Annotated in this window: 53 protein-coding genes, 1 tRNA gene and 1 other RNA gene (1 of these 55 running past the window's edge); 29 read left to right on the forward strand and 26 right to left on the reverse strand. The window is 52.8% G+C overall.

Translation table 11 applies throughout. From position 1 onward, the window contains the following. Positions 1-375 precede the first annotated feature (375 nt). Positions 376-1,341, forward strand: coding sequence for a thioredoxin-disulfide reductase (gene trxB, locus ABJM21_RS16855; RefSeq protein ID WP_348371716.1), 966 nt, complete (start codon positions 376-378; stop codon positions 1,339-1,341). On the opposite strand, the gene ABJM21_RS16860 is transcribed toward trxB, so the two are convergent. The 4 genes from ABJM21_RS16860 to ABJM21_RS16875 are packed head-to-tail and all read right to left on the reverse strand — an operon-like array spanning position 1,342 to position 4,236. Continuing rightward, the gene (locus tag ABJM21_RS16860) at positions 1,342-2,163 is read right to left on the reverse strand and encodes a hydrolase 1, exosortase A system-associated (protein WP_348371719.1); all 822 of its coding nucleotides are present in this window, start codon (positions 2,161-2,163) and stop codon (positions 1,342-1,344) included. It abuts the gene before it with no gap. Next, entirely contained in the window at positions 2,160-2,870 is a 711-nt protein-coding gene (locus tag ABJM21_RS16865; RefSeq protein ID WP_348371721.1) for a hypothetical protein, read from the reverse strand. Before ABJM21_RS16865 ends, ABJM21_RS16860 begins: the two co-directional genes overlap by 4 nt. Then, a complete protein-coding gene (locus tag ABJM21_RS16870; protein ID WP_348371724.1) occupies positions 2,867-3,139 on the reverse strand; it encodes an acyl carrier protein in 273 nt (90 codons plus the stop codon). The genes ABJM21_RS16865 and ABJM21_RS16870 overlap by 4 nt, the downstream gene beginning before the upstream one ends. A 44-nt stretch (positions 3,140-3,183) precedes the next feature. Further along, positions 3,184-4,236: a GNAT family N-acetyltransferase gene (locus ABJM21_RS16875; RefSeq protein WP_348371727.1), complete on the reverse strand. Its 1,053-nt coding sequence runs from the start codon at positions 4,234-4,236 to the stop codon at positions 3,184-3,186. Between the two features lie 32 nt (positions 4,237-4,268). Here ABJM21_RS16875 and ABJM21_RS16880 point away from each other — a divergent pair, with 32 nt between their 5' ends. From ABJM21_RS16880 to ABJM21_RS16935, 12 genes are all read left to right on the forward strand, one after another. Next, the gene (locus tag ABJM21_RS16880) at positions 4,269-5,810 is read left to right on the forward strand and encodes an acyl-CoA ligase (AMP-forming), exosortase A system-associated (RefSeq protein ID WP_348371729.1); all 1,542 of its coding nucleotides are present in this window, start codon (positions 4,269-4,271) and stop codon (positions 5,808-5,810) included. A gap of 5 nt (positions 5,811-5,815) precedes the next feature. Continuing rightward, the gene (locus tag ABJM21_RS16885; protein WP_348371865.1) at positions 5,816-7,042 is read left to right on the forward strand and encodes a pyridoxal-dependent decarboxylase, exosortase A system-associated; all 1,227 of its coding nucleotides are present in this window, start codon (positions 5,816-5,818) and stop codon (positions 7,040-7,042) included. Between the two features lie 183 nt (positions 7,043-7,225). Beyond that, positions 7,226-7,870 (forward strand): XrtA/PEP-CTERM system exopolysaccharide export protein, encoded by a 645-nt coding sequence (locus ABJM21_RS16890; RefSeq protein ID WP_348371867.1) that lies wholly within the window; start codon positions 7,226-7,228, stop codon positions 7,868-7,870. A gap of 40 nt (positions 7,871-7,910) precedes the next feature. Then, on the forward strand, positions 7,911-9,461 hold the full coding sequence (locus tag ABJM21_RS16895; protein WP_348371732.1) for an XrtA system polysaccharide chain length determinant: 1,551 nt from the start codon (positions 7,911-7,913) through the stop codon (positions 9,459-9,461). Positions 9,462-9,470: 9 nt separating this feature from the next. Then, entirely contained in the window at positions 9,471-10,388 is a 918-nt protein-coding gene (locus tag ABJM21_RS16900; RefSeq protein ID WP_348371735.1) for an AAA family ATPase, read from the forward strand. A gap of 2 nt (positions 10,389-10,390) precedes the next feature. Beyond that, complete coding sequence (locus ABJM21_RS16905; RefSeq protein WP_348371737.1) at positions 10,391-12,013, forward strand: hypothetical protein; 1,623 nt, start codon at positions 10,391-10,393, stop codon at positions 12,011-12,013. Positions 12,014-12,048: 35 nt separating this feature from the next. Continuing rightward, positions 12,049-13,323 carry an XrtA/PEP-CTERM system-associated ATPase gene (locus ABJM21_RS16910; RefSeq protein WP_348371740.1) on the forward strand — a complete coding sequence of 425 codons (1,275 nt, stop codon included), beginning with the start codon at positions 12,049-12,051 and terminating at the stop codon, positions 13,321-13,323. After that, positions 13,298-14,200: an XrtA system polysaccharide deacetylase gene (locus tag ABJM21_RS16915; protein ID WP_348371743.1), complete on the forward strand. Its 903-nt coding sequence runs from the start codon at positions 13,298-13,300 to the stop codon at positions 14,198-14,200. Before ABJM21_RS16910 ends, ABJM21_RS16915 begins: the two co-directional genes overlap by 26 nt. Next, the gene (locus ABJM21_RS16920) at positions 14,197-15,270 is read left to right on the forward strand and encodes a FemAB family XrtA/PEP-CTERM system-associated protein (RefSeq protein WP_348371745.1); all 1,074 of its coding nucleotides are present in this window, start codon (positions 14,197-14,199) and stop codon (positions 15,268-15,270) included. Before ABJM21_RS16915 ends, ABJM21_RS16920 begins: the two co-directional genes overlap by 4 nt. Beyond that, positions 15,270-16,493, forward strand: coding sequence for a TIGR03087 family PEP-CTERM/XrtA system glycosyltransferase (locus tag ABJM21_RS16925; RefSeq protein WP_348371748.1), 1,224 nt, complete (start codon positions 15,270-15,272; stop codon positions 16,491-16,493). The genes ABJM21_RS16920 and ABJM21_RS16925 overlap by 1 nt, the downstream gene beginning before the upstream one ends. Further along, positions 16,490-18,040, forward strand: a complete 1,551-nt coding sequence (xrtA, locus tag ABJM21_RS16930) for an exosortase A (RefSeq protein WP_348371750.1) — start codon at positions 16,490-16,492, stop codon at positions 18,038-18,040. The genes ABJM21_RS16925 and xrtA overlap by 4 nt, the downstream gene beginning before the upstream one ends. A 10-nt stretch (positions 18,041-18,050) precedes the next feature. After that, positions 18,051-19,946 carry an XrtA/PEP-CTERM system amidotransferase gene (locus ABJM21_RS16935; RefSeq protein WP_348371753.1) on the forward strand — a complete coding sequence of 632 codons (1,896 nt, stop codon included), beginning with the start codon at positions 18,051-18,053 and terminating at the stop codon, positions 19,944-19,946. Here the strand turns inward: ABJM21_RS16935 and truA are convergent. Both truA and fmt read right to left on the reverse strand, forming a co-directional pair. Further along, entirely contained in the window at positions 19,932-20,699 is a 768-nt protein-coding gene (gene truA, locus ABJM21_RS16940) for a tRNA pseudouridine(38-40) synthase TruA (RefSeq protein WP_348371756.1), read from the reverse strand. The two genes, ABJM21_RS16935 and truA, sit on opposite strands and share 15 nt — an antisense overlap. Next, positions 20,696-21,601: a methionyl-tRNA formyltransferase gene (gene fmt / locus ABJM21_RS16945; RefSeq protein WP_348371870.1), complete on the reverse strand. Its 906-nt coding sequence runs from the start codon at positions 21,599-21,601 to the stop codon at positions 20,696-20,698. The genes truA and fmt overlap by 4 nt, the downstream gene beginning before the upstream one ends. A 345-nt stretch (positions 21,602-21,946) precedes the next feature. Here fmt and recR point away from each other — a divergent pair, with 345 nt between their 5' ends. The 4 genes from recR (at position 21,947) to rmuC (ending at position 27,945) form a co-directional block, all read left to right on the forward strand. Further along, a complete protein-coding gene (recR, locus tag ABJM21_RS16950) occupies positions 21,947-22,549 on the forward strand; it encodes a recombination mediator RecR (protein WP_348371872.1) in 603 nt (200 codons plus the stop codon). 293 nt (positions 22,550-22,842) lie between these two features. Further along, entirely contained in the window at positions 22,843-25,803 is a 2,961-nt protein-coding gene (locus tag ABJM21_RS16955) for a TonB-dependent receptor (protein WP_348371758.1), read from the forward strand. 118 nt (positions 25,804-25,921) lie between these two features. Then, entirely contained in the window at positions 25,922-26,479 is a 558-nt protein-coding gene (def, locus tag ABJM21_RS16960) for a peptide deformylase (RefSeq protein ID WP_348371761.1), read from the forward strand. 74 nt (positions 26,480-26,553) lie between these two features. Beyond that, positions 26,554-27,945, forward strand: a complete 1,392-nt coding sequence (rmuC, locus tag ABJM21_RS16965) for a DNA recombination protein RmuC (RefSeq protein ID WP_348371764.1) — start codon at positions 26,554-26,556, stop codon at positions 27,943-27,945. Between the two features lie 24 nt (positions 27,946-27,969). On the opposite strand, the gene ABJM21_RS16970 is transcribed toward rmuC, so the two are convergent. The 8 genes from ABJM21_RS16970 to ABJM21_RS17005 are packed head-to-tail and all read right to left on the reverse strand — an operon-like array spanning position 27,970 to position 33,593. Then, on the reverse strand, positions 27,970-28,389 hold the full coding sequence (locus ABJM21_RS16970; RefSeq protein ID WP_348371766.1) for a hypothetical protein: 420 nt from the start codon (positions 28,387-28,389) through the stop codon (positions 27,970-27,972). A gap of 57 nt (positions 28,390-28,446) precedes the next feature. Beyond that, a complete protein-coding gene (locus ABJM21_RS16975) occupies positions 28,447-29,259 on the reverse strand; it encodes an RNA methyltransferase (RefSeq protein ID WP_348371769.1) in 813 nt (270 codons plus the stop codon). Between the two features lie 5 nt (positions 29,260-29,264). Continuing rightward, positions 29,265-29,543 (reverse strand): HPr family phosphocarrier protein, encoded by a 279-nt coding sequence (locus tag ABJM21_RS16980; protein ID WP_348371772.1) that lies wholly within the window; start codon positions 29,541-29,543, stop codon positions 29,265-29,267. After that, positions 29,540-29,944, reverse strand: coding sequence for a PTS sugar transporter subunit IIA (locus ABJM21_RS16985; protein WP_348371774.1), 405 nt, complete (start codon positions 29,942-29,944; stop codon positions 29,540-29,542). The genes ABJM21_RS16980 and ABJM21_RS16985 overlap by 4 nt, the downstream gene beginning before the upstream one ends. 5 nt (positions 29,945-29,949) lie before the next feature. Next, a complete protein-coding gene (rapZ, locus tag ABJM21_RS16990; protein WP_348371775.1) occupies positions 29,950-30,879 on the reverse strand; it encodes an RNase adapter RapZ in 930 nt (309 codons plus the stop codon). A 2-nt stretch (positions 30,880-30,881) separates the two neighbouring features. Next, positions 30,882-31,328, reverse strand: coding sequence for an HPr kinase/phosphatase C-terminal domain-containing protein (locus ABJM21_RS16995; RefSeq protein ID WP_348371777.1), 447 nt, complete (start codon positions 31,326-31,328; stop codon positions 30,882-30,884). Beyond that, on the reverse strand, positions 31,325-32,917 hold the full coding sequence (locus tag ABJM21_RS17000; RefSeq protein WP_348371875.1) for an ATP-binding protein: 1,593 nt from the start codon (positions 32,915-32,917) through the stop codon (positions 31,325-31,327). The genes ABJM21_RS16995 and ABJM21_RS17000 overlap by 4 nt, the downstream gene beginning before the upstream one ends. Beyond that, the gene (locus tag ABJM21_RS17005) at positions 32,889-33,593 is read right to left on the reverse strand and encodes a response regulator transcription factor (RefSeq protein WP_348371778.1); all 705 of its coding nucleotides are present in this window, start codon (positions 33,591-33,593) and stop codon (positions 32,889-32,891) included. Before ABJM21_RS17005 ends, ABJM21_RS17000 begins: the two co-directional genes overlap by 29 nt. A gap of 269 nt (positions 33,594-33,862) precedes the next feature. Between ABJM21_RS17005 and ABJM21_RS17010 the strand changes: the two genes are divergently transcribed. Next, entirely contained in the window at positions 33,863-35,458 is a 1,596-nt protein-coding gene (locus tag ABJM21_RS17010; protein ID WP_348371780.1) for a phosphoenolpyruvate carboxykinase, read from the forward strand. A gap of 15 nt (positions 35,459-35,473) precedes the next feature. Here the strand turns inward: ABJM21_RS17010 and ABJM21_RS17015 are convergent, their stop codons facing one another. Continuing rightward, on the reverse strand, positions 35,474-36,208 hold the full coding sequence (locus ABJM21_RS17015; protein ID WP_348382225.1) for a hypothetical protein: 735 nt from the start codon (positions 36,206-36,208) through the stop codon (positions 35,474-35,476). Positions 36,209-36,399: 191 nt separating this feature from the next. Here ABJM21_RS17015 and ABJM21_RS17020 point away from each other — a divergent pair, with 191 nt between their 5' ends. Beyond that, a complete protein-coding gene (locus ABJM21_RS17020) occupies positions 36,400-36,612 on the forward strand; it encodes a hypothetical protein (RefSeq protein WP_348371782.1) in 213 nt (70 codons plus the stop codon). 2 nt (positions 36,613-36,614) lie between these two features. Here the strand turns inward: ABJM21_RS17020 and ABJM21_RS17025 are convergent, their stop codons facing one another. Further along, a complete protein-coding gene (locus tag ABJM21_RS17025) occupies positions 36,615-37,271 on the reverse strand; it encodes an alpha/beta hydrolase (RefSeq protein ID WP_348371784.1) in 657 nt (218 codons plus the stop codon). Between the two features lie 146 nt (positions 37,272-37,417). On the opposite strand from ABJM21_RS17025, the gene ABJM21_RS17030 reads away from it, so the two are divergent. The 9 genes from ABJM21_RS17030 (at position 37,418) to ABJM21_RS17070 (ending at position 46,280) form a co-directional block, all read left to right on the forward strand. After that, positions 37,418-38,491, forward strand: coding sequence for an aminotransferase class V-fold PLP-dependent enzyme (locus ABJM21_RS17030; RefSeq protein ID WP_348371786.1), 1,074 nt, complete (start codon positions 37,418-37,420; stop codon positions 38,489-38,491). Positions 38,492-38,495: 4 nt separating this feature from the next. Beyond that, positions 38,496-39,611 (forward strand): cysteine desulfurase family protein, encoded by a 1,116-nt coding sequence (locus tag ABJM21_RS17035; RefSeq protein WP_348371788.1) that lies wholly within the window; start codon positions 38,496-38,498, stop codon positions 39,609-39,611. Then, positions 39,608-39,949, forward strand: coding sequence for a 2Fe-2S iron-sulfur cluster-binding protein (locus tag ABJM21_RS17040; RefSeq protein WP_348371791.1), 342 nt, complete (start codon positions 39,608-39,610; stop codon positions 39,947-39,949). The genes ABJM21_RS17035 and ABJM21_RS17040 overlap by 4 nt, the downstream gene beginning before the upstream one ends. Before the next feature lie 2 nt (positions 39,950-39,951). Beyond that, the gene (gene bla / locus ABJM21_RS17045; RefSeq protein ID WP_348371794.1) at positions 39,952-40,884 is read left to right on the forward strand and encodes a class A beta-lactamase; all 933 of its coding nucleotides are present in this window, start codon (positions 39,952-39,954) and stop codon (positions 40,882-40,884) included. Positions 40,885-40,930: 46 nt separating this feature from the next. Further along, an RNA gene (gene ffs, locus ABJM21_RS17050) (signal recognition particle sRNA small type) lies at positions 40,931-41,025 on the forward strand. A gap of 77 nt (positions 41,026-41,102) precedes the next feature. Next, a complete protein-coding gene (locus ABJM21_RS17055; protein WP_348117279.1) occupies positions 41,103-42,890 on the forward strand; it encodes a DNA polymerase III subunit gamma/tau in 1,788 nt (595 codons plus the stop codon). Further along, the gene (locus tag ABJM21_RS17060) at positions 42,887-43,222 is read left to right on the forward strand and encodes a YbaB/EbfC family nucleoid-associated protein (RefSeq protein ID WP_108810230.1); all 336 of its coding nucleotides are present in this window, start codon (positions 42,887-42,889) and stop codon (positions 43,220-43,222) included. The genes ABJM21_RS17055 and ABJM21_RS17060 overlap by 4 nt, the downstream gene beginning before the upstream one ends. Positions 43,223-43,331: 109 nt before the next feature. Continuing rightward, positions 43,332-45,764, forward strand: a complete 2,433-nt coding sequence (lon, locus tag ABJM21_RS17065; protein WP_348117283.1) for an endopeptidase La — start codon at positions 43,332-43,334, stop codon at positions 45,762-45,764. A 240-nt stretch (positions 45,765-46,004) separates the two neighbouring features. Beyond that, on the forward strand, positions 46,005-46,280 hold the full coding sequence (locus ABJM21_RS17070) for an HU family DNA-binding protein (protein ID WP_074205352.1): 276 nt from the start codon (positions 46,005-46,007) through the stop codon (positions 46,278-46,280). A 283-nt stretch (positions 46,281-46,563) separates the two neighbouring features. Here the strand turns inward: ABJM21_RS17070 and ABJM21_RS17075 are convergent. From ABJM21_RS17075 to ABJM21_RS17100, 6 genes are all read right to left on the reverse strand, one after another. After that, a tRNA-Lys gene (locus ABJM21_RS17075) sits at positions 46,564-46,639 on the reverse strand. A gap of 70 nt (positions 46,640-46,709) precedes the next feature. Further along, a complete protein-coding gene (gene rodA / locus ABJM21_RS17080; RefSeq protein ID WP_348371798.1) occupies positions 46,710-47,822 on the reverse strand; it encodes a rod shape-determining protein RodA in 1,113 nt (370 codons plus the stop codon). 3 nt (positions 47,823-47,825) lie between these two features. Further along, positions 47,826-49,796 (reverse strand): penicillin-binding protein 2, encoded by a 1,971-nt coding sequence (mrdA, locus tag ABJM21_RS17085; RefSeq protein ID WP_348371801.1) that lies wholly within the window; start codon positions 49,794-49,796, stop codon positions 47,826-47,828. Then, positions 49,793-50,308 carry a rod shape-determining protein MreD gene (mreD, locus tag ABJM21_RS17090; protein ID WP_348371804.1) on the reverse strand — a complete coding sequence of 172 codons (516 nt, stop codon included), beginning with the start codon at positions 50,306-50,308 and terminating at the stop codon, positions 49,793-49,795. The genes mrdA and mreD overlap by 4 nt, the downstream gene beginning before the upstream one ends. Then, positions 50,308-51,216: a rod shape-determining protein MreC gene (gene mreC / locus ABJM21_RS17095; protein WP_348371806.1), complete on the reverse strand. Its 909-nt coding sequence runs from the start codon at positions 51,214-51,216 to the stop codon at positions 50,308-50,310. The genes mreD and mreC overlap by 1 nt, the downstream gene beginning before the upstream one ends. A gap of 43 nt (positions 51,217-51,259) precedes the next feature. Then, on the reverse strand, positions 51,260-52,297 hold the full coding sequence (locus ABJM21_RS17100) for a rod shape-determining protein (RefSeq protein WP_348371809.1): 1,038 nt from the start codon (positions 52,295-52,297) through the stop codon (positions 51,260-51,262). Positions 52,298-52,471: 174 nt separating this feature from the next. Here ABJM21_RS17100 and mutL point away from each other — a divergent pair, with 174 nt between their 5' ends. Beyond that, a complete protein-coding gene (gene mutL / locus ABJM21_RS17105) occupies positions 52,472-54,283 on the forward strand; it encodes a DNA mismatch repair endonuclease MutL (protein WP_348371812.1) in 1,812 nt (603 codons plus the stop codon). A gap of 220 nt (positions 54,284-54,503) precedes the next feature. On the opposite strand, the gene ABJM21_RS17110 is transcribed toward mutL, so the two are convergent. The 4 genes from ABJM21_RS17110 to ychF all read right to left on the reverse strand — a co-directional run. Further along, entirely contained in the window at positions 54,504-55,217 is a 714-nt protein-coding gene (locus ABJM21_RS17110; RefSeq protein WP_348371815.1) for a hypothetical protein, read from the reverse strand. 159 nt (positions 55,218-55,376) lie between these two features. After that, positions 55,377-55,823 (reverse strand): MaoC family dehydratase, encoded by a 447-nt coding sequence (locus ABJM21_RS17115; RefSeq protein WP_348371877.1) that lies wholly within the window; start codon positions 55,821-55,823, stop codon positions 55,377-55,379. 41 nt (positions 55,824-55,864) lie between these two features. After that, positions 55,865-57,100 (reverse strand): ectonucleotide pyrophosphatase/phosphodiesterase, encoded by a 1,236-nt coding sequence (locus ABJM21_RS17120; protein ID WP_348371817.1) that lies wholly within the window; start codon positions 57,098-57,100, stop codon positions 55,865-55,867. 47 nt (positions 57,101-57,147) lie between these two features. Beyond that, a protein-coding gene (gene ychF, locus ABJM21_RS17125; RefSeq protein ID WP_348371820.1) for a redox-regulated ATPase YchF crosses the window boundary here: on the reverse strand, positions 57,148-57,671 show its 3' portion. Its footprint extends 577 nt past the window's final position; the window shows 524 of its 1,101 coding nt (coding positions 578-1,101); its start codon lies beyond the right edge, outside the window — the gene reads right to left on this strand; it ends in the stop codon at positions 57,148-57,150.

Raw genomic sequence — 57,671 nt, forward strand, 5'->3', positions numbered from 1 at the left:
TTGGGAGGGGAAGAGTCTTTGTTTATTCCCTCAAACGCCGGGCGGGCACATCCGTGCCCTTGGCTACCCTCGCATAAGCTCGGGCGCGCGGTCGCGCTTGCCTCGCTACGCTCGGTAGACTGACCTCAAGGTTCGCACCAAACCGACGCGAAGCGGAGGCAAGGACGCCAAAATTGGATGGCGTCCGCCGCGCCCTTTGGCGCGTAGCCAAGCGGGCGGATGCCCGCGCCCGGCGTTTGAGGTTAATCAAAAACTCCCGCCGCCTGAGGGAATAAATAAAAAACATCCCCGCCAACAGCGATTCTTCTCGCATCGCCTCTTGCCGAGTGCTGCTTTGCATCCTTATGTGGAACGAAACGAATCTAGGATGGAAATATGACCGAAACACATCGTACCAAAATGCTGATCCTGGGCTCCGGCCCTGCTGGGCTGAGCGCCGCTATCTATGGCGCACGCGCTGGGTTAGAGCCGATTGTGGTGCAGGGTTTGCAGCCCGGTGGTCAGCTGACCATTACCACTGATGTGGAGAACTATCCCGGCTACCGCGATGTGGTGCAGGGGCCGTGGTTGATGGAAGAAATGCAGGCGCAGGCTGATAAAGTCGGCACGCGCACGATGTTTGATACGATTGTCGATGTCGACATTTCGCAGCGCCCTTTCCGGATGACCGGTGATGGCGGGACTGTCTATGAAGGTGATACGCTGGTCATTGCCACCGGTGCGCAGGCCAAATGGTTAGGCGTGGAAGGTGAGCAGGAACTAGGCGGCAAAGGTGTCTCCGCCTGTGCAACATGCGACGGTTTCTTCTATCGCGGCAAGAAAGTGGTCGTCATCGGCGGCGGCAACACGGCTGTCGAAGAAGCGCTCTACATGACCAATCACAGCGATGATGTGACCCTAATCCATCGCCGCGACAGCTTGCGGTCCGAGAAAATCTTGCAGGACCGGTTGTTTGCAAATCCGAAAATCACCGTGTTGTGGAACAAGACGGTCGAGAAATTTGTCGGCGGCGGCGATCCTGTGGGTCTGGTTGGTGTTGATCTGATCGATACGCAGACCGGTGAACAAAGCCATTTGGAAACGGACGGGGCGTTTGTTGCCATTGGACATGCGCCGGCGACGGAGATTTTCAAAGATCATCTCGATCTGATCGACGGCGGCTATATTGAAGTCGAACCGGGTACCCCCAAAACCAAGATTCCGGGGTTATTTGCCTGCGGTGATGTGATGGACCATGTCTATCGGCAGGCTGTTACGGCGGCAGGCACTGGCTGCATGGCAGCATTAGATGCCGAGCGCTTTCTGGCGGAAGAAGAGTTTGAGCTGCTGGCGGCTGAATAATCAGGCGTTTTTTAGGATGTCGAGAAGCTGGTCTTCCAGCCAGCGCTTGGACTGATCATCTGCGAAACTATGGGATGCGCTATCGAGCGTTTCGATCGTGATATTTGGCAAGGCTCTAGCTGCGGCGAAGTCCTGACTATTCCATGCTGCAAGAAAAGCGCGGGCAGTCGTATCCTGACTAGCGAGCAAAATATGGCACGGTTTTTCCAGTTGGATCAGCCCGTTTTTGAGGTCGTTAGCTAGGGCAGTATTTTCTTGTTTTTGAGTCGCTTGTTGTAATCCGCTAGCAAGTTTTCTGAAGTTAATCTTGCCGGTAAACAAGTCAATTATGGACCTCGGGTTTTTCAAACGCGCCCAATAGCGCGACCGAATGGCAGAAGGCGGCGGATTGGTTGGTGCTTGAGAGGTGAGATCGGCTTCTTCGATCACCCACGGGTTGGCCAGCACTGTCTGATCAATGGCTATCTTGTTACCAAATAATGCCAAAGCGGTCGCCGCATCACAATTGCCGAAAGCGACGATTTTGGTCAGGTTCGGATGCGTTTCACGGAAATATTCCGTCGCGGCGTCGATATCGGCTCTCGCTTCCAAAAAGCCGCTATTACTGCCGCTGCTGTCACCAATCCCTCGGCGGTCATAGCGAAAGACCGGGAAGCCTTGGTCAGCAAGCTTTTGTGCCAGTTTCGCCATGCCAGCATGGGCGCCGGCTTTGATCTCGTTGCCGCCGCTGACAATCAAAAGCCCGGTCGAACGCGGACCTCTATCGAGCGTGCCAGCGAGCATCGCGTCCTCACAGATAAACTGATGAAAGGACCGAGTCATGCCGATATCCAAGACACCAGGTCAGTCGCTATGGCTCCCGATAACAGCAGATCATCCCCGGGTTCGGCACGTAACCACAAGGCAGAGCCAGCAAGCCTGACATCTGCCGTTTTGGTGTTGTTTTCCAGTTGCGCTGTGCGAACGGTTTCTGATGGCGCGGGCAGGGCGTCTTCCAGCTCGGAAAATAGGGCGGACCCAATGTTGTTACCGGCCAAATTGACCTGACCCTGTTTGGCCTCTGCGACTAACTGCGCCATATCCGTAGACAGCCCTGCCTCTTTATCAGAGGCTATGCGAGTACGCATCATGGTGCGGAGTAGAGTTGTACCTTTTACAGGAGATAGCCGCCATTTTCTGGCATTATCGGTAAAGTTATCGAGCAAGCATCCGCCGCGAAACGAAACGATATGATGAGGCGCTGGTAATGTTTCGGAACAAGTAACCAAGGCCTGCCGCCATATGGTCAAACTGGCTTCTTTCTGTGGGAACAGGCTTTCGTTGGTGCCTGGTAGGTCGGGTAGGGTGCTGCCAATGCCATGTTCGGCGAGTAGGCGCATCATATTGACCAGCATCCGCCGCATGCGGTTCATTTCATCGAAAAGTGGCGGGATGACAAGGATGGTCTTGGCATGCGCTGCGCCAACCCGCAGGCAAAGTTCATCTTGTCCTTGAAATTGATAACTCGAATAGTCGAGCGTCGCCGTCACTCGGCTGCTTTCGTCTCAGCAAAAGCTACCAGATTGCCGAAGGTTTCGAACAGCTCTCCATCAACTTCATCATCCTCAATCATGATATCGAGACGATCTTCTAGTTCCGTAAGCAGTCCCGCGACTGCCATGCTGTCCAATTCCGGTAGTGCGCCAAAAAGCTCAGTTTCTGTAGTAAATGCAGCAACCTGCGCTTCGTCCAGCCCCAATATGTCTTGCATGACCGCACGAACAGCAGCTTCTGGCGTCAATTCCGTATTTTCCGACATCAATAAACCCCCGACTCCCGGACAACCGCGCTTCCCTAAAGCGATCATCGCTTTCCTACAAGGGCTGACATTTGGTAACGCAGGATAGGTAGCCAGGAAAGGGGGTTATTAGGCCAGAACATCTCCAGACGATATCGGGTGCGGACATCTTCCATCCATTCGCGTTTGTAAGGATCATTGCCCGTGCCGAAATCAATCAATTTTACGCCGTCCACATCTATAACGTGCTGAAACATGGCGACGGAGAGTAATGTGCCTGGTGACGATTTGGTCGCATCCTCAACATGAGCGAGCTTGTGAATAAGCGCTTCGCCATTTTCGGCGGTCCAGAATTGGGCTGCAACGGGCTTACCATCAATATAAGCAAGGCCAAGGCGCAAACATCCGGCGGCAGCTTCCTGTTTGGCGATGTTTTTCAGGAAATCGGGGTTGCCTTCCTCGGGTTTCCAGCTTTTGTTGTAAACATCGCAGTAATCTGCCCAATGTTCTTCGGAAAATTCGGTCTCAACCCGGATGGAAACAATGTTCTTCTTGGCTTTGCGCCGAACGGTATTGCGTAACCGACCGGGGCGTTCCGACCAATATTGGTCGAATGTGCGGCCTTTTACAACAAGGATATGATTGTCATCGGCTTTCGATTTGAAAACGACCCAGCCAGCTTGTTCAAAGGCCCGTTCGGTGAGGCTAGCGGCTTGGTCCTCCTCCGGCACCGGAGCAATTTCGATACGATGACATTGCGAAGAGAGTTTTTTGGCGACACTGGCAAGAAGGGCCAATTTGGTGACTTCATCATGTTCACCGCTGTTATCTCCGGCGAAAATCGGCCGATAGGTGAAATTATACCAGTTGGCGAGGGCAGTGTAGTTGCCCAGACCTTTTTTCATCAGGAACAACCACGCTTGGGCACCATTTTCGGCGCTTTTAACAATAAGCGGTTGGTTATTTGGAAGACATAGCTCATGCAGCTGTTTCAACCAGTCTATGCGGTCAAACAGCGACTTTTGACCCGTTCGACCAAGCTTTTCACCAGCCACGGCTTGCGCCGACTGAAAATTGTCGTGATATTCACTGTTCATTGCTATCACTATATCTGTCACAATTTTCTACTTTTTCCCATAGGCTCAAGCATTTGAATACTCAATTCACAGATGATGCATTCCCTTTGGACCGCCTTGCCATCGGAAAAGATCCCGATGCGATAGCGTTGGTCACGCGTTCTGGGTCTCTTAGCTACAAGATGTTAAATCATCGTGTGGGCGTTTTGGCGCGCTGGTTATCGGAGCAGGGTTTCGATAAGGGCGATCGGGTCGCGACATGGCTGCCGAAGACGGAATTGGCTTGTATCATGCCTCTGGCAGCGGTCCGAGCGGGGTTGGTACACGTGCCGGTCAATCCGGTTCTAAAACCGGCGCAAGTAGGGCATATTGTCATCGATAGCGGTAGCAAGTTGCTGATTACCAATGCCGGTCGGATAAAATCTCTAGATGACAATCCTTTAGATCAATCTTGTGTGGTTTGGAATGAAGTCGCAATATCGGATGAATTGGAGCAAATCGGTGATCCCATGGACCCCAGTGAGTTGTCCGACAATATAGATGCATTGGCAGCGATTTTGTACACCAGCGGCTCGACAGGACGGCCAAAAGGTGTTGTTCTCAGCAATGCCAATCTCAGCTTGGGCGCGGTCAGTGTCGCGCAATATTTGAAACTGACACCTGATGATCGGACATTATGCGTGTTGCCGTTGAGTTTCGACTATGGCCAGAATCAGCTGCTTTCGACCTGGTTCTCTGGCGGATGCGCTTATCCGCTGGACTATCTCACCGCTCGGGATGTGATAAAGGCCAGTGCCCGTGACCAGATCACCACTCTGGCCGCTGTCCCGCCGCTTTGGGTGCAATTGGTCGATCAGGACTGGTCAGAGGACGCAGTCACATCGATGCGGAGGCTAACCAATAGCGGCGGCGCCTTGACGCCATCTTTGGTTAAACAATTGCGTGCTATTTTCGGCGGAAAGACCGATATCTACGCGATGTATGGACTGACCGAGGCGTTTCGCTCAACCTATCTTGATCCTGCGCTGATCGACAATAATCCCACCAGTATGGGGACTGCCATTCCTTATGCTGAAATCATGGTGGTGGGAGAGGGCGGAGATATCGCGGCTGTCGGGACAGAGGGCGAGTTGGTTCATGCTGGTCCGCTGGTAGCACAAGGATATTGGCAGGATTCGGAACGGACGGCCGAACGGTTTAAACCGGCACCGGCTGCGTCAAAATATGGCGGTACGGCGGTCTGGTCGGGCGATACGGTCCGGCGCGATGCCGATGGCTTGCTCTATTTTGTCGGGCGGACGGATAATATGATAAAAAGTTCCGGTAACCGGATCAGTCCGACCGAAGTCGAAGAAGTGGCTGTGGAATCAGGACTTATCGCCGAAGCCGTGGCTGTTGGGGTTCCCGATGAGCGATTGGGGCACGCGATTTGTCTTTATGTTCGGCCAGCAGAAGTACAGAATGTTGCGGATGTGGAGAAAGAACTGAGGACATATTTGAAGCGCAATTTACCCAATTTTATGTACCCCCGCGATATTATCCTGGTCGAGGATTTTCCGAAGAACCCTAACGGTAAATTGGATCGTAATGCTTTGGCAAAGAACGAAAAACTATGAGTAAAATCAAACCTATCGGGCCGATACCCAGTGGCTATGAGAGCCTCGACGGACAGCTTGCGATTGACGGCGCAAAAGCAGGCGCTTTGGTCGCCGAACATGGATCGCCACTATTTGTCTATTCCAAACGGCTTTTGAGTAAGCGGATGGAGGCTTTGCGAGATGCAATGCCGGGACAATTGCACATTCATTATGCGATGAAAGCCAATCCTCATGCGTCGGTGCTTTCGCATATGGTAGGGCTTGTCGATGGGATTGATATAGCCTCTGGTGGTGAATTGACTATGGCGCTGCAGGCCGGTGCTGCTGCGAAGAAAATCAGCTTTGCTGGCCCCGGTAAGCGCGATGCTGAATTGCTCCAGGCCATTCAGGCAGGCGTGACCATCAACATCGAATCGCCCAGCGAGTGTGACCGCGCGTTAGCAATTGGGGCAAAAGAAGGATTGCAGCCCCGGCTTGCCATAAGGGTAAACCCCGACTTTGATCTCAAAGGGTCTGGCATGAAAATGGGCGGCGGAGCCAAGCAATTTGGTATGGATATCGATCTTGTTGCTCCAGCCGTACGCAAGATATTAGCAGCCGGAGCACATTGGCGCGGTTTCCACATATTCGCGGGCTCTCAAGCCCTGAAAGCCGATGCGATCATTGAAACGCAGGCGCAGACTATTGGTCTTGCCGCGCGGTTGGCGGAAGAAATTGGCCAAAGCCCGGAGCATATCAATCTGGGAGGCGGCTTTGGCATAGCCTATTTCCCCGGCGATCAGGCTTTGGATGTGGCGCAAATTGGTGCAGCGCTGCAAAAGCAATTTGCCGATCTGCCCGATATTTTGTCGGATACTCAGTTCGCTCTCGAACTAGGGCGCTATCTCGTTGGTGAGGCGGGGGTCTATTTGACGCGAATCGTTGATCGCAAAAAAAGTCAGGGTGAGACATTTCTGGTGACCGATGGCGGTTTGCATCACCAATTGGCGGCGAGCGGAAATTTCGGAACCGTCATCCGCCGGAACTATCCTGCGGCAATTGCAACACGATATGACCAGCCATCTGATGAGACCGTATCGATTGTTGGATGTCTATGTACACCGCTTGATTTATTAAGTGATCGGGCGGAAATGCCGACCGCCGAGATAGGTGATATTGTCGCAATATTCTGCGCCGGAGCCTATGGTGCGAGCGCTAGCCCGGCGAACTTTTTAGGTCAGGGAGCGGCCAAGGAAGTGCTGCTTGGTTAGGTGGGTATTCTTCTGCATCCCATGAAAACAGCCAAATATTAACCCTAATTTCTATCAATCCTAACGCTATCTTCACTATTTTCTCTCATAGCCTTCGCAAGACTATGCGTGATTGGCCGATTTCCGTCCGGAATCGGCGGGTCGCCAATGGCTGTTTGCGAGGATATGGAAATGACTGCTGCGTTGAAAAAGAAGAAGCTACCGAAATATCTGATGGGTGCCGGATTGGCTTCCCTTGCGGTTGCCGGATGTTCAGGCACATCTTCAGGGCCGCAACTCCCGCCTGCATCCTTCGTTTCGATGCAGGAAGGTCCGGGTGAAGAATATGTCATCGGACCGCTTGATGAGCTTACCATTTTTGTGTGGCGGAACCCCGAGCTGGGCGCAAAGGTTCAGGTTCGCCCGGATGGCCGGATCACGACGCCGCTAATTACCGATATGCCTGCCGTGGGCAAAACGCCTGCGATGCTGGCGGAAGATCTGAAACTGCAGTTGTCAGAATATATCAACGAACCGCTCGTATCGGTCATCGTCAATAATTTCTCCGGCACCTTCTCTCAGCAAATCCGGGTTGTCGGCGCGACCGAGAAACCTGCTTCGATACCGTACCGCGCCAATATGACGTTGCTCGACGCGATGATCGCCGTCGGCGGTCTGTCTGAATTTGCTTCTGGAAATAAAGCGCGCCTCGTTCGTTACAATCGGGGCACCGGCAAGCAGCAGGAATATGCCCTGCGCATCGCCGATCTGCTCGATCGCGGTCAAACCAAAGCCAATGTGATGCTGCGTCCCGGCGATGTGATCATCATTCCCAAGAGCATGTTTTAATCCGCCGCGCGGCGCACCTTGATAGGGATCGAAAAGACCAATGAACGGCCTTTATGATGAAGTTAGAATAGCATTGCACAGCGTCTGGAACAGGCGCTGGCTCGCATTGGCTGTTGCTTGGGGCATCTGCCTGTTGGGTTGGCTTGTTGTTGCGCTGATCCCGAATAGCTACGAATCCAAAGCGCGCGTCTTTGTGGAGATGCAGTCAATCTTGTCTGACAAAGTCGGCATCGAATCCCGCGACCGCAAAAGGAATATGGACCGAGTTCAGGAAACGCTAGCATCCACCATTAACTTGGAAAAGGTTGTCCGGGGAACGGACCTAAACCTCTCAGTTGCGAGCGACCGCGAATTGGCCGGCAAGGTTGAGATGTTGCGGAAGAATATCGAGATTAAGTCGGAAAAAGATAATCTCTTCGAAATCACTGCAACCGCTTCTGCAAGCAATATGTCGGACGCTGAAAACGCCACGTTATCGCGCGAAATCGTTCAGAAGATGATCGATATTTTCGTCGAAGAAAACCTCTCTGGTGATCGCGACGAGACAACCCAGACTCTTAAATTCCTCGATGCGCAACTCGCGACTCGGGAAAAAGCGTTGCAGGAAGCAGAACAAAAACGGGTCCAGTTCGAAACAGAAAATCTTGGGTTGCTACCAGGTGTTGGTTCGATCAGCCAACGAATCGAAGCGGCTCGTGCCGAGCTTAGTCAGATCGAATCGCAATTGGCATCAGCTAGCAGCTCTTTAGCAGCTCTAAATGGTCAATTGTCGGGAACACCGCCAACAATCGCTACGCCAGGATTTGCAGGTGGCAGCTCCGGAGGCGGTGCGCGAGGACAATTGGCACAAGCGCAAGGTAAACTGGCATCGGCGCGCGCGCGTGGGTGGACAGACAGCCATCCGGATATCGTTGCCATGAAGAGGGAAATTTCCGCACTGCGGGCGCAGGTCGCAGCACAGCCTAAAGGGTCTGGATCATCAGGCTATAGAACACCAAACCCCGCTTATAGCTCGCTGCAAAGCATGCGCGCTGAGCGTCAGGCATCGGTTGCTGCTCTGCAAGCCCGCAAAAACGCCATTCAGGCGGACATGACGCAACTGGCGTCCAAACAGTCTTTGGAGCCTGGCGTTGCCGCAGAAATGGCCCGGATCAACCGCGACTATGATGTGCTGAAGGGCCAATATGATAAGATGTTGCAAGACCGAGAGCAGATCAAACTGCGCGGTCAGGTAGAGTCGGAAACCGACTCCGTAAAGTTCAAGGTTATCGATCCGCCGTCTAGCCCGCGGTCACCCGCTGCGCCGAACCGGCCATTATTGCTAGCGATGGTCTTGTTCGTCGGTCTTGGCGGCGGCGTTGGCGCGGCCTTTGCGATGGGGCAATTGCAGACCAGCTATCCGACATCGGCGCGGCTCGAGAAGGCAAGCGGACTGCCCGTTATCGGTTCGGTTTCGCAAATCCTGACCAGCAGTCAACGAGAAATCCGGCAAAAGAAAATGCGCCTATTTTATAGCGCTGGCGGCGCCTTGGTTGGCGTGTTTGCGTTGCTGATGGTCGTTGAGTTTATCCAGCGCGGCATGGTGGCCTGAGGAAAAATTATGAACAAATATAATCCTCTCAGTAAATCCAGTTCACTGCTTGAACGTGCGGCGCAGGTCTATGACTATGTGCCGTCGAAAACCGGCGGTCCGACGCAGAATTATGGACCAGAAATTTTACCACCGGAGGTGGCAACACAACAAGTCGTACCAACCGCGCCTCAACGCACTGCGGCTTATGATGGTCCGCGTGTTATCGTCGACCGTGACAAGTTGCGCGAAGCCGGTTTTGTTGTACCCGATGGCCCGGTGACCGGCATTTCGGAAGAATTCCGTATCATCAAGCGCCAGCTGCTGATGGCAGCCAAAGGCAGTGCCAAGCAAGCGCGCGTGCAACATGGCGAACGCATCCTGATTTGTTCGGCTCACCCAAATGAGGGCAAGACCTTCTGTGCGCTGAATCTGGCGCTTTCGATTGCGGCAGAGAAAGACAATGAAGTGCTGCTCGTTGATGCCGACTTTGCCAAGCCGAGTATTTTGTCGAGCCTTGGTCTGGAAGGCAGCAAGGGCCTGATGGACGCGCTGGCCGATCCGCAACTGCCGGTCGAAGACTGCATCATCCATACGGATATTGCGGGCCTTGCGATTTTGCCAGCAGGTGAGCAGACCAATGCAGACACCGAATATCTCGCCTCTTCGCGGACGCAAGAGGTTTTGGGCCGGCTGACACAGAATAATCCCAACCGGATCGTTATTTTTGATTCGCCACCTGCTTTGTCTGCCTCGCCAGCATCCGTGCTCGCGACCCATGTCGGGCAAGTGGTGATGATCGTGAAAGCAGATGAAACAACGGAAACAGCCTTGCGCGATGCGCTGAGCCTGATGGCTGGCTGTGACAATATCCAATTGCTCCTCAATGGCACGAAATTCTCGCCAACGGGGCGGAGCTTTGGATCCTATTACGGATATGGAGAGTAACCGTGACCAAGAGTAAGTGCATGAATATGTTGAGGGCAGCGGCGGTATTGGTGCCGCTCGCAATGGTTGCAGTGCAGCCAGCGCAAGCCCAGAACCGCAATGTTGAAGTTACGCCTTATCTGGAAGTGCAGCAGGTTCTTGTAGCAGACCTGAAAGACGGTTCGGACGTGTTGACCTATACGACGGTCGCGGCAGGCATTGAGACATCAATCCAGACCCGCCGGGCAGAAGCACAAGTGAATCTGCGCTATGAGCGCCGCTTTTTCTATCAGGACAATATCGGCGACGATGATATTCTCAGCGGTCTGGCGCGCGGTAGTGTGCAGGTTGTGCCAAATGTTCTATCCATCGAAGCAGGCGGTATTGCCACGCGCAGCCGCGTTGACCTTCGCGGTGAAGCGCCTTCGAATACCGTTGGTAATATCGATAATGTCACGCAAGTCTATTCGATCTATGCGGGGCCATCTCTATCGACCAATATCGGCGCGCTTGACGTAAACGCCAATTACCGGGTCGGCTATACCAAGGTCGAAAGCGAAGACACCGGCATTTTGCCTCCTGGGCAGTTACCAATTGATATTTTTGACGACAGCGTCAGCCATTCGGCCAGCGCAAGCGTTGGTATGAGCCCGGGCGATCTACCTTTCGGTTGGTCCGTCGGTGCAGGTTACGAACGTGAAGACGCTGGCCAGCTGGATCAGCGGTTTGAGGGCAAGTATGTCCGTGCTGATGTAACCGTTCCGGTCACGCCCACCGTCGCACTTGTTGGTGGTGTCGGTTATGAGGATATCGAAATATCCGAACGCGATGCACTGCGAGACGTTAATGGCGATCCGGTTGTCGACAATGATGGTCGCTTGGTTACTGATGAAGCATCTCCGCGTTTACTGTCTTATGATCAGGATGGTTTGATCTGGGACGCTGGCGTGTTGTGGCGCCCGAGCCGCCGGACTTCTTTGGAAGCGCGCATAGGGCGACGCTATGGCAGCACAACCTATGCTGGCAGCCTTGGTTATCAGCCCAATGAAAATACTTCGCTCAACGTGTCGGTCTATGACACAGTGTCGGGTTTCGGTAACTTGCTGAACGACAATCTGTCATCCTTGGGTACGAGCTTTACCAGCAATCGCAATCCTCTCAGTGGTGAACTAAATGGTTGCGCCTTTGGCCAAACGAGTAGTCTTTGTGTCAACGACGCATTGCAGTCGGCGGCGTCCTCTTCGTTTCGAGCACGCGGCGTGAATGCACAACTAACTTATAGCTATAGTGGTTGGAATATGGGCGTTGCAGCGGGCTATTCCCGTCGTCGGTTCTTCGCATCGCAATTGGGCGGTCTCCCCGGCGTGGATGGTTTGGTGGATCAAAATTACTATGCCAACCTGTCAATCGGACGCCAGCTAGATGCGCGGTCTGGTTTCGATACCAATGTCTATGCAAACTTGCTGGATAGCGGCTTTGCTGGTGCACCTAACGTACTCGCAATGGGTGCGAACGCGGCCTATTATCGTCAGATTATTCCGCGGCTGACCGGGACCGCAGCTGTTGGTCTTGATAGCTTTCAACAGAATGGCTTTGATAGCGAGCTCACAGCATCCGCATTGCTTGGCCTGCAATATGAATTTTAACAGCATCACCGCAAGAGTAGGTGGGAGAAACCAGTATGTATGAAGAATTTTATGGACTGAAAAGTCGGCCATTCCAGCTGACACCGGATCCGCATTATTATTTCGAAAGCCTGACCCACAGAAAGGCACTGTCCTATCTTGGCTATGGCCTGGCACAGGGCGAAGGCTTCATTGTCATTACGGGCGATGTAGGCGCAGGTAAAACGACCTTGGTCAGCCACTTGATGGCAACGATTGATCGCGAGCGACTAACAGCCGCCAACGTCGTGACGACGGCGCTGGACAGCAAAGATATTGTCCGGGTCGCTGCGGATAACTTCGATATCGATACAGACAATTTGGACAAAGCGCAGTTACTCAGCGCTTTCGAAGAATTTTTGCATAGTGAAGCACGTTCTGGGCGCCGGTGCCTGCTGATCGTAGATGAATCACAAAACCTGCCGACGGGTGCTTTGGAAGAGCTACGTATGCTATCCAATTTCCAATTGGGTGGTCAGGCTTTGTTGCAGATATTCCTTCTTGGCCAGCCCGAGTTCCGGGACACGTTGCAAACATCCGATCGGTTGGAACAATTGCGTCAGCGCGTTATTGCGCATCACCATCTTGAACCTATGGAAGCGCATGAAATCGAACCCTATATCACGCACCGGCTGTCCAAAAGTGGTTGGTCCGGGCGTCCGAAAATCACATCTGACGTATTTTCTCTGTTGTTCAGCGAAACCGGTGGAGTGCCCCGCAAAATCAATACATTGATGAGCCGGGTCCTGTTGATGGGTGCCGTTGAACATGCTGAATTGATCGATCAAGCTTTGGTCGGCCGAGTTTTGGCTGATTTAAATGGCGAAGAAATCGATATTGCAGAACCCGAAGCAGAGATTGATCTGGCGACGGCAAAAAGCCCTCTATGGGAAAAACCTGCACGAGCGGCACAGACAGAACCAGCACCGGCTCCCGTGGTGTCTGAACCTATCGCACCGGTTGCCGCTGTGGTTCCGGAAAGTCCAACTCCAGTTGTCGCCGAAGCCGCTGCGCAAGAGCATGATGTCGTGCCGTTACGAAGCGTTGACTTTGTACCTGAACCAACACCTGCCGAAACTGCAACAGTCGAGAAGCCAGCAGTGACTGCACCGGCTGTAGACGACAAGGTTTCAGCACGTGTAGATATCCTGTCCCGACAGCTTTCCGCATTGGAAACGCGTATGGATGGGCAGCAGGAAAGTCTGCACCGTGTCTTGACGATGCTTGTGGATTGGGTCGAAAGCGATATCCGGAGCAAGGAAAGCTATGTCAATGCAGGACGCGCGGCCTGAACCCATAGATAAGGCGAGAAAAGCGAATGCTTTGCTCAATGCCATGTCGGTCGATATCGAGGACTGGTTTCAGGTTGGCGCCTTTGAAACGGTCATTGACCGTGCCGATTGGGACGGCTTGGTGCATCGGGTTGAGAGAAACACCAATGATGTTCTCGACTTGTTTGATGAAGTCGGGATCAAGGCGACTTTTTTCACGCTAGGCTGGGTAGCGGAACGCTATCCACAGCTGATGCAGCGCATTGTGGCGGAAGGGCATGAAGTGGCCAGTCATGGTTATGATCATGCGCGTGTATTTACATTGACACCAGACCAGTATCGCGATGATCTGGAGCGCAGTCGCAAGATTTTGGAAGACAGTTCCGGACAGGCCATTACCGGTTATCGCGCGCCCAGCTTTTCGATAGATCATCGCACACCATGGGCCCATGAAATACTGGCAGAACAGGGCTATCGCTATTCGTCCAGTGTCGCGCCGATCAAGCATGATCACTATGGCTGGGCCGGATCACCCCGTTTTGCTTGGAAGCCGGTTGCTGGATCGGATTTGATTGAGTTGCCAGTGACGACAGTGAAAGTGGGAAATAGGATATTTGCCTCTGGCGGCGGCGGTTTTTTTCGTCTGCTTCCTTATACGCTTTATGATCGCGCTATTCGCAAAATGCAGAAGGATGATGGTCGCGGTGCCATCTTCTATTTCCACCCATGGGAAATTGATCCAGAACAACCCCGTGTTGATAATGCTCCGCTCAAATCAAAGCTGCGCCACTATACCAAGTTGCATGCAATGCGCTCCAAGCTGGTTCGCGCCGGTAAAGATCATATTTGGGGCAGGGTAGATGAATTGGCTGCGTTGGAAGGGGAACTGGCGCGATGAATATGCCTTTCTCACCACAGTCGATCGTTATTCGCATATTGGATCAGGAAGACCCGAATGAGCTGGTGCGGATTGACAAATTTGTCGCCGACCACGCTCATGGAACGGCTTTCCATCGACCGGCTTGGGTAATGAGCGTTTCAAAGGCTTGCGGTCATGAATGGCGTTATATGCTCGCCGAAAATGCTGAAGGTGAATTGCAAGCGATATTGCCTCTAACGCTTATTCATTCAGCATTGTTCGGGCGAGCGTTGGTTTCGTCCGGATTTGCCGTTTGCGGCGGGATATTAAGCTTGAGCGATCAGGCGACACAAATGCTGGCTGATGCAGTTTGGAGTTTTGCCAAGACACATAGTTTTCCGACGATTGAACTACGCGGTGGGCCGGTGCCATGCGACAAATGGCAGAATAAACAAGATGTCTATGCCGGGTTTGTGACGGATCTGGCAGATAGCGATGAAAATCAGTTGCTCGCTATCCCAAGGAAACAACGCGCTGAGGTTCGTAAGGGACTGAAAAATGATTTGGTTGTTCGGATTGGATCAAATGAAGACGATCGATCAGATCACTACGATATCTATGCTGAAAGTGTCCGGAATCTTGGCACGCCGGTCTTTCCGAAGGCGCTATTTGACGCGGTCATAGGTGCCTTTGGTTCAGACGCCGATATCCTGACAATATTGAGGGGTGGCAAACCAGTCGCTAGCGTTTTGAGCCTTTATCACAATGAGACTGTCCTGCCTTATTGGGGCGGGGGGAGCTTTGATGCGCGGCGGCTGCGCGCCAATGATGTGATGTATTATGCGCTGATGAATCACGCGCGTGAACGCGGTTGCAGGCGCTTTGATTTCGGTCGTTCAAAGATAGGAACGGGAGCCTATAGCTTCAAGAAGAACTGGGGCTTAGAGCCAGAACCTTTATCCTATGCCATTCGCACAGCAGATGGCGAAGAAGCACGTGACGTCAATCCGATGAGCCCTAAATATCGGTTGCAGGTTGCTCTGTGGCAAAAATTACCACTTCCCCTGGCAAACCGTTTGGGGCCGATAATCGCCAAAGGCCTGGGTTAATGGGTGAGATATTATTCCTGACCCACCGGGTTCCGTGGCCGCCCAATCGGGGGGATAAAATCCGCTCACACCATATTCTGCGTAAGCTTATGGAATATACTCCGGTACATCTGGCTTGCTTTGCCGACGATGAAAAGGAAGCGGCTGAAGACAGCGATATCAAGGCATCGCTTGCATCGATGAAAATTGTCAGGCGCAGTAAATCCAATTGGCGAGCAGGGATAGAAGCGATTGCTTCTGGCAAGCCAGTTTCGCTGACTTCTTTTGAAAGCTCGGAAATTCAGGACTATGTTCGCAGTACTCTGAAGTCACGATCAATTGATTGCATCTTTGTTTTCTCCGGACAGATGGCACAATTCATTCCTGTAGAATTTTCTGACCGGCTGGTCATGGATTTTGCCGATGTAGATAGCGCTAAATTTGAAAGCTATTCGGACGAGGGTTCTGGTCCGATGACCTGGATCAATCGGCGCGAGGGAAAGCTGTTGCGCGCATTTGAAAAACAGGTTGGTTCGCTCGCTGACTATTCTCTTTTTGTTAGTGAGGCAGAAGCAGAGCTGTTCCGGCAACGCTCTGGTCTCGACAATTATAAAGTCAGAGCTGTCGGCAATGGAATTGATCTTGATTATTATGATCCGGCCAAAGCGAAGGCGATCGAACCTCCTCATGAAGGGCCGCTGATCGTCTTTACCGGGCAGATGGATTATCGTCCTAATGTGGAGGCTGTTTCCAGTTTTACCAAAGAAGCAATGCCCGAAATTCTGAAACAACACCCCGACGCGCAATTCGCGATAGTCGGGCGTGCTCCGACGGTTGACGTAGCAAAGCTCGACGGACTGAACGGCACAAATGTGATCGGACGCGTTGATGATATTCGTAGTTGGCTGAAGGCTGTCGATGTCGTTGTCGCACCTTTGCGCATTGCTCGCGGAATCCAGAACAAGGTTCTCGAAGCGATGGCCATGGGCAAACCTGTCGTTGCTTCTGCCGCTGCCGCACAGGGCATCGAAGCAGTTGATGGAGAGCATTTTTGTGTCGCCGATGATGCCCAACACGAGGCGCGACTGGTTAGTGATCTATTGTCAGATCCCAAAAAAGCGAAGGCGCTGGGTGACAATGCGAGTGCACTGATCCGTTCAACCTATAGCTGGGAAACCCAGCTTGCTAACATTGCGGACCTGTGCGGTATCGATAACCCGGAATTGGTTGAGGCGGCGGAATGAGCAGCGCGGCGATCGAAAAGCAGTCAGGAGTCAAGCTAGGCAAGGCTGACATCTCGGCATGGATAAAGCATTTGCGTTTGCTTGGTTTGGCAGTTGCCGCGATAATGGTCCTGTTCTGGCAAGATGGTTTAGCGACGCTGGATGCCTGGTGGAATGTTTCGACCTATAACCATTGCCTTCTGATTGTACCGATCATCATCTGGCTGGTGCAGCAGCGGCGAGAGGAACTGGTAAAAATCACGCCATCGATTTGGACTCCCGGCCTGCTGTGGATAGGTGCTGCTTCCTGCGGCTGGTTGCTGGGCGAGGCGGCTGGCGTTTCCTTCGCTCGCCAGCTGGGTCTGGTCATGATGTTGCAAGGCGCAGTGATCACATTGCTTGGCCCAAAGGTTATGCGCGGGCTGATCTTTCCTCTGTTTTACAGTTTCTTCCTAGTGCCCTTTGGCGAAGAATTTGTGCCCTTTCTGCAAACCATCACTGCGAAAATGTCGATGGTCTTTCTCGGTTGGGCCGATATTCCGGCCTTTATTGATGGTGTTTTTATCTCGACACCAACCGGCTATTTTGAAGTGGCAGAGGCATGCTCGGGGGTCAAATTCCTGATCGCAATGGTCGCCTACGGCGCTTTGGTCAGCAATATCTGTTTTCAAAGCTGGCAGCGGCGGACGCTATTCATGCTTGCTGCTGTGATTGTGCCGATTATAGCCAATGGCATTCGCGCCTTTGGGACAATCTACATCGCGCATCACACGACCACGGATTTTGCTACCGGCTTTGATCATATCTTCTACGGCTGGTTTTTCTTCGCCTTCGTGCTTGCCCTGGTGATGGTCATCGGCTGGCCATTTTTTGATCGCAAGATTAACGAGCCGATGATCGATTGTGAAGCGATTGAGCGCACGAAATCAAGACCATCAAAGCTAACACCCAAAGCAGCGATGATCGTCATGGCAGTCATTGTGTTGGCTCCCGTTCTCTGGACATCAGCCCTTGCTTCGCAAAGCTCTCCGATACCGGATGAAATAGCACTGCCGACCGTTGCAGGCTGGGAACGGGTGGATTATCGCCCGCAATTTGACTGGCAGCCGCGTTTTGATGGGGCCAATCATCAATTATTGGGTCGCTATCGCAACCTTGCAAATGGTGCTGCGGTTGATCTGGCCATAGCCGTCTATGACCGCCAGGAGGATGGCCGCGAGATTGTCGGCTATGGGCAGGGGGCTTTTGATCCGGGAACCGATTGGTCATGGAGCCGCAATTTGTCAGCCCCGAACTCCGGTAGCGCTGTTCAGATAACCGCACCCGGACCTGTGGTGCGCGATGTGCAGTCCTTCTATCGGGTTGGTGATAAACTGACCGGAAGCGGATCGACGGTGAAGATTGAAACGCTGAAAGCCAAATTGCTTGGCGGTAATCAGCAAGCCGTGGCGGTTCTGATTTCGGCGGAGAAAGTCGATGAAGCCGGACCGGCAGTAGCGATGGACGCTTTTCGCAAGGCGTTGGGTCCCCTCGATAAATTGGCTGACGAAATGGCAGGTCTGCGCTAGGGCGCACATCATGTGCGGCATTGCGGGAATATTTCATCTGGAGACGGCCAAGCCGATTGATCCAGCGCGCCTGCGCAAGATGACCGATAGTCTGACTCACCGGGGGCCCGATGGTTCGGGTATCTGGACTGCGCCGGGTGTTGGACTTGGACATCGCCGTCTCTCGATCATCGACCTGGAAGGTGGCGCGCAGCCGATGTTGACCGCCGATGAAGCGCAGGTGATTAGCTTCAATGGCGAGATCTACAATTTTCAAGATGTCCGGGTTGAGCTTGAATCTCTTGGTCATCGGTTTGCGACCAGTGGCGACACCGAAGTCATTCTCTATGCATGGCGGCAATGGGGCGTGGATTGCCTGAAACGCCTTAATGGGATGTTTGCCTTCGCGATTTTTGATCAGCGCACGAAGCAATTGTTTCTGGCACGCGACCGGTTGGGCGTGAAGCCGCTTTTCTATGCGCCGGTGTCGGATGGCAGTATCTTGTTTGGATCCGAACTGAAGGCGTTGCTGGCCAATCCTTTGCTGCGCCGGGAGCCGGAGCTTAGAGCTGTCGATGACTATCTTGCATTCGGATATGTGCCGGACCAGACATCGTTGCTTAAAGGCGTCAAAAAACTGCCTGCCGGTCATTACCTGTTGATGGAGCAAGGCAAGCCAAAACCTGCACCGATCCAATATTGGGATATGGATTTTAGCGAGCGTAGCAAGGCATCGGCCGCCGCTCTGGAAGAAGAGCTGATCGCATTGATGAAAGACGCTGTCGGCTCTCGGATGATTGCCGACGTACCACTTGGCGCGTTTCTGTCCGGCGGTGTCGATAGCAGTGCTGTCGTCGCCCTGATGTCGGAGAAGAGCCGGCAACCGGTCAAAACCTGTTCCATCGGCTTTGACCAAGCGTCACTGGACGAGACCAGCTATGCCAAGCAGGTAGCGGAGCGGTTCCGGACAGACCATCGCTCGCGCACCGTCGCAGCTGATGATTTTGGCTTGATTGATACGCTGGCTGACCATTTTGACGAACCATTTGCCGATGGCTCGGCCCTGCCAACATATCGGGTGGCGGAACTGGCGCGGGAGAATGTGACCGTTGCGCTGTCTGGCGATGGCGCGGATGAAGCACTGGCTGGATATCGCCGTCATGTCTTCCACCATGCTGAGGAACGGGTGAGGGGCTTGCTGCCGCAATCCTTGCGCGGTCCTGCTTTGGGGTGGCTCGGTAAAGTCTATCCCAAAGCCGATTGGGCGCCGCGTCCATTGCGGGCCAAGTCGACCCTGTTGTCGCTCGCCCGCACCGGACCGGAAGGTTATGCCGAGGCGGTTGGGGTCACGACGCTGGCGGGCCGTCATGCGATCTATTCCGACGCGATGACAAAGCAATTGGGCGGCTACCAGGGCGAAGCGCAGATGATTGCCCTGATGGAGCGGGCCCCGGCGCGCAATGGTCTGGATCAGGCGCAATATGCCGATATGAAAATGTGGCTGGCGGGCGATATATTGACCAAGGTCGACCGGACCAGCATGGCGGTCAGCCTCGAAGCGCGGGAGCCATTGCTCGACTATAAGCTGATGGAATTTGCTGCCAAGCTGCCGACTAATTTGCGGATTCGTCGCGGGGCCGGCAAATATCTGCTGAAAAAGTCGATGGAGCGCTATTTGCCGCAAGATATCCTTTATCGCCCGAAAATGGGTTTTGTGACGCCGATTGCCGCGTGGTTTCGCGGGCCGCTGGCGGATGAAGCGCGTAACATTTCAGGCGCTGGTGCTCTTGCCCGGATGGGCTGGTTTGATGAGCAGGCGCTGCGCAAAGTGGCGGATGACCATATTGCTGGAAAGTCTGATAATAGCCGTTTGCTGTGGCAATTGCTGATGCTCGACAAATCTTTGCAGCGTCTATTCGGTCTCTGACTTCTCATCCGATTTCGGATAAATTGCGTCCACAAAATAGAGCCCGTCCGGCGGCGCGTTAAAACCCAGCGCATCTCGGTCTTTGGCTTCCAGCGCTTTGCGCAAGTCATCGCGCGTCCATTTGCCATCGCCCACCAGTTTGAGGCACCCGACCATGGAGCGCACCTGATGGTGGAGAAACGATCGCGCTGCGACCTCAACCTCAATCTCTTCACCGAAACGGGTGACGGAGATGCTGTCCAATGTCTTCACCGGACTTTGCGCCTGACAATGAGTGGACCGAAAAGTAGTGAAATCATGCTGCCCGACCAGCTCTTGTGCAGCATCATGCATTAGTCCGGCATCCAGCGGCCTTGCAACTTGCCAGCTTTGTCCCTTGTCCAATGTCAGCGGTGCACGGCGGTTGGTTATCTTGTAGACATAGCGCCTGCCAATGCAGTTGAACCGGGCGTGCCAGTCATCATCGACAATATCGCAAGCCAGCACGGCCACCGGATGGGGACGCAATCCTGCATTCAGGCCTTCCATCAACCTAAATGGCGTCAACCGGGTCTCAAGATCAAAATGCGCCCGCATCCCCAAAGCATGGACACCCGCATCGGTGCGGCCAGCAGCGAAGACGCGAATATCTTGCTGAGTGATCTTTTTGATAGACTTTTCAATGGCTTGTTGAACACTGGCGCCATGGTCCTGATGCTGCCAACCCATGAAGGGACTGCCGTCATATTCCAAGGTGATCGCGAAGCGGGTCATTGCAGCAAGGTACCTGCGGGGATTTGCGTACCGTTCAGAAACGCCTGCAATTCCATTGCGGGCTTACCGGCCTTTTGGATAAGGCTGGGTCTGATTGCTCCATCGCCACATGCAATGGTCATCTTATCATCGAGCACAGTGGCTGGATCGCCTGACCTATCAATAATTTCGGCGGAATGGATGCGATAGCGGTCACCAGCAAATTCGAAAAATGCTCCCGGTACGGGATTAAAGGCGCGGATTTGATGCAGCACCGCAACTGCAGGCTGTTCAAAGTTCACACGGGCTTCGTGCTTTTCGATCTTCTTGGCATAGGTTGCGAACACATCATCCTGCACTTCGGGTGGATAGTCTTCCGGTGCGGCAAGATATTGCACCATCAGATCAGCGCCGGTTTGGGCGAGTTCTTCGGTCAGTTCGCCAGCGGTCTTTTCCGCAATCGGTGTGTCGGATTTCAGCAGCATCGGCCCGGTGTCCAAACCAGCCTCCATCTGCATGATGGTAATGCCGGTTTCCTCGTCACCAGCCAATATAGCCCGCTGCACCGGCGCTGCGCCGCGCCAGCGCGGTAAAAGCGACCCGTGGATATTCAGACATCCCATTTTAGGCGCATCCAATATCACCTGCGGCAGGATTAGCCCGTAAGCAGCAACAACAGCCACATCGAGATCAAGCGCGGCAAATTCTGCCTGCGCTTCTTCGTTTTTCAGGGATGTCGGCACGCGGACTGCTATGCCCAATTCTTCCGCAACCTTTTGAACCGGTGAGGGCGTTAGTTTCTTGCCTCTTCCCGCGCGTCGCGGGGGCTGTGAATAGACGGCAGCAATGTCATGCCCGGCCGCATGTAGCGCGCGCAGGGCCGGGACCGCAAAATCCGGTGTGCCCATATATGCCAGCCGCAGTTTTTTGGAATTTTCCATAGTCATGCGTTTGCCTGCTCGAGATGTTTGGCGCTTCCAAAGTTCACACAGATCACACCAGGTTTTTCGTCTACGTCACTGCTTGGTTTGAACCCAAAGTTAACACAGTTTTCAGGCCGGGTCGTGGGAAAGCGTGGGTCAAAGTTCACACAATTCACAACCCCCCATGAACGGCTTTTCAGCGGGAGGGATTCCAAAAGTAACGCGTTGAATGTGCTAATTTTTGCCGCAAGATGAATCATGCTTTCTCCCTATCGAAACTCGCCTAAGTAGGACAGCAAGTTTTTGTCTTGGCAGAGGGACCGCCATGGCCCTAAAGGTCAAGCCATGGCATCGCAAGAGATTGAAAATCTGGTTCAGGCGCTCTCAAAGCTTCCCGGTCTCGGTCCCCGTTCAGCGCGGCGGGCAGTGCTGCATTTGCTCAAACGGCCAGAGACCACGATGAAGCCAATTTTGGCGGCGATGGAGCGCGTTGATGCCAATCTGGTCACCTGCGGTATTTGCGGCAATGTAGATACACAGGATCCTTGCCAGATTTGCAACGACCCGCGGCGGGACGCAAAATCGCTCTGTGTGGTGGAGGAAGTGTCGGATCTGTGGGCGCTCGATAAATCGCGTCTGTTTCCCGGTAAATTCCATGTGCTGGGTGGACGGCTGTCAGCCCTTGATGGTGTGCGGCCTGAAGATATCGCGATCGACAAGCTGATCAAGCGGGTGGAGCAGGGCGGCATTGATGAAGTGGTGCTGGCGATGAACGCCACATTGGAAGGGCAGACCACGGCGCATTATATCGCCGAGCGGCTCGAAAATTATCCCTTGCGGTTAAGCCAACTATCGCATGGTATACCAGTGGGCGGTGAGCTCGATTATCTCGATGAAGGGACTTTGGCACAGGCGCTGCGTTCGCGAAGGCCGATTAGCGGGGATTGAGAACTACGACTCCGTTTTTCAAAGCCTTTCTGAAGCCAAAAATCGCGATCAATTTCTTGGTATTTTTGTAACAGCTGCCATTCAAAAAGATTGAATCCATTTTACTGGAAACTCAGGAAAGCGTCATTTTTCTGGGGTTTTTGGGCAATAATTAAACGCCTAATTAAACCCCCTTGACGTAGCGGCAATGTTGGGAGCACATTGTAAAACGAAATAACGGTTTGTAAAAAATAACTATAAAAAGTCGGTCCTCCCCAAAATATAAAAAGACTGACAACCAAGGAGACAGCAATATGAGAAAATCCATTTTACGCAACAGGTGTGCCTTCGGTACACTGACATTAGCACTGACGATGACGTCCGGTCTGGCGCACGCCCAGGATGCACAAGACGCGCAGGATGGCGCTGATGATGAAAATATCATCGTTGTTACGGGCTCTTATATTCGCGGCACACCCGAAGATGCAGCGGTTCCTGTTGATGTTTATACCAGTGCGGATCTTGCACAAAATGGCGTGTCTTCACCGCTCGAATTCATCAAGGATCTGCCAGAGGTCGGAAGCGTGCTTGGTGATTCCAATCAGTTTTCTGCCGATGCACAGGCCAATCAGGGTTTTGGTTCCGTCAATTTGCGCAACCTTGGACCAACGCGGACCTTGGTGTTGTTCAATGGGCGGCGGACACTCACTGCGCCGGGCGCAGTAGGTGGCGGCTTTGGTGATACAAATTCAATACCCCTCTTTGCCCTAGACCGTGTCGAAATCCTGAAAGATGGCGCAGCGGCGACCTATGGCTCCGACGCGATTGCCGGTGTGGCAAATTTTGTCACCAAAACTGGTTTTGAAGGCGTTGAAATACAGGGTGACTACGACTTTATCAAAGGATCGGATGGCAACTATACGGCTTCGATACTGGTTGGTCAGAATTTTGGTGATCTGAATATCATGGCGGGCTTTGGCTGGCAGCATCGCTCCGAACTGGAATCGACGGATCGTTCCTATGGTTTCCAGCCTTATGAAATAAATCCGGCGGCATGGTCTGCATTGGCGACACCAGGAACATTTATCGTTCCAGGAACGGGCTTGGTCAGAGATCAAGGCTGTAACGAGCTGGGCGGAGTGGAAGATACCTCGGGACCAAATGGCACTGGCGCGCCACTTTGTCGTTTCAGCTTTATACCGAACGATAATCTGGTGGAGGAAGAAGATCGTTATCAAGGATATATACAAGCTGATATTGATCTATCGGATACATTCCGGTTTCACGGTGAATTTACTTACGCCCAGACCGATCTCGATCGCATTGGAACATCGCCGGGTTATCCCCCTTTGCAAGGCCCGGGCGGGGCTCGTCTCGGCGGTGGTTTCTCAATTTCCCCTGATAATCCTGGCGTGGCAGCATTTGAGAATCAGAATGGGCTAGGAGCAACTCCAGGGCCTATCGGTGTTCTCTTATGGCGCCCCTTTGGTTTTCTAGGAAATCCGACCGATCCCGGCAGGGGTTCTGGACGACAGACGGCGAACAACAAGGCTTTTCGTTTGTCGGGTACACTTGAAAAAGATTTCTCCGATACATTGCGCGGTCAATTGTCTGTGACTTGGGCCAACTACGAACGTCGCCGCAGTTCACCGGGCATTGTTGGTTCACGCTTGCAAGATGCGCTTAATGGTTTGGGTGGTGCTGATTGCGATCCGGCTACCGGCACTCCGGGAGTGGGCGGATGCCAGTGGTTTAATCCGTTTGTAAATGCTGGACCCGAAAACCCTGCATTGGGATTGGCGAATCCTTTCTACGTTCCGGGGAGCGAGAATTCGACTGATCTGATCGAATTCTTGCAGATCGATAACGGGGTGGAAGAAACCGAAGACTCACTGGTTGTTGACCTTATCTTCTCTGGTGAGATGGGCATCGACCTTGGTGGCGGCAATATTGGTTGGGCTGCAGGCGCGCAATATCGCAAAGTCGATTTTATTTCTCGCCCCTTGCGTGCGGAGTCTAATCTGGATCTCAATCCCTGTGTAATATTGGGCGATCAAAGCTGTATTGGCGGTGGTCTTGACGGTGCAGGGTCGTTCATTTTCCTGGGCGGTACACGGCCCGAAAGATTGGATCAGGACGTTAAAGCTATCTTTGCTGAAGTTGCCGTTCCAGTCACTGATACCTTGGAAATCACCGCGGCGGCGCGTTTTGAAGATTATGGTGGTTCGATTGGTTCCACGTTTAACCCCAAAGGAGCCGTTCGCTGGGAGCCAACGGATTGGTTGGTATTGCGGGGGTCGGTGGGAACAACCTTCCGTGGACCATTGGCTGCACAGGTTTCCAACAATGCTGTGACGTCTCTCGCGGCAATTGGTGCCGCCAACGGCAACTTTAAAGCGGTCGACATTGCCGGTAATCCGACCGATCTGGGCCCGGAAAAAGCCTTTAGCTATAATATTGGTGCGGTTGTCGACTTTAGCGGCTTTACCTTCTCGGTTGATTATTGGAGTTTTGATTTCAAAGACGAAATCACCAGAACCGATGCGCAAGCTATCGCCAATGGTGCGGTCACTGACGCTAATGGTGACATAGTTCCGGGCGGCTTAGTCAATTGCTCGAATCCATTTGTTTCTCTGATCACTTTTGATGGCGGCGCCTGTGTTCAGGGCACCACACTCGGCACCAATATCTCACGCATTTTGACGCAGTGGGTCAATGGGCCGAAGACCAAGACATCTGGCTTGGATTTTGCCGCCTCCTATACGACCGACATCGGACCGGGGGTCTATTCAATTGGGGTCAACGCAAGTCATACTTTGAAATACGATGTTGGTGACTTTAACGTAAACGGAGAGCTATTGCGGCCCGGTTTTGGTGCTGTTGGACTGGCCAATCTTGACAGGTTGCCAGGCACCATTTCTCCATGGCGCGCCAATGCCTATATCAACTATAATGTTGCCGGTCTGAACTTGCGTTATGGAGCGACTTATATCGCAGGCGTTACCGACGAACGGTGCCCGGCGTTGCCAGAGCCATGTGCCACCACCAATTTCGGCGACACTAATTTTGGCCGGAATATCTCGAACTATACGCAGCATGACTTCCACGCCGCTTACGAGCTGCCGATTAGTGCCTTTGATGCGCAGCTGCAATTTTCGATCGAAAACTTCACGAACGAAGAGGCATCATCTGCGCGTTTGCCGCTGGGTTACAATCCGTTCATTGGTAACCCTCTGGGACGTGTTTTCCGTCTTGGTGCCAAAGTCGGGTTCTAAGTCGCGCAAACTGCAAAATTTAAAGGGCTCGCCATTAGTTAGGCGGGCCCTTTTTCTTTGTCCGTGACAAGCGCGGCCACTGCTTGACGAATCTCGGCATAATCCCTAAATTTGGCCCATGGCCATATTACCAATTCTTGAAGTTCCCGATCCGCGTCTGAAAACTGTTTCAGAACCGGTTACGGTGTTTGATGATGAGCTGAAGACGCTGATCGCTGACATGTTTGAAACTATGTACGACGCGCCGGGTATCGGCCTGGCTGCGATTCAGGTCGGGGTTCCCAAGCGGATATTGGTGATCGACCTTCAAGAGCCAGTGGAACATGACCACGAACATGGTGAGCATTGCGATCACGACCATGACGTCGTCCGTGATCCTAAGGTCTTCATCAATCCAGAAATTCTTGATCCGTCCGAAGATCTGAATGTTTACAGCGAAGGCTGCCTCTCGGTACCGGAGCAATATGCTGACGTTGAACGCCCCGCAACGATCACCGCGCGCTGGCAGGATGAAACCGGCAAGCAATATGAAGAACCGATGGACGGATTGCTTGCAACCTGTTTGCAGCATGAGATGGACCATCTCGAAGGTATCTTGTTTATCGACCATCTTTCCCGCCTGAAACGGCAGATGGTGCTCAAGAAGCTTGCGAAGCACCGTAAAGAAGCGGCTTAGTTTTATCTGACAGGCTTGCTTATGATCTTCAACCGGCCTAGGTTCTTGTTTCGTTCCAATTGAAAGGGCCTGTTTTGGACGCTGTTGTTGCTCTCCTTATAGCTATCGTTACCTTGATCATCGGCCTAGGTGCAGGCTGGTTCGTCGGTGGACGCTCTGCGGCTGCTTCGACCAAAGCTGCTGAAGAAACCGCGACGTCTCTCAGGTCCATGTTGGACGGCGTGCAGGGAGAGCGGGATACCGCTCGGTCCGAGCGCGATACAATCCGCGATGACCGTGATCAAGCACGACAATCTCTGGCATCGCTGGAAGCGGACGCGCGTAATCACGAAAAGCAATTGCAGCAATTGGTTGAAGCCAAAGAGACGTTGTCAGCCCAATTTTCCGAGGTTGGCGCAAAAATGCTGGAAACAGCGCAGCGCCAGTTTCTTGAGCGCGCGGATCAGCGCTTTGATCAGGCCAATGAGAAAGGCGGCGAGAAAATCGCAAAGCTTCTTCAGCCGGTCCATCAACGGCTTGCGACTTATGAAGAATCAATCAAGAAAATCGAGAAAGAACGCACCGAATCCTATGCCGGAATAACCGCGACGATAGAGCAAGTTCGTCAGGGGCAGGACAGGGTGCAACAGGAAGCGGCACGGCTCGTAAACAGCTTGCGCAACGCACCGAAATCACGTGGGCGCTGGGGCGAGCAGCAACTTAAAAATGTCCTCGAAACCTGCGGATTATCGGAACATACTGACTTTGTGACCGAGCAAAGCATCGATACGGACGAAGGCCGGTTACGTCCAGATGCAGTGATTAGTGTTCCGGGTGGGCGCAAGCTGGTGATCGATGCCAAGGTCTCGCTCAATGATTATCAGGATGCCTTTGAAGCAGAAGATGAAGATGCGCGCAGTTTTGCTATGGCGCGGCATTGCAATTCGATGAAAGCGCATATCGATGGCCTGTCCAAAAAGGCTTATTGGGACCAATTTGAAGACGCGCCTGATTATGTGATCATGTTTGTTCCCGGGGAGCATTTTCTGTCTGCTGCACTGGAACATGAACCAACGCTGTGGGATCATGCTTTCGAGAAGAAAGTTTTGCTCGCAACACCCACCAACCTCGTGGCGATAGCCCGCACGGTGGCCGGCGTTTGGCGGCAAGAGAAAATGGCCGCAGAGGCCAAACAGATTGGGCAATTGGGCAAGGAAATGTATGACCGGCTCGCCGTGGCTGGTGAGCATCTCAAGCGAATGGGGTCCGGTCTTGGCAGCGCAGTAGGCAATTATAATAAATTTGTCGGCAGCTTCGAGCGCAACGTCATGGCCACTGGTCGCAAATTTGCGGAGCTCAACGTCGAGACAGGCAAAAAAGAGCTGGAACCTGTTGCAGAGGTCGAAGCTCTGCCACGCTACTCCAACGAAGTCGAAGCATCACTGATCGAAGATGATCGGGATATAAAGAACGAGGCGGCCGAATAGTGGCCATCGTCTAAGCCATCTCTTCTATGTCGCTTCGGCGGCCTCGGGGTCCGATAATATCGCGCCGCCACAGCCATTGTGATGTCCGCTCCCGCTGACCGAGACTTTGACCGTATCTGCAAATACCCGGTCGCTCATTCCGTCATTACATTCTTCGCCTGAAGTGATGGTGACGGTGATATTATCTTTGTCGGTGAAGCCTTTTATGTTCCAACCGGTCGCCGTCTTTTTCATCCTTTGAACGGCTAGACTGAAATCATTATTTCCTTCCTGAGAGGTATGAATAATCTGGTCATTCTTGATGCTCACCGTCCAGCCCGGTTCGGTGCCCATTGCTTGATATTCGGTTAGCCTTTCTTCCGCCGCCGCTTCTTCTTTTGGCTTTTCACCACAAGCCGCCAACAAAATCGGTAAAATTGGAACAATCAATAATGCATTTTTCATGTTTCTATCTCCCCCGAGAAACAGGATAGCATATTGACCACTATTACCAAATAGTGATCAAGTTCGGCGCTGGTTGAGCACTTCATAGGCCATCACGGCGCTGGCGACAGCGGCATTCAGGCTATCGGCTTTGCCCATCATAGGCATTTTGACCAGCACGTCGCAGGCTGCCTCATAATCCTGCGGCAAGCCCTGGGCTTCATTTCCGATGAGCAAAAATGTCGGTGCTTCATAGGAAACCGCTTGATAGTCCTTGTCCGTATTCAAACTGGTTCCCACCAGCTGTCCTGCACCAGCGCGCAACCAATCGATGAAATCAGGCCAAGGCGCCTGCGTGATGCTTTGGGTAAAAATGGCGCCCATGCTCGCACGGACGGCTTCAACGGAGAAAGGATCAACGCAGTCATCAATCAAAATCAGTCCGCCAGCACCGACAGCATCACCGGTACGCAATATGGTGCCCAGATTGCCGGGATCGCGCAGGGCCTGTGCCACCAGCCATATTTCAGACTTGCTGCGATCGAGATCAGCCAGCGGGGTAGGGTGGTCTTCATAAATGCCAATGATCGACTGCGGATTGGATTTGCCAGATAGTTTGGCGATAATCGCTTCGCTTGTTTCGATCACTTCGCCGCCAGCAGCAAAGGTTGCTTCTTCTATTTTTTGGGCAAGTGGATGTAGGTCCGTATCTTCAACGACCACCAATAATTTGGGGGTCCTCCCGGCATCCAGTGCTTCGGTCAGGATGCGCAGACCTTCGGCGAGGAAATAACCTTCCCGTTTACGGTGCTTTTTTTCGCGTAGACTCTTTAACCGCTTAATCGTTGGGTTAGAAAAACCCGTAATCTGGCGTCTTTCAGGTGATGACACGGATATCAATCCTCGCCAAAACCGTCGACGACCAGTCCAGCGAGTTTCTCCAGCGCGGTTTCGGCCTGATGGCCCTCAACAATGATCTCGACGCTATCGCCTTTGGCTGCGCCCAACATCATCAGACCCATGATCGACGTTCCCGTTACTTCGGTTCCGTCCTTGCCGACTTTGACGGAAAGACCTTCCGGCAGTTTGCTGACATAGGTGACAAATTTCGCGCTGGCTCTAGCATGGAGCCCGCGATTATTGGTAATGGCGACAGTTTTGCGATGCTCGCTCACGCATCGCTTCCCAATATTTCTGACGCAACGCTGATATATTTTTGACCGGCTTCTTTTGCCGCGGCGACTGCATCACTGACGTCCATACATTTGCGCGCACCATCCAGGCGGATGAGCATCGGCAGGTTTACACCAGCGATAACTTCAACTTTGCCTTTATCCATAAGGGAAATGGCGAGATTGGAAGGTGTGCCACCAAATAGATCAGTGAGAATGATAACGCCTTTACCATTTTCAACTTTTTCGATGGATTCGGCAATTTCCTGACGCCGTTGCTCCATATCGTCATGGGGCCCTATGCAAACCGACAAGATCGCTTTTTGCGGACCAACAACATGTTCCATTGCGGTAATAAATTCGACGGCCAGACGACCATGGGTAACAAGAACCAAACCGATCATTGCGATTAAATACCCTTATTCCCGTTCAGATTCTGCATATTTTCTAACGCTTCTATTGGGCGTGACGCCAGATTGCGATGCAGGACAGTGGGCGAAAATCCATGCTCATGCAAGCTTTTGCGAAGGGCTTCTGCAACATGTACCGATCTGTGACGCCCGCCCGTGCAACCGATACCAATATTCACATAGGCCTTTCCGGCCTTAATATATTTAGGCAACAGGAATTTGAGCATATCGTCAAATTTCTTGAGCGCCTCGGCATAGGCAGGGTCTTTTGATATATATTCTCCAACAGGTTCGTCCAGTCCCGTCAGCAGTTTCAGGTCTGGATCCCAAAACGGGTTTGACAAGAACCTTACGTCAAATAGCAGATCGATATTATTAGGCAGTCCGCGTGAAAATCCAAAGCTGGTGATCGTGACAGTTGTGATTTCGGTGTCCTGCAACGTGAATTGTTCGCGAATTTGGCTTTGCAGATCATTGGCTGACAAATCGCTCGTATCCATGACGTGATCGGCCCAGCGTCGGAACGGTTCAAACTGGCTGCGTTCAAGGGCAATGCCTTCCTTGGCCGGTCGATCGAGCGCTAGCGGATGACGCCGCCTTGTTTCGGAATAGCGGCGTTCCAGTTCACCGCCCGCACAGTCAAGATAGAGCGTGGATATCTGGTAATTGTCATTTTGCTGTAACTTCTTGACCCGATTGATCAGTTCATCAGGTTCAAAGCCACGGGTCCGGCTGTCAAAGCCCAGGGCCAGCGGCGGATCAACATCATCGCGTGAGCTGGACGGCGGCGTATTCAACAGGCCTTCCACCAGCCGGATGGGGAAGTTATCGACGGTTTCCCAGCCGATGTCTTCCAGGGTTTTCAGCGCGGTGGTTTTGCCTGCGCCGGAAAGGCCGGTGACCAAAAGGACATGTTTGATATTCGGCATGCTCAGTTGCTCCGCGTCTTTTGCAAGAGACGTTGCAATGCCATTTCCACTTTAATCGGTGCGCTGGCTTCAGCCGGATTAATCGTGATTGTCGGAATGGCCATGGTCATGATTGTTTCTATTTGGCTGTCCAATGGAAAGCGTTCAGTTTTTGATTTCAGAAGCACTTGCAGCTTTAGCGGTACATTGGAAATATGTTTACAGTCAAAAATACCCAGTGATCTAACCTCGATTTTTCCCGCAATTTTAGCCGGAGCGTTCAGGACTATCTGGTTACCATCACTGTGCAGTTCAATATAGTCATCACCGATCAAGGTGGCACCGCGATCGATCAAACGAAGGGCAAGGTCTGATTTTCCCGCACCGGATGGGCCGGACAGCATGATACCCGCTCCCTGGATCGCGACGCAGCTGGCGTGACGCGTTTCGTGGGTTGTATCGGTGGTCATGCCGCTGGTGCCTTGGGTAATCGTATCTCGAAACAGGCACCCTTTTGACCATCCGGTCTGTCGATCGCTTCGATTGTGCCTTCATGTCCTTCGATAATGGTTTTCGCGATGGCAAGGCCAAGGCCGCTATGCTTGCCAAAAGCTTCGCCCGCTGGGCGGTCGGAGTGGAAGCGTTTGAAGATATTCAATCTTTGTTCCCTGGAAACGCCAGGGCCGGTATCGGAGACTTGAATGACCACTTCATCTGCGTCCGGTGTCGCAAGGATTTCGATCAATCCACCTTTCGGTGAGAAAGAGACTGCATTGTCGAGTATATTGCTGAATACGCGCTCTAATCGGTCATCGTCTCCCATGATCGTGGCAACCCCCCGGCCAGGGCGAGCAAAGGCGATTTTGACACTTTCATTGGTATCACGCTGTTCACGGGCGGCGAGCAGTTGATCCAGCATTTTGCCAATATCAACCTTTTCAAATTTCGTTCTTGCCAGTTCAGCATCGACGCGGGACGCTTCGGAGATATCGTTGATCAAACGGTCGATCCGGCGAACATCGTCATTGGCGACATCCAAAAGCTGTCTGCGTAAATCCGGATCATCGACCCGGTCGAGGCCTTCCAGTGCAGAGCGCAGCGAAGCGAGCGGGTTTTTGATTTCATGACTGACATCTGCTGCAAAGGCCTCGGTAGCATCGATCCGGTAACGCAGGGCGCCGCTCATATCAGCCAATGCGCGGGCAAGTTGACCGACTTCATCCCGCCTGCCAGGCATTCGAGGAACGGTGATTTCCGGCGCTCGTCCCAGTCGGACGCGGAGTGCGGCGCGTGCAAGTTTTCTGATTGGCCGAACAATGGTGCGGGCCAGAAACAGGGACAATAGGATGGAAACCAAGGCGGTAAGAAAGATGACGAGCACCACATTGGATCGCTCTGCTCGTACGATCCGGGTAATGTCGCGCGCGTTGCTGGTGAGCAATAAACGGTGGTTGCTGCTTGGGATATGGGCTGCGGCTATGATCACGGGCGTTCGATCCGGTGCGTAGCGCACGGCACTATTGGGTTCTTCGTCTGCTGAGAGTAGCTCCAATTCAGGCCAAGCCGAAGCTTGATCATTTTCCGGTTCTGCAAATGCAGTAATGGACTCACTAAGAACGATAAATTCTATCGATTGATCCAGCGTTCGGGCGACATCTTTCTGCCAAGGTTGTTCTTCCGGGTCTCTTAGCCGATAGCTGGGTTCGGCCAGATCGAAACTGTCGACAATTTTTGTTCCGTTCTGATCATAAAGCCGCAACCTGCTTTTTAGATCAGCGGCAAAGTCCGCGATTAGGTCTTCGCGATTATCGGGCGTCTGCAGATTTAGCGCATCGCTGATAATCTGTGTTTGAAGGCGGGCTTGGCTGAGCCGTTCGTGGGTTAGCTCATCGCGGTAATTGTCGAGATAAAATAAGCTGCCCGCCAGCAGGGCGATGGCCAAGATGTTGACCGCCAAAATTCTGGTGGTGAGCGATAGCCGCGCGGACCATCGCAGCGACAGCTCAGGATCATCGATGCTGGCTGCTGGCTTACTCGTTGTAGCGATAACCGGCTCCATAGAGCGTATCGATGGCATCAAAGTCCGAATCGACCTCGCGGAATTTGCGGCGCAGACGTTTGATGTGGCTGTCGATCGTCCGGTCATCAACATAGACGTCGTCTTGATAGGCCGCATCCATCAACTGGTTGCGGCTTTTGACCACGCCGGGCCGATTGGCAAGGGTCTCAAGAATCATGAACTCGGTCACGGTCAGCGTCACATTGTCGCCATTCCATTTAACGAGATGCCGCGCAGGATCCATTTCCAAACCGCCGCGTACCAATGGCTCCAACCCTTCGGTATCGGCCTCTTCATCGGATAATTTGACCAGTTCAGCCCGGCGTAAAATTGATTTCACGCGGGCAATCAGAAGCCGCTGTGAAAAAGGTTTCTTGATATAATCATCTGCACCCATGGCGAGGCCAAGGGCTTCATCCAGCTCTTCGTCTTTTGAGGTCAGGAAAATAACCGGCAAATTGCTTCTTTCGCGCACGCGGCGCAGCAATTCCAAGCCGTCCATCTTGGGCATCTTGATATCGAAAATACCGAGGTCCGGCGGATTGTCCAATATCGCCTGGAGAGCCGCTTCGCTGTCCGAATAGACCCTGGTTACAAAGCCTTCTGCCTGCATCGCAATCGATACAGACGTCAAAATATTCCGGTCATCATCAACAAGAGCGATATTGGCGGCCATGGAATGAGTCTATCCTGTCGTCATTTACAAACATCACTTATTTAGTGATGTTGCCGGACTAATTGATGCATAGCCGTTGCACAAGGACGCATGTGGTTAATCAGCGCCCTTCCAAATGACCATCGTTGTCATCAATCCCATATCGAAACAGGCGATTTCGCTAGCCAATCTGGTAATTTGACCGACTCGTATTGGTAAGTTAAGCGCCTCCTCAAACCTGCCGAATCCGGCAACCACCCATTCCTATTTCAAGCCATAGGGGAATAACCGTGCCACAAGTTTCGTCCGTAACATTAAATGATCAGGGCTTTGCCACAGCGGCAGAGCAGCACTGGAACCTCGGCGCGCCCGCATTGGTCGAGGCTGCCGTATCACGCGGCGAAGGACATCTTGCAAAAGATGGCCCTTTGGTTGTCGAAACGGGAAAGCATACGGGCCGCTCTGCCAACGATAAATTTATCGTCCGCGATGGTGAGACGGAAGACAGCGTTTGGTGGGGCAAGACTAATGTCAGCATGACACCTGAACATTTTGCTGCTCTGAAGGAAGATTTTCTGGCCGCGGTTGCTGACAAAGAAACATTATTTGTCCAAGATCTTTTCGGTGGTTCACAGCCAGAGCACCGCGTGAATGTTCGCGTGATCAATGAGCTCGCATGGCACAATCTTTTCATCCGGACCATGTTGGTGCGGCCAACGAGCGATGAGCTGGCCGGATTTGCGCCAGAATATACGATTATCGATTTGCCAAGCTTTAAAGCCGATCCAGAGCGCCACGGAACGCGCAGTGAAACGGTGATTGCGGTAAACCTGACCGAGAAGCTTATCTTGATCGGCGGCACTGCCTATGCCGGCGAGATGAAGAAATCCGTTTTCGGTTTGCTCAACTATCTGTTGCCGCTTGATTCGGTGATGCCGATGCATTGTTCTTCAAACATGGGCCCTGAAGGCGATACCGCAATTTTCTTTGGTCTGTCGGGTACTGGCAAGACGACTTTGTCCGCTGATGCCAGCCGTACCCTGATTGGCGATGATGAGCATGGTTGGTCTGATACGGCTGTGTTTAACTTTGAAGGCGGCTGTTACGCCAAAATGATCCGCTTATCGGAAGAAGCGGAACCAGAAATCTATGCGACCACCCGCCGTTTTGGTACGGTTCTGGAAAATGTCGTGATGGACCCGGAAACACGGGAGCTTGATCTGGACGATAATAGCAAAGCGGAAAATACCCGCGGCGCTTACCCAATTGATTACATCCCGAACACGTCTGAGAAAAATATGGGTCCGGTGCCCAAGAATATTATCATGCTGACGGCTGATGCCTTTGGTGTGTTGCCCCCAATTTCTCGTCTGACGCCTGAGCAAGCGATGTATCACTTCCTTTCAGGCTATACTGCTAAGGTAGCTGGTACTGAAATTGGTGTGACCGAACCAGAAGCGACCTTCTCAACCTGTTTCGGCGCGCCTTTCATGCCGCGTCATCCATCAGTTTACGGGAACCTGCTAAAAGAGCGTATCGCCAAAGGCGGCGTGCGTTGCTGGTTGGTGAATACGGGTTGGACCGGCGGTAAATATGGCGAAGGAAGCCGCATGCCGATCAAGGCGACTCGCGCATTGTTGAATGCGGCGCTGGATGGCAGCCTGAATGACGGCGAATTCCGTATCGATGATAATTTCGGTTTTGAAGTTCCGGTATCGGTACCCGGTGTTGACAGCGCGATCCTTGATCCGCGCTCGACCTGGTCAGATGGATCGGCTTATGACGACACGGCTCAGAAGCTGGTCAAATTGTTCATCGACAATTTTGAGCAATTTGCCGAGCATGTTGATCAGAATGTTCGCGAAGCAGCGCCTACCGCGGCTTGAGCAAACGGCTCTTGATTAATGCAATTGTCGCGGCTCGCCTGCGGCAATTGTAACATTCACAACGCTTTGATCCGCATTGGGTGTAAAGGACAGGGTCTCTCCCGAGACGAATCCTTCGGCCTCTGTGGCCGTGTCTATCTTGCCATTGGTCGCTATATCATGCGCGATCCGGACCAATCTTTTGATAACCTGGTCGGAGGGATAGTCCGCTGGAGTGCTGAGCTTGATTTCCTGTTCGCTAAAATAGGACAGTCCGAAAGTCTGGAACGCGCCTTCTGAACTTTCGGAAATGGCTATCTGGACCAGCACCGGAAATGGCCCGCCATCAGAATATTGATTGGTTGCTTCGGTAAAATATTCAAACCCGATGTGCAGCTTCGCAGGTTGCCAGATAACACTGGTTGCATGAAGAGCCTCACCCAAAAGCCGCCCTAATTTCAGGAAGTTACGGTTGACGGTGCTGTCATGTTTTGCGTTGGCGATATGGTCGCTTAAGCTTATTCCAATGGCGGGCATCGGATGCTCTGGCGCATTGCAAAATATGTGATCCAGCTGATTGTTGGGGAAATGCTGAAAAGCATCGTCTGGTCTATGGTAGGTGAGGGTAAAGCTCATGCCGCCCAAAACCGCCTCAACAACATTCAGATCGGGGTATTTTGACGCATTAAGCGTAACCGACTTAGCGATTTCATCTGACAATATTAAATCGGACAGTCGGAATGTGTCCGCTGTTGGAACCATAATCAGCAAAGGCGGCTTCTTTCGCACCATCGGTGTTTGTCTTTTCCCCCGCAAACCTTATGTTCTTTTTATGTTCTATATTCTATATGTCCACAACTTAATAGAGGGCCATGGCAATATAGGTCCAGAATGAACCGAAAGTGATCGCCGCTTGAAATCCCTATATTATAGCTGCATTATTCGCCGAAAGGAGCGGATCATTGGCTGATTGGGTATTATCAATATTGATGCTAGCTGGGGCTGGGTTACTGGCCGGCGGCATTTATTTGATCCGAAAGGGAAACAATAAAAAGCAGGGTGTGCTGATGCTCATCGCTTCAGCAGTGATGTTTGCAAATGTTGGTATCTGGACAATACCGACAGCAGAATCATCGTCAGATTCGGGAAATGATTTTCCCGACCAGCCCAGTTAGATCTATTTAATCGGCGAATCCGGTGCGAGGCGCATGTCGAGATAATTGTCGACCGAACCCATCAGCAATTCCATTTCATTTTCATAAAAATGGTTCGCGCGCGGGATTTCATCATGATGGATGGTGATGTGCTTTTGCGTACGAAGCTTATCAACGAGCTTCTGAACCGCGCTTGGTGTCACCACTTCATCATTCACGCCCTGAATGATAATCCCGGATGACGGGCAGGGGGCGAGGAAGTTGAAATCATACATATTGGCGGGCGGAGACACGGAGATGAATCCACGTACTTCCGGGCGCCGCATCAAAAGCTGCATGCCAATCCATGCACCGAAGCTGTAGCCGGCAATCCAGGTTGTTTGCGCTTCGGGATGGATGCTCTGGACCCAGTCCAGTGCCGAAGCGGCGTCAGAAAGTTCGCCGATGCCGTTGTCAAATGTGCCTTGGGACCGGCCAACCCCGCGGAAGTTAAACCGCAAGGTCGCAAAGCCGCGGTTCACGAACGTCTTGTACATGGCCTGTGTGATGCGATCATTCATGGTGCCACCCGCTTGCGGATGGGGGTGAAGGATCATCGCGACGGGTGCGCGGTCGCGCGGCCCTGGGTTAAAACGGCCTTCGAGGCGGCCTTCTGGTCCGGTAAAAATTACGTCAGGCATGGCTTTTTCAATTCTATGATCAAGATTACGATTTCTATGGCGTCAAAAGGCAGAATAGCTTTTGCGCTAAATGAAGCGTCTATATAGAGAGAGTGAAATATTCCGCAACTCTATCCCGCAATTGTCAAAGGGTTTTACCAACTAAAATGTCCGAACAGAAACGCATCTATCTGGACTATGCTGCGACAACGCCCATGCTGGATGTGGCGCAGCAGGCCTGTCGGGAAGGATTTGCGCATTGGGCTAACCCGTCATCGCCCCATGCGGATGGGCGCGCAGCCGGATCAATGCTTGAAAATGCGCGGCAGCGATTCAAGTCTGCACTGGACTGGGACGGAGAGGTGATATTCACCAGCGGTGCCAGCGAAGCGATTGCCATGGCGTTGAAGCAGAGCAAGCCACAGCGGCAATATGTGTCACCTGTTGAGCATGACGTGGTTTTGCGTTTTTCCGAAGGCGCAATGGCGATTCCAGTGGACCTGAATGGGTTGGTCGTACCGATGCGATTAAACCATATGCTCAAGAGCGAGAAAGAGCAGGCCTTGGTGGCCGTGCAATCGGTCAACAATGAAACCGGCGTGATGCAGGACATGGACGCCCTGGCCAAAGTGACTCGCGACCGCGGTGCAATTTTGTTGGCAGATTGTTCGCAATCCACTGGAAAAATGCCGCTGCCAGATGCTGACATGATTGTCGTTGCGGGGCATAAATTTGGCGGGCCGCCGGGTGTTGGAGCTTTGCTAATTAAGGATTTAAACTTGCTCCATGCGGAGGGTGGTCAGGAACAGGGTTATCGTTCCGGTACGCAGAACCTGCCCTATATCATGGCGATGGTTGCGGCCTTGGAAGCACCAGCCAATTGGGCCGGGCGCGCTACGGAATTGCGCGCGCATCTCGACAATGCGATCAAAACTGAAGGAGGCAGCGTCATTGCCGAAAATGCGCCGCGCATCGCAACCATTGGCAGTTATCATATGCCGGGTGTCGCCGCGAACACGCAGCTGATTAAATTTGATATGGCAGGCTTTTCGGTATCCGCAGGTAGTGCTTGTTCGTCCGGTACGTTGAAACCCAGTCATGTTCTGGAAGCCATGGGTATTGATGAAGGCACAGCGCGAGAGGTTATCCGTGTGAGCATCGGCCGCGATACCACGCGCGCAGAAATTTATGACTTTATCGAGCAGTGGAAATTGATTTTCCACGCAGCGCGCCCAGCTTAGAGATATGGCCAAAGACCCGATCTATCTGGACAATCAGGCGACAACACCGCTCGCGCCCGAAGTGTTTGACGTCATGGTTCCCTGGCTGCGCGACAATTTCGGCAATCCGCACAGTGCTCATGTGCTCGGTCGCAAGGCAGCAGCAGCGGTTGATGTCGCAAGGGAGCAGGTTTCGGCAATGCTACCGGGAGGTGGACGGATATTGTTCACGGGCAGCGCTACGGAAGCGATCAATCTTGGCTTTGGCGCCGTGCACGCTTTGCAAGAGGCCGGGCGGAATAAGATCGTTGTGCTGGACAGTGAACATGCCGCAGTGCGCGATACCGCTCTATCTTATGAAAGCCATGGCTTCATGGTCGAAAGGCATCCGATAGGCCCTGACGGCATAGTGTCGTTGGAACAATTGAACGAGACGGTTGATGACAAAACCGCTCTGGTTGCGGCGATGCTGGTCAATAATGAAATTGGCGTCATTCAGCCGATTGAAGCGATTGCCGAACTTGCGCATCAAAACGGTGCGCTGATGCTGTGTGATGTCGTGCAAGGTTTTGGCCGTGTCGATATACCGGACAATATCGATATGGCTGCAGTTTCGGCTCATAAGATATACGGCCCCAAAGGGATCGGGGCTTTGTGGGTGCGGGATGGGCTTGGCATGCCGCCCATCATCCATGGTGGCGGACAAGAGCAGGGCATCCGTTCCGGCACCTTGTCACCGGCCTTATGTGCTGGGTTCGGACGCGCTGCCGAGCTTTGCTTAAAAAATCGTGACACTGATGCAGCCCATATTCAGATACTCGCCGATAAAGCGCAAAGCTGTTTTGCAGACTGGACGATCAACGGCGCGATGGATCAACGCTATATGGGCAATCTGAATATCCGCCGCGATGGCGTAGATGTGGCGCGTTTGATGTCTGATGTGCGAGGCGTGGCGTTTTCAGCCGGGTCAGCCTGTGCCAGCGGTTCGGGAAGACCCAGTCATGTTTTGGCGGCACTAGGCCTTGAACCAGCGCAGACTAAATCCTCAATCCGTTTGGGATTTGGCCGTTATAACAGCTTGGAAGATATTGAAATGGCATCAAAATATATCAACGAAGCGGTCGAGGTACAGCTTGCATGAGTGACATAAAGGTGAATTTCGTCAGCGCAGATGGCGAGCAAACCGTGACGGCAAAAGCATCCGATGGCGATGATCTGCTGACCATCGCTCAGGTTAATGATCAGCCTTTGGAAGGCACATGCGAGGGACAGATGGCTTGTTCGACCTGCCACGTCATCGTTGCCGCCGAAGATTTCGACAAATTGCCCGAGGCGACAGAGATGGAGGAAGATATGCTCGATCTTGCCGCCGGCGCGCGCAGGACCAGCCGTTTGGCTTGTCAGATTACCCTGACGCCGGAACTGGACGGCCTGACGGTTCATATCCCGGCCGAAAGCCGTAACATGCAAGGAGTCTGACCATGATCAATCGGCGGAACTTCGTCACAGGCTCTTCGCTGTTAACGGTCACTGCGGCTTCGCCCAATGCTTTGTCCGCACAAGAGCCTGCGGTATTTAAATATCAAGACGCGACTGCAAAACGGGAGCTGACAAAGCTAGAGAAGCGCATAGGTGGCCGTCTTGGCGTGGCGTTGACAAACGCGCAGGGCGGCATTGCTCTGGCTCACCGTGGTGATGAACGCTTTGCGATGTGTTCTACGTTCAAGGCACCGCTTGCATTTGCCCTGTTTGACGCTGCTGACAAGGGGCAGGTTGACATGAAGAAAAGCTTCGCTGTGACGGAGGGGGATCTGGTTCCTTATGCGCCGTTTGTCGAACAACAGTTAGCGGCAAAGAAAATGGTGACGCTGGAACAGTTAGCTAAGGCGACGGTCAAATCGAGTGATAACGCTGCGGCAAATCTGATCTTAAAAGCCATTGGCGGCCCGGAAGCCTTTACGGATTTTGTCCGTCGCCGTGGGGATACGGTCACCCGTCTGGATCGCATTGAACCGTTTCTTAATGAAAACAAGGTTGGCGATCCACGCGATACGACCAGTCCGATAGCCTTTGCGCAGCTAATGCATGGTTTGATGAGTGGAAAGTCACGCGCGCCAAACTGGGCCATCGTGTATGACGCAATGGCTACGAGTAAAACTGGTCTCGCTCGAATTCGCCTTGGCTTGCCTTATGGCTGGCCGGTAGGCAATAAGACGGGAACAGCGGGAGATGGTCTGGCCTACAATGATGTCGCGATATTTTGGCCATCATTTGCGGGTTATGAAGGCGATCAGCCGCGATCTTTGACGGTTTATACGGACCGCCCGACTGCGTCGGCTGCTGTTGTGGAACGCACGATTGCCGAGGTTGCGAAAATTGCGGCCTGGGTAGCACCGCGCCGGAATGGACCATAAACGCAAAACTGACTTGAAACCGCTGGCAAAGCTCGCCATATGCGCAGCGGGAGTCGGGTGGACGTAGTGTTCGCCAACCCGGTCAGATCCGGAAGGAAGCAGCCGTAACGATTTTTCTACGGGTCGCCCGGCTCCTACTCACAAAATTTACACAGGCTTTTGTGGCTTATCGCCGTTTAGCCTTCGACAAGCCGATGGCGAGCGCCTAAACTCTCATCATGTCCGATTCACCCGACATATTTGCCGCTGGGGGCGTTGAAGCGCCCGTTGAACCAGCTCCTGCTGCGACACAGCCTTACCGTGTGCTGGCTCGGAAGTACCGGCCTTCCAGCTTTGCGGAGCTGATCGGGCAGGATGCGATGGTTCAGACGCTGGGCAACGCTATCAAGCGTGACCGTCTGGCACATGCCTTTTTGATGACCGGTGTGCGCGGTGTCGGCAAAACCTCGACGGCGCGGCTAATCGCAAAGGCGCTGAACTGCATTGGCGAGGATGGGCAGGGCGGCCCGACTATTGATCCATGCGGAAAATGCGAACCCTGCCGGTCCATCGCCGAGGGCAGTTTCATCGATGTTATCGAGATGGATGCCGCGAGCCATACCGGTGTTGATGACGTCCGCGAGATTATTGAAGCCGTGCGCTATTCCTCAGTTTCTGCACGTTACAAGATTTATATCATCGACGAAGTTCACATGTTGTCGAAAAACGCCTTTAATGCGCTGTTGAAGACGCTGGAAGAGCCGCCAGCCCATGTGAAATTTATCTTCGCTACAACGGAAGTGAATAAAGTGCCGATTACGGTGCTTTCCCGTTGCCAGCGCTTTGACCTGAAACGAATCAAGGCGGAGCAATTATCCACCCATTTCGCCAATATCGTCGAAAAAGAAGGCGTCGAAGCAGAGCAGGAAGCACTCAATTTAATCGCTCAGGCCGCCGAAGGGTCCGTTCGCGATGGTTTGTCCATCCTCGATCAGGCCATTGCGCATGCAGACATGGAGGGCGGCGGTGACGTCAAGGCGTCACAGATTCGCGAAATGCTCGGACTGTCGGATCGCAGTGCTGTGCGCCGCTTGTTTGGATTGCTTTTGGAAGCAGATTCTCAGGCGCTGCTCGATGCGATTGACGAACAATATCGCGTTGGCGTCGAGCCTTTGTCGCTGATGAACGGGCTATTGTCGCTGTGTCATCAGGTCACATTGTACAAGGTTGGCCGAGCCAATGACCCGACTCTTTCCGATGAAGCGAAGGCCCAACTGAGCGCTTGGTCTGAGAGTCTTTCTTATCCTGTTCTCCATAGATTATGGCAGTTACTTCTCAAAGGCTATGAAGAAGTACAGCAGGCTCATATGCCGCGAGAAGCATGTGATATGGCGTTGTTACGTGTACTCTGTGCTGCCGATATGCCTGACCCCGGTGAATTGGCGAAGATAGTAAAGCAAGGTAATTCTCCTGCGGCTCCAGCACCTGTTGAAACAGCCCCGATAGCCCCGGCAGCACCTGTGCACGAAGCGCCACCCGCGCCAATCGCTGATATCCCAGTCCAAAAGGCGGAGCCGGTACCCGTTGAAGAACTGGCCCAACCCGAACAGGAAGCATCGACAAATGGCCTTCCACAGGACTTTCAGGGCGTGATCAATATCATCGGCGGAGTTTCACCGATATTGGAAAGCATATTAATAGCTGATATGCGGATTGTTAGGTTCTCAGCGCCGATTATTGAATATCAATCAGCGCGGCCGATCGCATCCTCTGACCTCAAAAAGATCATCGATGCGCTAAAAGATGTAACCGGCACGGTCTGGACCATAAAGGAAGGGCAAGGCGAAGCAAAGCCGAGCATTTCCGAACAGGCACAGCTTGATCAGGATGCAGCGACGCAGGCTATATTGGATACACCGCTCGTAAAAGCCGCCTTTGAGGCTTTTCCTGATGCGGAATTACTAGAAAATGATACGGAGCAGGCCCCGGCTGAAGCCCGACCTGAATCAAGGAGCTCACAAGCATGAAATCTATGGAAGAAATGATCAAAGCGGCTCAGGAAGCCGCCCAGACAGTGCAAACCCAGATGGAAGAAGCCCAGTCGAAGCTCGATAGTATCGAGGTCGAAGGCAAATCTGGTGGCGGATTAGTGTCCGTCAAGGCGACCGCCAAAGGCCGGATATTGGGCGTCAGTATCGATGAAAGCCTTATGAAGGCCGAAGAAAAAGGCATTTTGGAAGATCTGGTTGCTGCGGCCTTTAATGATGCACGCGATAAGGCGGACGCTGTTAGCAACGAAGAAATGGGTAAAATGACCGGCGGCATGGGTTTGCCAGCAGGCTTTAAGCTACCCTTTTAGCGGTATTGCACCTTTTGCGCCGCGATGGTTTTATAGTGGTTGAAGTCATCTGAGAGCGCCCCATATAGGCTGATAGGCGCTGAATATCGCGCCATAGTTTGGAGTATTAATGTCCCAGTCCGAGTCTACACCCGCTAATCCTGACGCAAAAGCGCTGCCTTTATTGCCTTTGCGCGATATTGTGGTGTTCCCCAATATGATCGTACCGCTGTTTGTTGGGCGTGATAAATCGGTTGTAGCGCTGGAAAAAGCGATGGACAGTGACAAGGAAATTTTCCTTGTGGCTCAGCTGGACCCAGCCGAAGATGATCCGGGACGTGATCAGCTTTATGATCTTGGCGTCGTGGCTACAGTGCTTCAGCTGTTGAAATTACCCGATGGTACTGTGCGCGTGCTAGTTGAAGGAAAACAACGCGCCAAGCATGTTTCTCTCGACGAGCAAGATGACGGTTTTGTGTTGGCCAATGTCAATTTGATCGATGAACAGTCCGTAGACGGGCCGGAAGCGACGGCCTTGATGCGCTCCGTGGTTGAGCAATTTGAGAATTATTCCAAGCTCAACAAGAAAATGCCTGCGGAAACCGTAGTGCAGCTTGGTGAGATTGAAGAAGCATCACGTCTTGCCGATGCTGTGGCGGCCAATATCAACGTCAAAGTGGCGGACAAGCAGAGTTTATTGATTGAAAGTGATCCGATCAAGCGCTTGGAAATGGCCTTTGCCTTCATGGAAGGTGAACTTGGCGTCTTGCAGGTCGAAAAGAAAATCCGCGGCCGCGTTAAGCGTCAGATGGAGAAAACCCAGCGCGAATATTATCTCAATGAGCAGATGAAAGCCATTCAGCGCGAGCTGGGCGACGGCGAAGACGGCGAAGGCGATGAAATGTCAGCGCTGGGCAAGAAAATCGAGGAGATGAAACTCTCCAAGGAAGCCAAGAGCAAAGCCAATGCCGAATATAAAAAGCTGAAAGGCATGCAGCCCATGTCGGCGGAAGCCACAGTTGTTCGCAACTATCTTGACGTATTGCTGGGTCTGCCATGGGGCAAAAAGTCCCGGCTGAAGAAAGATATCAAGCAAGCTGAGAAGGTTCTTGATGACGATCATTTCGCTCTGGAAAAAGTGAAAGAGCGCATTGTTGAATATCTTGCTGTGCAGGCACGAACCAACAAACTCAAAGGGCCTATACTTTGTCTTGTTGGTCCTCCCGGCGTTGGTAAAACGTCACTTGGCCGCTCGATTGCAAGGGCTACTGGCCGTGAATTTGTGCGCCAATCACTTGGCGGCGTACGGGATGAAGCGGAAATTCGCGGGCATCGCCGGACCTATATCGGTTCATTGCCCGGAAAGATCGTATCGAACCTGAAAAAGGCCGGTACATCCAATCCGCTTTTCCTGCTTGATGAGATCGATAAGCTTGGTCAGGACTTCCGCGGTGATCCGGCTTCGGCTCTGCTTGAAGTGTTGGATCCGGAGCAGAATGACAAATTCCAGGATCATTATCTCGAAATTGATATCGATCTCTCGGACATTATGTTCGTCACGACGGCTAACTCACTAAACCTGCCGCAACCGTTGCTCGACCGGATGGAGATAATCCGGCTTGAAGGCTATACGGAAGACGAGAAGGTAGAGATTGCGAAACGCCATCTGATTGAAAAACAAGTAGATGCCCATGGCCTGAAAAAAGGCGAATTTGCGCTGCATGACGACGCTTTGCGTGATCTTATCCGCTATTATACCCGCGAAGCTGGTGTGCGGACCTTGGAGCGTGAAATTGCCAAACTGGCGCGGAAGGCTCTGCGTCGGATTCTTGAGGGCGAATATAAGAGCGTCGAGATTACCACTGACACTCTCTCGGACTATGCCGGTGTGCGCAAATTCCGCCACGGCGTTGGCGAGGAAGAAAATCAGGTTGGAGCGGTCACCGGTCTCGCGTGGACGGAAGTGGGCGGCGAATTGTTGACCATCGAATCCGTCACGGTGTCGGGCAAAGGCCAGATCAAGACCACTGGTAAGCTGGGCGAAGTGATGACCGAGTCGGTTCAGGCTGCCTTGTCATTCGTAAAAGCACGTGCGCCGTCTTATGGCATTAAGCCGAGTGTTTTTGGCCGCAAAGATATCCATATCCACTTACCAGAAGGCGCGGTACCGAAAGACGGCCCATCTGCGGGTGTTGGCATCGTGACGGCAATTGTTTCGACGCTGACCGGTATTGCGGTTCGCCGCGATGTAGCAATGACCGGCGAAGTGACTTTGCGCGGCCGTGTCTTGCCAATCGGCGGTCTTAAAGAGAAGTTGCTGGCAGCGTTGCGAGGCGGGATCACGACGGTATTGATTCCAGCCGAGAATGAAAAAGACCTGGTGGAAATCCCCGACAATATCACCTCGTCGCTAAAAATCATTCCGGTCAAGCATGTGGATGAAGTTCTGGCCCAAGCTCTGGCAGAGAAGGTAGAGCCGATAGAGTGGAGCGATGCCGACGAGCTAGCGAGCCATGCGACAGCTCCTGTCACCGATGATGCGGGCTCTGCGGCACGGCATTAACGGCAGTAGGCGGCGAGTCGTGACGGGCAACTATTGCTAAAGCCAACTTGATTTGAGTGAAATTTTGCTCGAGGAAAGTCCGGAATCGTACCAAAATTCACCGTTTGACATAAATATTACATCTTTGACCCAGAATCTGGCGGTTTTCCTTTGACTCAAGGGGGCTTCTTGTAGTTACTGACGCCAGACAAAGTCGCGATTCAATTAAGAATTGCTTTTAGAGAAGGGGGGATACCCAATATGAATAAACAGGATCTTATCAGTAGCGTTGCAGATCACAGTGGTCTCAGCAAAAGCGATGCCGGCAAAGCCGTTGACGCAGTTTTCGATTCTATCACAGGTTCACTGAAGAGCGGCAATGAAGTCCGTCTCGTCGGTTTTGGAACATTTTCTACATCAAAGCGTAAAGCTTCTACAGGCCGTAACCCACGTACGGGTGAGCCAATGCAGATTCCTGCATCTACACAAGCAAAATTCAAAGCCGGCAAGGGCTTGAAGGACGCCGTTAATAAATAAATAATTTGGGGAGTGCCTGGGCGCTCCCCATTTTTTTCGCGCTTTGTTTGAAAAATTCAGGTGGGTTCCATTGGGACCCGCCTTTTTTCATGGGTTCTGAATATGCGCGGTCGTGGGGGTTGCCCGTTTGCGGCAACGCTGTTTGCTTTTAACTTCCTGAATGAGGATGATGAGAGAGCTATCCGGTTTTTGATAACCGTTACTCTTGTGTCAGGTCGCCCTTCGCTTGCGCTCGGGATTTTCGCGGAAAATAATGCCCCGCATTATTTCTATTCCGCGAAAATGGTAGACGCTACAGGGTTCGAACCTGTGACCCGCTGATTAAGAGTCAGCTGCTCTACCAACTGAGCTAAGCGTCCTTATTTTCGATATATTGTCCATATAGGTCAGGTCCTGCGAAGAACAACCGTTTGATGGGCTATCTTGATTTTATCCGAACGTTCCGCTGCGGCGGCCTGGATGGCGGTCTATCGCCATCAATATCCCGATGCAGATCATGATCGTCATCATAGATGATCCGCCATGGCTTAAAAAGGGCAGGGGAATGCCAACAACCGGTGCCAGGCCCATTACCATCATCAGGTTAATTGCGACGTAGAAAAATATCGTCGTCGAAAGGCCTGCTGCCGCGAGCTGCGAAAAGCGGGTCTTTGCTCTCATAGCAACTCCAAGTCCCCATCGGAACAGCAGGAAGAAACCGGTTAAGACTGCCACGCCGCCCATCAGGCCCCATTCCTCGGCCATTGTAGCAAATACAAAGTCGGTATGGCCTTCGGGGAGATAATCAAGATGGCTTTGCGTTCCGTTCAAAAATCCCTTGCCGAATATCCCGCCTGAGCCAATTGCAATTTTGGATTGGCTGATATGATAACCTGCCCCCAATGGATCATTTTCGGGATTGAGGAATGTGGTGACGCGGCGTTGCTGATATTCCTCAAGCCCGAAGAAAAAGGCGAGGGGGGCGATCACGGCCACAGCGGCAGCACCACCGATAAATAATCGCATCGGGAGGCCAGCCAGAAAAGCGACCGTCATTGCGCCCGCCACCACTGTAATTGTCGTACCGAGATCGGGCTGCAGCAATATCAATGCACAGGGAAAGGCGAGCAGCAACAGCAACGGCCATATCGCGCCCCATGTCCTGATCTGACCAGCGGGCAATAGATCATAGAAGCGCGCTACAGCTAGAATAATTGCGGGTTTCATCAGTTCCGAAGGCTGAATTCGGATGAAGCCAAGGTTGAGCCATCTTTGGCTGCCACCGCCCACCGCGCCAATTAGTTCCACGCCGAGAAGCATGATGACCACGATAATGTAAACGGGGAAGGCAATTGTCTTCCAGAAATTTTCTTTAAAGTAGGAAAATACAATGGCCATGCCAAGAAAGACCATGAACCGGACCATATGCAGACCGGCCCATGGGGTCAGGCTACCGCCGGCTGCAGAATAAAGCACAATAAAGCCGAAACTTGCCATAACCAAAAGCAGCAAGATCGTCTTCCATGGGAGCTGCGCAATTGGCGCGGGAATAAAATCGTTCAACGCTTATTGCCCCATTTCAGGAGTAGAACCTTCACCCGTTGCTTCAGTTTGCGCTGGTGCTACACGCCCTTCGGCTATTGCCTTTTCCAGTTCTTTTTGCGCACGATAGGCTGCGAGCTTGCGATCCATTCGTTCTGAAATAGTCCCGCCCCAGCTTTCCTCCAATGCTGTCAGTTTCTCCATTGCCTTTTCACGGTCGTAGAGAAATGTCATGACATCACGTGCGACCGGATAAGCGGATGACGAGCCACCCCCATGCTCTATTACTACGGCTGCTGCATAGCGGGGATTATCGACCGGTGCGAAGCAGACAAACAGGCCGTGATCCCGGAATTTCCATGGGACATCGCGGCCACCACGCCCGTATTTCAGGCTGACGACCTGGGCGGTACCCGTTTTGCCTCCTAACTTGATATTCTCAAGCGGCAGTTGAGCGCGCCTAGCCGTTCCGGCGCCGTTCACTACTTCGCTCATGGCCTCCCGAACATAGGAAAGATGTTCCGGCGAGATATCAAGCGCGGCAGCTGGTGGCTGGTCTTTTTCGAACAGCAATTTCGGTTCCAACTTTCGCCCCGATGCCATGCGGGCGGCCATCACACAAAGTTGTAGGGGATTAGAGAGGAAATAACCCTGTCCAATGGCGCTATTCACCGTGTCAAAATTGGCCCATTCACGGTTATGACGTTTCTTGATCCACTGAGTGTCCGGCACCGTACCATAGCTTTGCGAAGCAACGGGTAGATCATATTTTGCGCCCAACCCCAGTTCACGTGCCATCAGTGCGATTGAATCATAACCGATGCGCAGAGCCATTTTGTAGAAATAGGTGTCACAGCTTTTCGCGTTCGCTCGCATCATGTTTACGCTGCCATGCGTGCTGTGGCAGTTGAAGAACCGGTTCCCTACCCGCAGTCCGCCGGGGCAGCTGACGGTTTCCTCCGGATCAATACCGCCCCGCAGCAAAGCCAGCGATACCATCGGTTTAATCGTTGAGCCGGGTGGAAACAGTCCCTTGAGCGACTTGTCGCGCAATGGAACATGATCGTCATCTCGCAACATACCATATTCTGTCTGACCTATCCCGTCGGAAAAGCTGTTGGGGTCGAAGGATGGCATAGAGGTCTGAGTGAGAATATCACCTGTCTCGCAATCCATTACGACCACAGAACCGGATTCCGGACCAAGCCGGCGTGCTGCATATTCCTGCAAATCTATATCCAGCGTCATTTGCATGGCTTTGCCGGGAATGTCAGGCCGGCTATCTAGTTCGCGGACGATTTTGCCACGCGCCGTGACTTCTACACGCTTCGCTCCGGGCTTCCCTTGCAAGCGATCCTCAAAAGTCTTTTCAAGACCATCCTTGCCGATCTTATATCCCGGCGTGACCAAAATAGGGTCGGGATTTTCTTTATAGTCTTCGGCAGAAGCAATGCCGACATAGCCGACCAGATGTCCGACTGCTGCACCCGTTGGATAAAATCGCGAAAATCCTTGCCGTGGGGATACGCCTGGTAAATCCGGAAGGCGGACGCTGACAGCAGCAAATTTTTCCCAGTCCAATCCGGTGGCGATCTGAACCGGCTGAAAGCTTGTCGCCTGTTTCAATTCCTTATTGATCCGGTCAATTTCTTCCTGATCCAGTGACAATAGCTCGGCTAGCGTTGCAACCGTTTTGTTTTTGTCTTTCATGCGATCGGGAATGAGATCGACCCTGAAATCTGTCTTATTGTTGGCGACGGGTTTGCCATTACGATCAATCAACCAGCCACGCCTCGGCGGGACTAGTGTCAAGTTGACGCGGTTGCTTTCGGACAATAGCTGATAGCGTTCATTTTCGGCTACAGAAATATAGGCCATCCGGCCAGCAAGCAGAACGCCTATGCCTATCTGCAAACCACCAACAACAGTCGCGCGCCGGGAAAACGTAAGCGCTTGTATCGCGCCGCTTATGGTTTTTCCGCCTGAGATACTCATCGTGCCACTCGCCAGTTATCAATCGCTCCGATGAAGCGAGTCACAAAGGGGTATAGTAATATCGAAAGCAATATCTGGGGCACTAATATTTCCAGCCGGAGTAAATTGCTTTGAAAGTCTATGATGAGCATGCCGCTTATTAGCACAAAAATGATGGAAAGGGAGGCGATTAGCCAGTCTTGCCAATAATCCCTGCCAACCCCGCGACGGTCCAGTGTCTCTAGGGCTATGAATATCAGCGACCATAGAAATGCGGCGCTACCAAAAGGCTGCCCACTGAACATATCATCTACCATGCCCAAAGGAAAACCAGCCCATACCGGCCAATAACCGGGCCGGATCAAGCGCCAGGACAATAAGACCAACAAGCCCAGTGGCGGCAATATTGGATAGTCGGTGATTAAAGGCATGGCCGTAACCATGGAACCCAATATGACGGTGATGGACGGAATGAACTTGATGCGAAATTGCGAAGGTTGCCGGTTGATGCGGGAACGATAGGATTTCGCCATTATTCTCCGCCTTCGGCAGCGGTTTCGGCTTGGTCAATATTTTCCTGTTTGATTGCGGCCACAGTCTCTGCCTGAAACATCGGTTGCACGATGACATGACTGACTTTCGCTGAATTCGCCAATATTCGGGCGATAGCGCCGGTATCCGTTTTGCGAATGACGACAGCAACGGGAATACCGGGCGCATATAATCCGCCGCTGCCCGACGTAATCAACAGATCGCCACCCTTAAATGGGTTCGTCCCCAGATTGATCGGGCGCACGTCCACAGTGCCATCGCCGCGACCGGTCGCAAAGGCCGGGAGTTCGTCGCTGGCTCGTTTTACCGGCATCACATTCTGGCTATCGGAAACCAGCAATATCCGTGCAGTAGTGGGTCCAGCTTCCAACACGCGCCCGACCAGGCCTTCTGGTGCTCGAACCGGCTGCCCAATCAATATGCCATCGGTTGTTCCCAAACCAAGGGTCGCCATGCGCCGGGAGCTTGATGATGTGGAGCTGATCAGACGCGCCATACCGATGTCATCAGGCACTTCCTTGTCAAGATCGAGCAACCGTTTCAGCCGCTCATTTTCTTGCTTGAGCGCACGAGCTTCCAATATCTCGATCCGGCTGCTTTCCAGTTCACGCTTCATCGCGGCATTTTTGGAGGCGGCGTTAAAATAGGCAGAGATATTCTCTCCGGCATTGCCGGTTGCACCACCAACTTCTGAAAGTGTTTTGCTGACCGGAGCAGTCGCTTCGGCACCGATGGTGCGGAGAACGGCAAAACCCTGTGGATCGAAAATTGAAATAAGCAGCAAGAGGAGCCCGACGACAGCTCCCAATATGCCCAGTAAGTAGCTTGCGAATATACTATATTGCGCCCGCTTGGAAAATCCTGGGCGCCGGTTATTTGGCGGCGCCATTACTGTTTATCCTTCCACTCTCGTCATGCCAGTAATCTGTCCTTTAAGCCGTTGTGAGTACGCCACGGAACATCTCATCTTCCATGGCCCGGCCTGTGCCGATAGCAACGCAGGCAAGCGGATCTTCGGCAACCGTCACCGGCAGACCGGTTTCATCGCTCAATGCTTCATCAAGACCAGAGATCAATGCGCCACCGCCGGTAAGGACGATGCCCTGATCGACAATATCGGCCGCCAGTTCAGGCGCCGTATTCTCAAGAGCGATGCGTACGCCCTCGATAATCGTACCAATAGGTTCGCTCAGCGCTTCTGCGATCTGGCCCTGATTAATCGAAATCTCTTTAGGCACGCCATTGACCAAGTCACGGCCTTTGATGTGGATCGTGTGACCTACGCCATCAGCAGGAGCCTGCGCGACACCAAAATCTTTCTTGATCCGCTCAGCGGTCGTTTCACCAATTAACAGGTTGTGGTGACGACGCACATAAGAGACAATCGCTTCATCCATCTTGTCACCACCGGTGCGAACAGATGTGGTGTAAGCCAGGCCGCGCAAAGACAAGACAGCGACTTCGGTCGTTCCGCCGCCCACGTCGACAACCATAGAACCAATGGGCTCTGTCACCGGCATATCGGCACCAATGGCAGCGGCCATCGGCTCTTCGATCAAGAACACCTGACTGGCTCCGGCATTGGAGGCGGCATCGCGAATGGCGCGGCGCTCAACCGAGGTGGAACCCGATGGCACACAGATCACAATTTCCGGATAGCTGAACAGCTTGCTCTTGCCGTTTACTTTCTGGATGAAGTGCTTGATCATCTGCTCGGCCACATCAATGTCAGCAATCACGCCGTCGCGCAAAGGACGAATCGCCTCGATGCTATCGGGCGTTTTACCCATCATCATTTTGGCGTCGTTACCGACGGCTTTGACTTTCTTGATGCCGTTGATTGTTTCGATGGCAACAACCGATGGTTCGTTGAGGACGATTCCCTGACCGCGTACATAAACAACCGTATTGGCTGTTCCCAGATCGATTGCCATGTCCTGAGACCTGAACTTGAACAGATTAAATGCCATTTTTTTCCCGTGTTTTCTTACATTTGCAGCGAACGCTGTTCCCTAAAACTATAGCGACATTTTGGCTGAACGGGGGATGAAGTTAACCATATACATCGTCCAGCAAAACACCCCGAAAAACTAAGTCACAATCAAGGGTCGCTTGGCATGATCGCTTGGGCTAGGAATGCCGATATGTCAATAAGAAGACTCCCAAATAGCCTTATCAATCGGATCGCAGCCGGTGAAGTGGTAGAGCGTCCGGCCAGCGCTCTAAAAGAGCTGGTTGAAAACGCCATTGATGCTGGTTCGGCACAAATCAACATTCGTCTGGAGCAGGGCGGTCTGGATCTGATCGAAGTCGACGACAATGGCTGCGGTATGACGCGCGATGACATGGCTTTGGCACTCGAGCGGCATGCGACGTCCAAACTGCCTGATGAAGCGATTGAAATGGTCGCCACATTGGGTTTTCGAGGCGAAGCCTTGCCCTCGATAGCGAGCGTGGCGAAGCTGACCATTGAAAGCCGGGTAGCGGGCGAGGATGGTTGGACGCGAATCGTCAATCACGGCGAAGTGGAAGCGGACGAGCCAGCGGCCATCCCGCATGGCACCAAAGTACGGGTAGAACAGCTCTTCGCCAAAGTACCGGCGCGCCGGAAATTCCTCAGGACGCCGCGCAGTGAATATGCTGCGTGCGTAGATGTGGTGCGGCGGCTCGCCATGGCGCGGCCTGATATCGGGTTCACGTTGACGCATGAAAATCGCAAGGCGATTGCAGTGCAGGGCGGCGAAAGCGGCCCCGACCGGGTCGCGGCGCTCACCAACAAGGAACTGCGCGCCAACAGTGTCGCTGTTGATCTGGTGCGGGAAGAGGTAAGGCTTTCTGGTGTCGCAGGTCTGCCAACCTATAATCGCGGTGTCGCCGATCATCAGTTTCTGTTTGTCAACGGACGACCCGTCAAAGACCGGTTACTTGTGGGTGCTGTGCGCGGCGCTTATGCGGAAATGCTCGCACGGGATCGTCATCCTATTGTGGCCCTGTTTATTGATATGCCGCCGGAACTAGTGGACGTGAATGTGCATCCGGCCAAAACCGAGGTTCGTTTCCGCGAGCCAGCGATGATCCGCGGCATGATTGTCAGCGGTCTGCGGCGTGCTCTGGACGAGGGCGGTTTTCGAGCGGTCCAGCGTCCGGCGGAATCGGCCCTGGCCAATTGGCAGACGGAACCGCAGGCACCCGACCCCCAAACGAACATATTTACCGCGCAAGGGCCTATCGCGGGCAGGGCGACGGTCCAATCGCAAGCTTATCCATCCGCTGTCCAGGATAACTCCAGCGCTTTTGGCGCGCTGAATCCCGATGAATTGGCACCGCTGATGGGCAGGGCCGAAGAAGCTGCAGAGCCAGTTCCGGAAGCAGTCAATCACCCGCTCGGTATCGCCCGTGGACAAGTGGCCAAAACCTATATTGTTGCAGAAGCCGAAGATGGGCTTGTCATTGTTGATCAGCACGCGGCTCATGAACGCCTAGTGCTGGAACGCATGCGCAAAGCTGTGGAGGGCGGTACGGTCGCTTCGCAAGCCTTGCTGATGGCCGAAGTCGTTGAACTGGATGAAAATGCTTGCGACCGACTGGAAGCACGAACTGCCGAGCTTTCTGAATTCGGTCTGGAGCTGGAGCGGTTTGGTCCCTCTGCCATGTTGGTGCGCGCCACACCGGCGATGCTGGGTTCTGGTGACGTCAAAGGGCTGATTACCGATCTGGCAGACGAACTCGGGGCCTATGACGAAGCGTTGTCCCTGAAAGAACGTATTGATCATGTTGCCTCAACCATGGCTTGTCATGGATCGGTGCGGGCAGGGCGCGTGCTCAACGTTGCAGAAATGAACGCCCTTTTACGCGAAATGGAGATCACCCCGCACTCAGGCCAGTGCAATCATGGCCGCCCTACATGGGTAAAATTGGCGCATGGGGATATTGAGAAACTCTTTGGGAGGAAGTGATGTGCGGGTCCGCTTTATCCCGAAAGCGGACATTAGCTAATGCGCTCAGATATAACAAATGTGCTCCCGGTCAGCAGCATCGCTGTCCGGCCGCAAAATAGCGATTCCATTTATCTCAATACATTGCCAATAACGGCGCCGATCAGTCCGCCGGTATTCGCGTCCAAGAGTGCATCGCTTCCCGACTGTGACCTTTGATAAGAATAAAAAATTCGTCTCGCTAGCGTTTTCCGAAACGCCCCTTCCGCTTCGGCAATTTTTCCTTCAATACCTCTAATGTCAGCGCGGCTGTCTGATCTGTATCGAGCAACCTGAAACGATCCTCAGCGGCTTTCATAAACTCTGCTTTACTCACCCTCCAACTGATGTCGCTATCTGCGTCGAGCAGCGGATGATATATTGGTAACAACCCAAAACGCGCGGCACCTCCGACCGGACGTGCGTTCGAGTTTCCATTCGCATTTTCAGAACGTCCCTTGCCACCGCGACCGCCTTTATCGCCGCGACCTCCACCTCTGCCGCCTCTCCGCTGCGAGCTTTTTGTATCTTTTGATCCAGAGCGGCCATATCCGCCAATGGTGGGCGTCAGGATTTCTGGAAATATTTCCTGTTCGTAGCGTCTGATTTCAAAAGCATCGATTTGCTCATTCCCGTCCTCATCATATTCCGAAAAGGTGGATTCAAAATCTGCACGAAACTCTTCAGCAGAAATCTTGCCGTCACCATCACCATCCACCGAAGAGAACCACAGACCCATGGGATGTTGATCACTTTTGGAAAGATCGGGGCGGAATGGTTTGCCAGCAGGACTGACGAACAGAATATTTCGAACATGATTGGGTTTTTGAGCGTCCGCGGGCATTTGCTCGGCATGAGCTGGCCCTAAGGTTAAAAGTACAACAGCCATCGTAATCGATATGTTGTTTGGGAGCATGAATCATTCCTCAACTATTCAACTGCCCCCCCCACAATTGAATAAAGGCTCATTTCGGTTCGCGCACGAAAATAAGTGTCGCAAATTGTAACGTTGAGCTTTGAGATATTCTAATGTCCGCTTTTGCGCCCAAAACGGTCATTAGTGAGCCAAAAGCAATCAGTCTCCGCGCACTTGGATCAGCCCAGTACTCTCCATCGTCATGACCCGCTCGTCGTGCTGATTGAACACGGTGATCTTGCCTTTCATGATACCCATTTCCGGGCGGCTTTCGGATTGACGCTTTTCCAGCGTAACATGCTCACAGCGCAGCGTATCGCCGGGATAGACAGGCTTTAGCCAGCGCAAATTGTCAACTCCGGGTGACCCTAGACCAGCCTGTTTATTGGCAGCCATCTGGTCAACCATCATCCGCATCATCATCGCCGCACTGTGCCACCCGCTGGCGGACAACCGGCCAAAATGGGTCTTTGCAGCAGCTTCCTCGTCGAGATGAAAAGCTTGCGGATCATATTTGGAGGCGAAGTCGATCACCTCTTCGCGGGTGACTTCGTAGGATCCATATTTTTGGACGACGTCAATTTCGATATCTTCGTAATAGAGCATGGATATTCTTTCTGATGAAACCATGTTTCTATGGCAAGGCTTCAGGGTATTAGCGCCTGTTCAAATGGAGAGAGATCTCCATCGCTTGCATTGGGTTTGACGCCAGTCAAATGAGCGACCAGCGAATAGATGTCGACATTGTCGAACGTTGCTATTTTTCCATTGCTCGCGATAGCCGGCCCGCTGGCAAGGAAAAAAGCAATCATGTCTGGGTGGAGATGATCATATCCATGGCCGCCGCCGATGCCGGTCATCCATTCCGGTTTGTCCTGATAAACAACCCATCCTGTTGTTGGCAGGCAGATGATGGAAGGTACGCGCGCGTTTGTGCCATATTGAAAACGGGCAGGGATATCTGCTCTTTTCCAGCATTCCATATTCTCATGCGGTTTCAGGAACGCTGCATTGATGATGCTCATATCATCAGTGAGTGGTTCAATCCCCGCATAATTGCCATCCACTACAAGTCGATATTGATCACGCGGCAAGATCTTATCAAGATAGATGACGCGGTCAGGTCCTGTCTCGACCATCCCGTGATCTGAGGTGATAACGAAATTTACCGGCTGCCCCATGGCCTGGAGCTGGCTCTTTAAATCTCCGATATTCTGATCAACGGCGCTGATCACAGCATGGAGTTTCTCGCTGGGTGCCGGACCATAAAAATGCCCGGCGGTATCCACGGTATCAAAATAGAGCGTGACCAATTGTGGCCGTGTCGCATCCGGTCGTCGCATCCAGTCGACCACGGCATTGACGCGCCGATCCTCGGAAAGAGCCTGCGAAAAGGGCCACCAGTCACTTGGGCGTGTTCCGTCCAGCTCAACTTCCGATCCCGGCCAGAACATCGTTGCCGTTCTGACACCTTGCTTCTCAGCCGTTATCCAAATGGGCTCGGCCTGTTTCCACCAGAATGGATCCTTATTGGCCATAGTGAACTTCTCGCCGGGGCGGGCGGTATCCTCCATGCTGTTGCCGACAATGCCGTGATTATCTGGCGTTTTTCCGGTTACGAGAGTCCAATGGTTAGGGAAGGTCTTGGTTGGGAAGCTAGAACGCATGTCGGCATAAACGCCCGCTGCAGCTAGCGCGCTCAGATGTGGTGTGATGCCGCGATTGAGATAATCGGGGCGGAAACCGTCAATGGATATCAAAATTGTGACCGGTTCGCGACTTTGCTCCGCAGGCAGGGCGCTGGCCGTGCCTTTTGTTTGAGGGGTGGCGCAACCAGCCAGTAGAGCGCATGTTACAAACAGTTGTATTATATAACGAATCACGACTTTCCCCTTATCATGATCCCAATCTAGCGAGCTTTTATGACAAGTCAGACATTGAATTTGAAATTCATGATGTCACCATCCTGCGCGACATAATCCTTGCCTTCTTGGCGCAGCTTGCCGGCATCCCGTGCAGCGCTTTCACCGCCAAGAGACACATAATCGTCAAAGGCAATTGTCTCAGCGCGAATGAAACCGCGTTCGAAGTCGGTGTGAATTTCTCCCGCGGCCTCCGGCGCTTTGGCACCCTTATGCACCGTCCATGCGCGGGCTTCTTTGGGGCCAGCGGTAAAGAAAGTTTGCAGGTTCAGTAGTTGATATCCCGCGCGAATGACGCGAGCGAGACCGGATTCTTCCAAACCCAGTTCGGCAAGATATTCGGTGCGTTCTTCCATTTCCATGCCGACTAATTCGGATTCGATGGCGGCCGAAACAATGACTGCTTCGGCGCCTTCGGCCTTTGCCTTTTCAAAAACTGTTGCGCTCATCGCATTGCCAGCGGCGGCATCACCCTCGTCAACGTTGCAGACATATAATACAGGTTTTGCGGTGATCAGTTGTGATTGATCAA

The organism is Parasphingorhabdus sp., from assembly GCF_039977335.1.
Taxonomy (GTDB): domain Bacteria; phylum Pseudomonadota; class Alphaproteobacteria; order Sphingomonadales; family Sphingomonadaceae; genus Parasphingorhabdus.

Bases quoted from the DNA above. Each gene is read 5' to 3' on its own strand.
- trxB (WP_348371716.1), top strand. From the start codon at position 376: ATGACCGAAACACATCGTACCAAAATGCTGATCCTGGGCTCCGGCCCT.
- ABJM21_RS16860 (WP_348371719.1), bottom strand. From the start codon at position 2,163: ATGACTCGGTCCTTTCATCAGTTTATCTGTGAGGACGCGATGCTCGCT.
- ABJM21_RS16870 (WP_348371724.1), bottom strand. From the start codon at position 3,139: ATGTCGGAAAATACGGAATTGACGCCAGAAGCTGCTGTTCGTGCGGTC.
- ABJM21_RS16895 (WP_348371732.1), top strand. From the start codon at position 7,911: ATGAACGGCCTTTATGATGAAGTTAGAATAGCATTGCACAGCGTCTGG.
- ABJM21_RS16900 (WP_348371735.1), top strand. From the start codon at position 9,471: ATGAACAAATATAATCCTCTCAGTAAATCCAGTTCACTGCTTGAACGT.
- ABJM21_RS16910 (WP_348371740.1), top strand. From the start codon at position 12,049: ATGTATGAAGAATTTTATGGACTGAAAAGTCGGCCATTCCAGCTGACA.
- ABJM21_RS16915 (WP_348371743.1), top strand. From the start codon at position 13,298: ATGTCAATGCAGGACGCGCGGCCTGAACCCATAGATAAGGCGAGAAAA.
- ABJM21_RS16920 (WP_348371745.1), top strand. From the start codon at position 14,197: ATGAATATGCCTTTCTCACCACAGTCGATCGTTATTCGCATATTGGAT.
- ABJM21_RS16925 (WP_348371748.1), top strand. From the start codon at position 15,270: ATGGGTGAGATATTATTCCTGACCCACCGGGTTCCGTGGCCGCCCAAT.
- xrtA (WP_348371750.1), top strand. From the start codon at position 16,490: ATGAGCAGCGCGGCGATCGAAAAGCAGTCAGGAGTCAAGCTAGGCAAG.
- ABJM21_RS16935 (WP_348371753.1), top strand. From the start codon at position 18,051: ATGTGCGGCATTGCGGGAATATTTCATCTGGAGACGGCCAAGCCGATT.
- truA (WP_348371756.1), bottom strand. From the start codon at position 20,699: ATGACCCGCTTCGCGATCACCTTGGAATATGACGGCAGTCCCTTCATG.
- recR (WP_348371872.1), top strand. From the start codon at position 21,947: ATGGCATCGCAAGAGATTGAAAATCTGGTTCAGGCGCTCTCAAAGCTT.
- ABJM21_RS16955 (WP_348371758.1), top strand. From the start codon at position 22,843: ATGAGAAAATCCATTTTACGCAACAGGTGTGCCTTCGGTACACTGACA.
- def (WP_348371761.1), top strand. From the start codon at position 25,922: ATGGCCATATTACCAATTCTTGAAGTTCCCGATCCGCGTCTGAAAACT.
- ABJM21_RS16970 (WP_348371766.1), bottom strand. From the start codon at position 28,389: ATGAAAAATGCATTATTGATTGTTCCAATTTTACCGATTTTGTTGGCG.
- ABJM21_RS16985 (WP_348371774.1), bottom strand. From the start codon at position 29,944: ATGATCGGTTTGGTTCTTGTTACCCATGGTCGTCTGGCCGTCGAATTT.
- rapZ (WP_348371775.1), bottom strand. From the start codon at position 30,879: ATGCCGAATATCAAACATGTCCTTTTGGTCACCGGCCTTTCCGGCGCA.
- ABJM21_RS16995 (WP_348371777.1), bottom strand. From the start codon at position 31,328: ATGACCACCGATACAACCCACGAAACGCGTCACGCCAGCTGCGTCGCG.
- ABJM21_RS17000 (WP_348371875.1), bottom strand. From the start codon at position 32,917: ATGGAGCCGGTTATCGCTACAACGAGTAAGCCAGCAGCCAGCATCGAT.
- ABJM21_RS17005 (WP_348371778.1), bottom strand. From the start codon at position 33,593: ATGGCCGCCAATATCGCTCTTGTTGATGATGACCGGAATATTTTGACG.
- ABJM21_RS17025 (WP_348371784.1), bottom strand. From the start codon at position 37,271: ATGCCTGACGTAATTTTTACCGGACCAGAAGGCCGCCTCGAAGGCCGT.
- ABJM21_RS17030 (WP_348371786.1), top strand. From the start codon at position 37,418: ATGTCCGAACAGAAACGCATCTATCTGGACTATGCTGCGACAACGCCC.
- ABJM21_RS17035 (WP_348371788.1), top strand. From the start codon at position 38,496: ATGGCCAAAGACCCGATCTATCTGGACAATCAGGCGACAACACCGCTC.
- ABJM21_RS17040 (WP_348371791.1), top strand. From the start codon at position 39,608: ATGAGTGACATAAAGGTGAATTTCGTCAGCGCAGATGGCGAGCAAACC.
- bla (WP_348371794.1), top strand. From the start codon at position 39,952: ATGATCAATCGGCGGAACTTCGTCACAGGCTCTTCGCTGTTAACGGTC.
- ABJM21_RS17055 (WP_348117279.1), top strand. From the start codon at position 41,103: ATGTCCGATTCACCCGACATATTTGCCGCTGGGGGCGTTGAAGCGCCC.
- ABJM21_RS17060 (WP_108810230.1), top strand. From the start codon at position 42,887: ATGAAATCTATGGAAGAAATGATCAAAGCGGCTCAGGAAGCCGCCCAG.
- lon (WP_348117283.1), top strand. From the start codon at position 43,332: ATGTCCCAGTCCGAGTCTACACCCGCTAATCCTGACGCAAAAGCGCTG.
- ABJM21_RS17070 (WP_074205352.1), top strand. From the start codon at position 46,005: ATGAATAAACAGGATCTTATCAGTAGCGTTGCAGATCACAGTGGTCTC.
- mrdA (WP_348371801.1), bottom strand. From the start codon at position 49,796: ATGAGTATCTCAGGCGGAAAAACCATAAGCGGCGCGATACAAGCGCTT.
- mreD (WP_348371804.1), bottom strand. From the start codon at position 50,308: ATGGCGAAATCCTATCGTTCCCGCATCAACCGGCAACCTTCGCAATTT.
- mreC (WP_348371806.1), bottom strand. From the start codon at position 51,216: ATGGCGCCGCCAAATAACCGGCGCCCAGGATTTTCCAAGCGGGCGCAA.
- ABJM21_RS17100 (WP_348371809.1), bottom strand. From the start codon at position 52,297: ATGGCATTTAATCTGTTCAAGTTCAGGTCTCAGGACATGGCAATCGAT.
- mutL (WP_348371812.1), top strand. From the start codon at position 52,472: ATGTCAATAAGAAGACTCCCAAATAGCCTTATCAATCGGATCGCAGCC.
- ABJM21_RS17110 (WP_348371815.1), bottom strand. From the start codon at position 55,217: ATGCTCCCAAACAACATATCGATTACGATGGCTGTTGTACTTTTAACC.
- ABJM21_RS17115 (WP_348371877.1), bottom strand. From the start codon at position 55,823: ATGCTCTATTACGAAGATATCGAAATTGACGTCGTCCAAAAATATGGA.